Annotated in this window: 52 protein-coding genes and 3 pseudogenes (1 of these 55 cut by a window edge); 23 read left to right on the top strand and 32 right to left on the bottom strand. The window is 55.7% G+C overall.

Translation table 11 applies throughout. From position 1 onward, the window contains the following. Positions 1-3,231 carry the 3' portion of a pyruvate:ferredoxin (flavodoxin) oxidoreductase gene (nifJ, locus tag ENTHG_RS05235; RefSeq protein WP_044175361.1) on the top strand. It extends 294 nt beyond the left edge of the window, so 3,231 of the gene's 3,525 nt are visible here — the last part of the coding sequence; its start codon lies off the left edge, out of view; its stop codon occupies positions 3,229-3,231. Between the two features lie 242 nt (positions 3,232-3,473). Here nifJ and ENTHG_RS05230 read toward each other — a convergent pair whose 3' ends face one another. Continuing rightward, entirely contained in the window at positions 3,474-3,917 is a 444-nt protein-coding gene (locus tag ENTHG_RS05230; RefSeq protein WP_044175350.1) for a GNAT family N-acetyltransferase, read from the bottom strand. A 148-nt stretch (positions 3,918-4,065) separates the two neighbouring features. Here ENTHG_RS05230 and ttcA point away from each other — a divergent pair, with 148 nt between their 5' ends. Further along, positions 4,066-5,001 (top strand): tRNA 2-thiocytidine(32) synthetase TtcA, encoded by a 936-nt coding sequence (gene ttcA, locus ENTHG_RS05225; RefSeq protein ID WP_044175341.1) that lies wholly within the window; start codon positions 4,066-4,068, stop codon positions 4,999-5,001. Between the two features lie 54 nt (positions 5,002-5,055). Here the strand turns inward: ttcA and ynaL are convergent, their stop codons facing one another. From ynaL to ENTHG_RS25295, 4 genes are all read right to left on the bottom strand, one after another. Further along, the gene (ynaL, locus tag ENTHG_RS25775; RefSeq protein ID WP_154657534.1) at positions 5,056-5,205 is read right to left on the bottom strand and encodes a proline-rich small protein YnaL; all 150 of its coding nucleotides are present in this window, start codon (positions 5,203-5,205) and stop codon (positions 5,056-5,058) included. 271 nt (positions 5,206-5,476) lie between these two features. Continuing rightward, complete coding sequence (zntB, locus tag ENTHG_RS05220; protein ID WP_044175328.1) at positions 5,477-6,460, bottom strand: zinc transporter ZntB; 984 nt, start codon at positions 6,458-6,460, stop codon at positions 5,477-5,479. A gap of 126 nt (positions 6,461-6,586) precedes the next feature. Next, positions 6,587-7,768, bottom strand: coding sequence for a methyl-accepting chemotaxis protein (locus ENTHG_RS05215; RefSeq protein ID WP_044175316.1), 1,182 nt, complete (start codon positions 7,766-7,768; stop codon positions 6,587-6,589). A gap of 394 nt (positions 7,769-8,162) precedes the next feature. After that, entirely contained in the window at positions 8,163-8,351 is a 189-nt protein-coding gene (locus ENTHG_RS25295) for a YdiH family protein (protein WP_044175304.1), read from the bottom strand. An 836-nt stretch (positions 8,352-9,187) separates the two neighbouring features. On the opposite strand from ENTHG_RS25295, the gene ENTHG_RS05205 reads away from it, so the two are divergent. Next, positions 9,188-10,627 (top strand): MFS transporter, encoded by a 1,440-nt coding sequence (locus tag ENTHG_RS05205; protein ID WP_161624522.1) that lies wholly within the window; start codon positions 9,188-9,190, stop codon positions 10,625-10,627. A 57-nt stretch (positions 10,628-10,684) separates the two neighbouring features. After that, a complete protein-coding gene (locus tag ENTHG_RS05200; protein ID WP_044175280.1) occupies positions 10,685-12,364 on the top strand; it encodes a glycoside hydrolase family 43 protein in 1,680 nt (559 codons plus the stop codon). A gap of 54 nt (positions 12,365-12,418) precedes the next feature. Here the strand turns inward: ENTHG_RS05200 and ENTHG_RS05195 are convergent, their stop codons facing one another. Continuing rightward, the gene (locus ENTHG_RS05195) at positions 12,419-14,035 is read right to left on the bottom strand and encodes a peptide ABC transporter substrate-binding protein (protein WP_044175271.1); all 1,617 of its coding nucleotides are present in this window, start codon (positions 14,033-14,035) and stop codon (positions 12,419-12,421) included. A 183-nt stretch (positions 14,036-14,218) separates the two neighbouring features. On the opposite strand from ENTHG_RS05195, the gene mpaA reads away from it, so the two are divergent. Beyond that, positions 14,219-14,932, top strand: coding sequence for a murein tripeptide amidase MpaA (mpaA, locus tag ENTHG_RS05190; RefSeq protein WP_044175268.1), 714 nt, complete (start codon positions 14,219-14,221; stop codon positions 14,930-14,932). Here mpaA and ycjG read toward each other — a convergent pair. Continuing rightward, on the bottom strand, positions 14,914-15,888 hold the full coding sequence (gene ycjG / locus ENTHG_RS05185) for an L-Ala-D/L-Glu epimerase (RefSeq protein ID WP_044175265.1): 975 nt from the start codon (positions 15,886-15,888) through the stop codon (positions 14,914-14,916). The two genes, mpaA and ycjG, sit on opposite strands and share 19 nt — an antisense overlap. A 312-nt stretch (positions 15,889-16,200) precedes the next feature. Here ycjG and tpx point away from each other — a divergent pair, with 312 nt between their 5' ends. Continuing rightward, the gene (gene tpx / locus ENTHG_RS05180; RefSeq protein ID WP_044175262.1) at positions 16,201-16,707 is read left to right on the top strand and encodes a thiol peroxidase; all 507 of its coding nucleotides are present in this window, start codon (positions 16,201-16,203) and stop codon (positions 16,705-16,707) included. A gap of 37 nt (positions 16,708-16,744) precedes the next feature. Here tpx and tyrR read toward each other — a convergent pair whose 3' ends face one another. The 8 genes and pseudogenes from tyrR to pspA all read right to left on the bottom strand — a co-directional run bounded on the left by tyrR (position 16,745) and on the right by pspA (position 22,938). Further along, entirely contained in the window at positions 16,745-18,286 is a 1,542-nt protein-coding gene (gene tyrR, locus ENTHG_RS05175) for a transcriptional regulator TyrR (RefSeq protein WP_044175259.1), read from the bottom strand. A 142-nt stretch (positions 18,287-18,428) separates the two neighbouring features. Next, complete coding sequence (locus ENTHG_RS05170; RefSeq protein ID WP_044175258.1) at positions 18,429-19,493, bottom strand: YcjF family protein; 1,065 nt, start codon at positions 19,491-19,493, stop codon at positions 18,429-18,431. Beyond that, positions 19,490-20,889 (bottom strand): annotated as a pseudogene (locus tag ENTHG_RS05165) (YcjX family GTP-binding protein). The gene ENTHG_RS05170 and the pseudogene ENTHG_RS05165 overlap by 4 nt, the downstream one beginning before the upstream one ends. Positions 20,890-20,999: 110 nt before the next feature. Then, the gene (pspE, locus tag ENTHG_RS05160; RefSeq protein WP_044175255.1) at positions 21,000-21,314 is read right to left on the bottom strand and encodes a thiosulfate sulfurtransferase PspE; all 315 of its coding nucleotides are present in this window, start codon (positions 21,312-21,314) and stop codon (positions 21,000-21,002) included. An 83-nt stretch (positions 21,315-21,397) separates the two neighbouring features. After that, on the bottom strand, positions 21,398-21,616 hold the full coding sequence (gene pspD, locus ENTHG_RS05155; RefSeq protein WP_044175241.1) for a phage shock protein PspD: 219 nt from the start codon (positions 21,614-21,616) through the stop codon (positions 21,398-21,400). A gap of 17 nt (positions 21,617-21,633) precedes the next feature. After that, a complete protein-coding gene (pspC, locus tag ENTHG_RS05150; RefSeq protein ID WP_044175229.1) occupies positions 21,634-21,990 on the bottom strand; it encodes an envelope stress response membrane protein PspC in 357 nt (118 codons plus the stop codon). Next, complete coding sequence (pspB, locus tag ENTHG_RS05145) at positions 21,990-22,214, bottom strand: envelope stress response membrane protein PspB (protein WP_044175218.1); 225 nt, start codon at positions 22,212-22,214, stop codon at positions 21,990-21,992. The genes pspC and pspB overlap by 1 nt, the downstream gene beginning before the upstream one ends. Before the next feature lie 55 nt (positions 22,215-22,269). Further along, complete coding sequence (pspA, locus tag ENTHG_RS05140; RefSeq protein ID WP_044175204.1) at positions 22,270-22,938, bottom strand: phage shock protein PspA; 669 nt, start codon at positions 22,936-22,938, stop codon at positions 22,270-22,272. A gap of 153 nt (positions 22,939-23,091) precedes the next feature. On the opposite strand from pspA, the gene pspF reads away from it, so the two are divergent. The 6 genes from pspF to sapF all read left to right on the top strand — a co-directional run bounded on the left by pspF (position 23,092) and on the right by sapF (position 29,468). Continuing rightward, positions 23,092-24,090 (top strand): phage shock protein operon transcriptional activator, encoded by a 999-nt coding sequence (gene pspF, locus ENTHG_RS05135; protein WP_161624514.1) that lies wholly within the window; start codon positions 23,092-23,094, stop codon positions 24,088-24,090. Positions 24,091-24,188: 98 nt separating this feature from the next. Next, positions 24,189-25,829 (top strand): ABC transporter substrate-binding protein SapA, encoded by a 1,641-nt coding sequence (sapA, locus tag ENTHG_RS05130; RefSeq protein WP_044175178.1) that lies wholly within the window; start codon positions 24,189-24,191, stop codon positions 25,827-25,829. Beyond that, complete coding sequence (gene sapB, locus ENTHG_RS05125; protein WP_044175164.1) at positions 25,826-26,791, top strand: putrescine export ABC transporter permease SapB; 966 nt, start codon at positions 25,826-25,828, stop codon at positions 26,789-26,791. The genes sapA and sapB overlap by 4 nt, the downstream gene beginning before the upstream one ends. Beyond that, the gene (gene sapC, locus ENTHG_RS05120) at positions 26,778-27,668 is read left to right on the top strand and encodes a putrescine export ABC transporter permease SapC (protein WP_044175162.1); all 891 of its coding nucleotides are present in this window, start codon (positions 26,778-26,780) and stop codon (positions 27,666-27,668) included. Before sapB ends, sapC begins: the two co-directional genes overlap by 14 nt. Beyond that, a complete protein-coding gene (gene sapD / locus ENTHG_RS05115) occupies positions 27,668-28,660 on the top strand; it encodes a putrescine export ABC transporter ATP-binding protein SapD (RefSeq protein WP_044175159.1) in 993 nt (330 codons plus the stop codon). The genes sapC and sapD overlap by 1 nt, the downstream gene beginning before the upstream one ends. Before the next feature lies 1 nt (position 28,661). Then, positions 28,662-29,468 carry a putrescine export ABC transporter ATP-binding protein SapF gene (gene sapF / locus ENTHG_RS05110; protein ID WP_044175156.1) on the top strand — a complete coding sequence of 269 codons (807 nt, stop codon included), beginning with the start codon at positions 28,662-28,664 and terminating at the stop codon, positions 29,466-29,468. 68 nt (positions 29,469-29,536) lie between these two features. Here sapF and ENTHG_RS24730 read toward each other — a convergent pair whose 3' ends face one another. Then, entirely contained in the window at positions 29,537-30,724 is a 1,188-nt protein-coding gene (locus tag ENTHG_RS24730) for a fimbrial protein (RefSeq protein WP_081653586.1), read from the bottom strand. A gap of 467 nt (positions 30,725-31,191) precedes the next feature. Between ENTHG_RS24730 and fabI the strand changes: the two genes are divergently transcribed. From fabI to pdeR, 4 genes and pseudogenes are all read left to right on the top strand, one after another. After that, positions 31,192-31,980 carry an enoyl-ACP reductase FabI gene (gene fabI, locus ENTHG_RS05100; RefSeq protein WP_044175149.1) on the top strand — a complete coding sequence of 263 codons (789 nt, stop codon included), beginning with the start codon at positions 31,192-31,194 and terminating at the stop codon, positions 31,978-31,980. Between the two features lie 174 nt (positions 31,981-32,154). After that, positions 32,155-33,303 carry a CMD domain-containing protein gene (locus tag ENTHG_RS05095; RefSeq protein ID WP_044175145.1) on the top strand — a complete coding sequence of 383 codons (1,149 nt, stop codon included), beginning with the start codon at positions 32,155-32,157 and terminating at the stop codon, positions 33,301-33,303. Positions 33,304-33,410: 107 nt separating this feature from the next. Continuing rightward, positions 33,411-35,344 (top strand): annotated as a pseudogene (locus ENTHG_RS05090) (exoribonuclease II). Positions 35,345-35,644: 300 nt separating this feature from the next. Continuing rightward, a complete protein-coding gene (pdeR, locus tag ENTHG_RS05085; RefSeq protein ID WP_044175142.1) occupies positions 35,645-37,636 on the top strand; it encodes a cyclic di-GMP phosphodiesterase in 1,992 nt (663 codons plus the stop codon). Here the strand turns inward: pdeR and ENTHG_RS05080 are convergent. Next, on the bottom strand, positions 37,633-38,499 hold the full coding sequence (locus ENTHG_RS05080) for a crotonase/enoyl-CoA hydratase family protein (protein ID WP_044175139.1): 867 nt from the start codon (positions 38,497-38,499) through the stop codon (positions 37,633-37,635). The genes pdeR and ENTHG_RS05080 overlap by 4 nt on opposite strands. Before the next feature lie 191 nt (positions 38,500-38,690). Here ENTHG_RS05080 and yciZ point away from each other — a divergent pair, with 191 nt between their 5' ends. From yciZ to osmB, 3 genes are all read left to right on the top strand, one after another. Then, positions 38,691-38,873: a protein YciZ/DeoL gene (gene yciZ / locus ENTHG_RS05075; protein WP_044175137.1), complete on the top strand. Its 183-nt coding sequence runs from the start codon at positions 38,691-38,693 to the stop codon at positions 38,871-38,873. A gap of 59 nt (positions 38,874-38,932) precedes the next feature. Then, positions 38,933-39,691, top strand: a complete 759-nt coding sequence (yciT, locus tag ENTHG_RS05070; protein WP_044175134.1) for a DNA-binding transcriptional regulator YciT — start codon at positions 38,933-38,935, stop codon at positions 39,689-39,691. A gap of 259 nt (positions 39,692-39,950) precedes the next feature. Next, positions 39,951-40,169 (top strand): osmotically-inducible lipoprotein OsmB, encoded by a 219-nt coding sequence (osmB, locus tag ENTHG_RS05065; RefSeq protein WP_044178998.1) that lies wholly within the window; start codon positions 39,951-39,953, stop codon positions 40,167-40,169. Between the two features lie 110 nt (positions 40,170-40,279). Here osmB and yciH read toward each other — a convergent pair whose 3' ends face one another. From yciH to pgpB, 5 genes are all read right to left on the bottom strand, one after another. Next, on the bottom strand, positions 40,280-40,606 hold the full coding sequence (gene yciH, locus ENTHG_RS05060) for a stress response translation initiation inhibitor YciH (protein ID WP_044175130.1): 327 nt from the start codon (positions 40,604-40,606) through the stop codon (positions 40,280-40,282). Further along, complete coding sequence (gene pyrF, locus ENTHG_RS05055; RefSeq protein ID WP_044175127.1) at positions 40,606-41,340, bottom strand: orotidine-5'-phosphate decarboxylase; 735 nt, start codon at positions 41,338-41,340, stop codon at positions 40,606-40,608. Before pyrF ends, yciH begins: the two co-directional genes overlap by 1 nt. 188 nt (positions 41,341-41,528) lie before the next feature. Continuing rightward, on the bottom strand, positions 41,529-42,698 hold the full coding sequence (lapB, locus tag ENTHG_RS05050; RefSeq protein WP_044175124.1) for a lipopolysaccharide assembly protein LapB: 1,170 nt from the start codon (positions 42,696-42,698) through the stop codon (positions 41,529-41,531). Between the two features lie 6 nt (positions 42,699-42,704). Beyond that, positions 42,705-43,013, bottom strand: coding sequence for a LapA family protein (locus ENTHG_RS05045; RefSeq protein WP_044175118.1), 309 nt, complete (start codon positions 43,011-43,013; stop codon positions 42,705-42,707). Between the two features lie 141 nt (positions 43,014-43,154). Beyond that, positions 43,155-43,919, bottom strand: coding sequence for a phosphatidylglycerophosphatase B (gene pgpB / locus ENTHG_RS05040; RefSeq protein ID WP_044175115.1), 765 nt, complete (start codon positions 43,917-43,919; stop codon positions 43,155-43,157). Between the two features lie 185 nt (positions 43,920-44,104). On the opposite strand from pgpB, the gene ribA reads away from it, so the two are divergent. Beyond that, on the top strand, positions 44,105-44,695 hold the full coding sequence (ribA, locus tag ENTHG_RS05035) for a GTP cyclohydrolase II (RefSeq protein WP_044178996.1): 591 nt from the start codon (positions 44,105-44,107) through the stop codon (positions 44,693-44,695). Between the two features lie 42 nt (positions 44,696-44,737). On the opposite strand, the pseudogene acnA reads toward ribA, so the two are convergent. From acnA to topA, 6 genes and pseudogenes are all read right to left on the bottom strand, one after another. Next, a pseudogene (acnA, locus tag ENTHG_RS05030) lies at positions 44,738-47,414 on the bottom strand (aconitate hydratase AcnA). A 175-nt stretch (positions 47,415-47,589) separates the two neighbouring features. Next, the gene (gene ymiC / locus ENTHG_RS25975) at positions 47,590-47,685 is read right to left on the bottom strand and encodes a small membrane protein YmiC (protein ID WP_237567448.1); all 96 of its coding nucleotides are present in this window, start codon (positions 47,683-47,685) and stop codon (positions 47,590-47,592) included. Positions 47,686-47,822: 137 nt separating this feature from the next. Next, positions 47,823-47,993: a hypothetical protein gene (locus ENTHG_RS25770; protein WP_187371631.1), complete on the bottom strand. Its 171-nt coding sequence runs from the start codon at positions 47,991-47,993 to the stop codon at positions 47,823-47,825. 1 nt (position 47,994) lies between these two features. Further along, a complete protein-coding gene (locus ENTHG_RS24030) occupies positions 47,995-48,156 on the bottom strand; it encodes a YmiA family putative membrane protein (RefSeq protein ID WP_081653585.1) in 162 nt (53 codons plus the stop codon). Positions 48,157-48,471: 315 nt separating this feature from the next. Beyond that, entirely contained in the window at positions 48,472-49,446 is a 975-nt protein-coding gene (cysB, locus tag ENTHG_RS05025; protein ID WP_044175112.1) for an HTH-type transcriptional regulator CysB, read from the bottom strand. A 181-nt stretch (positions 49,447-49,627) separates the two neighbouring features. Continuing rightward, a complete protein-coding gene (gene topA / locus ENTHG_RS05020; RefSeq protein ID WP_044175108.1) occupies positions 49,628-52,225 on the bottom strand; it encodes a type I DNA topoisomerase in 2,598 nt (865 codons plus the stop codon). Positions 52,226-52,624: 399 nt separating this feature from the next. Between topA and ENTHG_RS05015 the strand changes: the two genes are divergently transcribed. Beyond that, the gene (locus ENTHG_RS05015; RefSeq protein WP_044175102.1) at positions 52,625-52,876 is read left to right on the top strand and encodes a YciN family protein; all 252 of its coding nucleotides are present in this window, start codon (positions 52,625-52,627) and stop codon (positions 52,874-52,876) included. Positions 52,877-52,910: 34 nt separating this feature from the next. Here ENTHG_RS05015 and sohB read toward each other — a convergent pair whose 3' ends face one another. Next, positions 52,911-53,957, bottom strand: coding sequence for a protease SohB (gene sohB / locus ENTHG_RS05010; RefSeq protein WP_044175091.1), 1,047 nt, complete (start codon positions 53,955-53,957; stop codon positions 52,911-52,913). A 201-nt stretch (positions 53,958-54,158) separates the two neighbouring features. Here sohB and ENTHG_RS05005 point away from each other — a divergent pair, with 201 nt between their 5' ends. Both ENTHG_RS05005 and cobO read left to right on the top strand, forming a co-directional pair. Continuing rightward, entirely contained in the window at positions 54,159-54,917 is a 759-nt protein-coding gene (locus ENTHG_RS05005; protein ID WP_044175076.1) for a YciK family oxidoreductase, read from the top strand. Next, complete coding sequence (gene cobO / locus ENTHG_RS05000; protein ID WP_044175064.1) at positions 54,914-55,504, top strand: cob(I)yrinic acid a,c-diamide adenosyltransferase; 591 nt, start codon at positions 54,914-54,916, stop codon at positions 55,502-55,504. Before ENTHG_RS05005 ends, cobO begins: the two co-directional genes overlap by 4 nt. 21 nt (positions 55,505-55,525) lie before the next feature. Here cobO and rluB read toward each other — a convergent pair whose 3' ends face one another. The 3 genes from rluB to ENTHG_RS04985 all read right to left on the bottom strand — a co-directional run. Further along, positions 55,526-56,398, bottom strand: a complete 873-nt coding sequence (gene rluB / locus ENTHG_RS04995) for a 23S rRNA pseudouridine(2605) synthase RluB (protein WP_044175053.1) — start codon at positions 56,396-56,398, stop codon at positions 55,526-55,528. Between the two features lie 83 nt (positions 56,399-56,481). After that, on the bottom strand, positions 56,482-57,102 hold the full coding sequence (locus ENTHG_RS04990) for an L-threonylcarbamoyladenylate synthase (protein ID WP_044175041.1): 621 nt from the start codon (positions 57,100-57,102) through the stop codon (positions 56,482-56,484). After that, the coding region (locus ENTHG_RS04985) for a PHP domain-containing protein (protein WP_044178994.1) at positions 57,099-57,671 on the bottom strand (573 nt) is incomplete at its 5' end. The genes ENTHG_RS04985 and ENTHG_RS04990, both read right to left, overlap by 4 nt.

Here is a 57,671-nt window from a genome sequence, read left to right as displayed (position 1 = left end):
CAGCTGACGCCTTTCGTGCTGCATGTGGCGGCGCGTACCGTGGCAACCCATGCGCTCTCTATTTTTGGCGACCATTCCGACGTGATGGCCGTGCGGCAAACCGGCTGCGCCATGCTCTGCGCGGGCGGCGTACAGGAGGCGCAGGACTTTGCGCTGATCTCCCATATCGCCACGCTGAAAAGCCGGGTGCCCTTTATCCACTTTTTTGATGGTTTCCGCACGTCCCATGAAATCAATAAGATTGCATCGATCTCCGATGAAACTATCCGCTCGCTGATGCCGCAGGCGGAGATTGACGCGCACCGTGCCCGCGCCCTTAACCCTGAGCATCCGGTGATCCGCGGCACTTCCGCAAACCCGGATACGTACTTCCAGTCCCGGGAGGCCACCAACCCCTGGTATAACGCCGTTTACGATCGCGTTGAGCAGGCGATGGATGATTTTGCCGCGGCGACGGGGCGGCAGTATAAACCGTTCGAATATTATGGCCACCCGCAGGCGGAACGGGTGGTGGTGATTATGGGGTCGGCCATTGGCACCTGTGAAGAAGTGGTGGATGACCTGCTGGCACGCGGCGAAAAAGTGGGCGTGCTGAAAGTGCGCCTCTTCCGGCCCTTCAGCGCCCGTCATCTGCTGGCGGTGCTGCCGGAAACGGCGAAAAGCGTTGCCGTTCTCGATCGCACCAAAGAGCCGGGCGCGCAGGCGGAACCGCTCTATCTGGACGTAATGACCGCGCTGGCGGAAGCCTTCAACCAGGGCGAACGTGAAACGCTGCCGAAAGTGATCGGCGGGCGCTACGGCCTCTCCTCCAAAGAGTTTGGCCCGGAGTGCGTGCTGGCCGTCTTTAATGAGCTGCGTGAAAGTAAACCGAAACCCCGCTTCACCGTCGGTATTTACGACGACGTTACTCACCTTTCGCTGCCGCTGCCGGAAAATACCCTGCCCTCGCATGCAAAACTGGAGGCGCTTTTCTACGGGCTGGGCAGCGATGGCAGCGTCTCGGCAACCAAAAACAATATCAAGATCATCGGCAATGCGACCCCGTGGTTCGCCCAGGGGTATTTTGTCTATGACTCCAAAAAAGCAGGCGGGCTTACCGTCTCGCATTTACGTGTCAGCGAGAGGCCGATTAACTCTGCGTACCTGGTCTCGCATGCTGATTTCGTCGGCTGCCACCAGCTGCAGTTTATCGATAAATATCAGATGGCGGAACGCCTTAAGCCTGGCGGGATATTCCTGCTTAACACCCCCTACAGCCCGGATGAGGTGTGGGAGCGTCTGCCGCAGGAAGTTCAGGCGGTACTGAACCAGAAGCAGGCCCGCTTTTATGTGGTCAATGCCGCCAGAATTGCCCGCGAATGCGGACTTGGCGCACGCATCAACACGGTAATGCAGATGGCGTTCTTCCACCTGACCGCTATTTTGCCGGGCGACAGCGCGCTGACGGCTTTGCAGGGCGCTATCGCCAAAAGCTACAGCAGTAAAGGTCAGGAGCTGGTGGAGCGAAACTGGCAGGCGCTGGCGATGGCCCGCGAGTCGCTCTCAGCCGTGCCGCTACAGCAGGTTAACCCGTCGAGCGCCAACCGCCCGCCGGTGGTCTCCGACGCGGCCCCCGATTTCGTCAAAACGGTCACCGCCGCAATGCTGGCAGGCCTTGGCGATGCCCTGCCCGTATCCGCCCTGCCGCCGGACGGCACCTGGCCTTTAGGCACGACGCGCTGGGAAAAACGCAATATCGCCGAAGCGATTCCTATCTGGAAAGAAGAGCTTTGTACTCAGTGTAACCACTGCGTGGCCGCCTGCCCGCACTCGGCGATTCGCGCTAAAGTGGTTCCCCCGGAGGCCATGGAGTCGGCACCCGCCAGCCTTCACTCGCTGGATGTGAAAGCGAGGGATATGCGTGGTCAGAAATATGTTCTGCAGGTGGCGCCAGAGGATTGCACCGGCTGCAATCTGTGCGTAGAAGTCTGCCCGGCGAAAGACAGACAGAACCCGGAAATCAAGGCCATCAATATGATGTCGCGCCTTGAGCATGTGGAAGAAGAGAAAGTGAATTATGACTTTTTCCTCGACCTGCCGGAGATCGACCGTAGCAAACTGGAGCGCATCGATATCCGCACCTCCCAGCTCATCAGTCCGCTGTTTGAGTATTCCGGGGCCTGCTCCGGCTGCGGCGAAACGCCCTATATCAAGCTGCTCACCCAACTCTATGGCGATCGCATGCTGATTGCCAACGCCACGGGCTGCTCCTCTATATATGGCGGCAATCTGCCCTCCACCCCCTACACGACCGATGCCAACGGTCGCGGTCCGGCATGGGCAAATTCCCTGTTCGAAGATAACGCCGAGTTTGGCCTGGGCTTCCGTCTGACGGTGGATCAGCATCGCCAGCGCGTTATGCGCCTGCTCGCACAGTTCGCCGACCACATTCCGAGCGCGTTGAACGAGGCGTTACACGCCGACGCCACGCCGGAGGTGCGCCGTGAACAGGTCGCGGAACTGCGAAAAGCGCTGGCTGACGTTGAGGCGGCAAAAGAGCTGTTAACCGACGCCGACGCGCTGGTGGAGAAATCAATCTGGTTGATCGGCGGCGACGGCTGGGCCTACGATATTGGCTTTGGCGGGCTGGATCACGTCCTGAGTCTGACGGAGAACGTCAACATTCTGGTGCTGGATACGCAGTGTTATTCCAACACCGGCGGCCAGGCATCGAAAGCGACGCCGCTTGGCGCAGTCACTAAGTTTGGCGAACACGGTAAGCGCAAGGCGCGCAAAGACCTCGGCGTCAGCATGATGATGTATGGCCATGTCTACGTTGCGCAGATCTCCCTTGGCGCGCAGCTTAACCAGACGGTGAAGGCGATCCAGGAAGCCGAGGCGTACCCGGGGCCGTCCTTAATCATCGCCTACAGTCCTTGTGAAGAGCATGGCTACGACCTGGCGCTAAGCCATGACCAGATGCGCCAGCTTACGGCAACGGGCTTCTGGCCGCTGTATCGTTTTGACCCGCGACGCGCCGATGAAGGGAAATTACCGCTGGCGCTGGATTCGCGTCCGCCTTCTGAGGCGCTTGCCGAAACGTTGCTGAATGAACAACGCTTCCGCCGCCTTAACGCGCAGCAGCCGGAAGTGGCGGAGCAGTTATGGAAAGATGCGGCGGCGGATTTGCAAAAACGCTATGACTTCCTGGCGCAAATGGCCGGTAAAGCCGAGAAGAGTTCCGCCGATTAACGCCCGGAGGGGACCCGACGTAAAGCCTGCATTTCATGCAGGCTTTTTTCTGGCTGTTATAAAAGTGTAAAACTTATCGCCGATAATGCGCTGAGTGCATCCATGCCTGATACCCCGAAAGCGAGAAGCAATGAAACAGAGAACCCGCCGTACCCTGCAAATTCACTGGAGCCTGCAACGTCAGCGCGACAGCCAGTGGAAAAAATTCAGTCTGGTGCTCACCAACCGCAGACCGTAAAGCGTCACATCTTCATGGTGTAACGCACAAAATCGTCAGTCGCCGCTTCTTTATCGTAGAGTTTACGCGCCGGGTTCGTTTCGCGCGTAAACCAGTAGACTTTCGCCCACCCCTTTTCTTGCGCCTCTTTACGCAGCGCGGTCAGCACCGCATGACCAATGCCTCTGCCACGCAAATTCGCATCGACAAAAAAATCTTCCAGATAACAGACCGGCGACATGTGATAGGTTCCCTCATGCAGAACGCACAGCGCAAAGCCCACCACTTTACCTTCATACTGCGCAATGCGACACAGTACGGGTGAAGCAGGGTTTAGCGCCCTGTCCCACGTATGCTGTGTGATAGCGTCTTCCAGGGTCGCGGCATAAAAACTGTTATAGCCCTCCCACAATATCCGCCACTGCGCGTAATCCTCGGCAACCGCGTCGCGTACAATCACTTCACTCATTTCTATTACGCCTCATTATTATTGACGCAGGAACTATACGCCTGATTTCTACGGCACAGAATGTTTTGCTACAATCACGCTTTGCGTTTCACTCTGTTGGCGGATTATTGTCCGGCTGACGCTGAACTCCTGAATTGAGCCCTTTTCCATGTCGCAAGATCAACAAGTTACGAAGAAAGAACAGTACAACCTCAACAAATTACAGAAACGCCTGCGTCGTAACGTCGGCGAAGCGATTGCCGACTTCAACATGATTGAAGAGGGCGATCGCATTATGGTTTGCCTTTCCGGCGGCAAAGACAGCTACACCATGCTGGAAATCTTGCGCAATCTGCAACAAAGCGCGCCGGTTAATTTTAGCCTCGTCGCGGTTAACCTTGACCAGAAACAGCCAGGCTTCCCGGAGCATATTCTACCTGCTTATCTGGAACAGCTTGGGGTTGAGTACAAGATTGTGGAAGAGAATACCTACGGCATCGTTAAAGAGAAGATCCCGGAAGGCAAGACCACCTGCTCTCTCTGCTCTCGCCTGCGCCGCGGCATTCTTTACCGCACGGCGACAGAGCTGGGGGCAACAAAAATCGCGCTGGGCCATCACCGCGACGATATTTTGCAAACCCTGTTCCTGAACATGTTCTACGGCGGAAAAATGAAAGGTATGCCGCCGAAGCTGATGAGCGACGACGGGAAACATATCGTCATTCGCCCGCTGGCCTACTGCCGCGAAAAAGACATCGAGCGTTTTGCCGAGGCGAAAGGGTTCCCGATCATTCCCTGCAACCTGTGCGGTTCACAGCCTAACCTGCAGCGCCAGGTTATTGCGGATATGCTGCGCGATTGGGATAAGCGTTATCCGGGACGCATTGAAACCATGTTCAGCGCGATGCAAAACGTAGTGCCTTCGCACCTCAGCGATACATCACTGTTTGATTTCAAAGGCATCAAACATGGCGCCGAGGTGGTGGACGGCGGCGATCTGGCATTCGATCGCGAAGAGATTCCGCTGCAGCCCGCTGGCTGGCAACCGGATGAGGAAGACGGCGATTTCAGCGCTACTCGCCTGGACGTGCTGGAAATAAAATAAGCGCGCCGCTTACCCGCTTAACGTTAAAAAGCCCTCATCACGGAGGGCTTTTTGTTACATATGCGGCGGTGGGTCGACAATGGGCCGCGGATCGGGGTCCAGCGGCGGGTCGGGAATCGGCTGGGGGGTCGGTATCGGGTCCGGAATCGGTACGGGATCGGTCGGCACCGGGTCGCTCATCTGTAACGGCGAATGTCTGTACATAGTTGCCTCCTTTGAATTACCCTTCTTTAAGGGTAGACCCCTGTGGGCAGGAGGCAAAAAAAAGCCGACTTTTAAAGTCGGCGTCGTACGAATCAATTGTGCTATGCAGTAATTCAAAAAAGGAAGTAAGACAATATGGAGCGCAACGCCCATCGCTTGACGTTGCATTCACCTGCGAGATCAATATTGCACCTGAAGAGACGGTAGTTTATTGATATGGCTCAAAGTAAAACGCGTTTTTATGTTCAATTTATGTTAAAAAAGCGAAATTTTACAGCCATTTACTGCGATGCAACCACCAGGTAACACCACCTATCAGGAAGACCAACATAATGCAGAACAGCGAAAAACCGAATCGCCATGCCCCGCCCGGTATGCCGCCCAGGTTAACGCCAAACAGCCCGGTTAAAAAGGTGCTGGGCAGGAAAACCATCGCCATCAGCGACATGGTATAGGTCCGCCGGGAGAGCGACTCCTGCATCACCTGGGTAATTTCGTCGGTCATCACCGCCGTTCGCGCGATACAGGCATCGATTTCATCCAGTCCGCGACCGAGCCTGTCGGCGATGTCCTGCATGCGGCGGCGCTGATCGTCGTTCATCCACGGCAGACGTTCGCTGGCAAGGCGGGCGAACACATCCCGCTGCGGGGCCATATAGCGTCGCATAACGATGAGCTGTTTGCGAAGCAGCGCCAGGAAGCCACGAGGCGGGATCTCCTGATCCAGCAGATTGTCTTCAAGGTCGATGATTTTGTCGTGCAGCTCTTCAATGAACTCGCTGGCATGGTCGGTCAGGGCGTCGCAGACATCAACCAGCCATCCGCCGCTGTCAGTCGGCCCCGTCTCTTCCTGTAAATCGCTGACGACATCATCCAGCGCCAGCACCTTACGCTGGCGCGTGGAGATAATCATCCGTTCGTCCATATACACCCGCACCGCCACCAGTTGATCGGGGCGCTCATCCGTGCTGCCGTTAATGCAGCGCAGCGTGATCAGCGTCCCCTCGCCCAGACGGCTTACCCGTGGGCGCAGGCTTTCACCTGCCAGCGCGTTACGTACCGGGTTCGGTAACAGGGGGGTCGTTGCCAGCCACTGGGCGCTTTCCGGGCTGGTATAGTTCAGGTGCAGCCAGCAGGGATGCTGCGCATCAATGATATCGTCCTCTTTGAGCGGCTTAACGCCCCCCTTCCCATCGAATCGCCATGCGAAAACCGCATCCGGGATATCGACATCACGTCCTCTGATCGCTTCCACAGCGCCTCCACTTTCAACCTGTTTGCTGTTGTCAGTCTAGCCATCTGTGCCGGTAGTGCAATCATGGTGCTGAATTTGCAGAAAATAATGAAAAAGGCGGCGCCATGAGCCAGGCGCCGCAGGGGATCAGAAGGACTGCCAGTGCGTCTCCTGAGGACGGACAAGCGGTTTTGCACTGCGACGCCGCGCCGGAGCTGACTGAGCGGGCTTTATTTCTGCGGCGGGCTGCGGGTGCGCCAGCCGGTATTTGGCGGTGCGTTGTTGCAGCTCCGTTACCTGGGTTTTTAAAACATCTGACGATCCTGCCAGCTCATCTACCATCGACACATTACTCTGGGTTACTTTTTCCAGCTCGGAGAGCGCCAGCGTGATCTGGGCAATGCCCTTTTCCTGCTGCAGCGTTGAGACGGCAATCTCATCCATCAGCTTACTGACTACGCTGGCCCCGGAGACGATTTCATGCATATTTTTCTCCGCTTCGGCAACCACCGTTGCCCCCTGCGTCACGTTGTCGGTAGTGACCGCAATCAGGCTTTTAATATTTTTAGCCGCTTCCGCGCTGCGGTGCGCCAGGCTTCTCACTTCGCCTGCAACCACAGAGAAACCTTTACCATGATCCCCTGCCCGCGCCGCCTCCACCGCCGCGTTCAGCGCCAGGATATTGGTCTGAAAAGCAATGCCATCAATCAGACTGATGATCTCTGTCATCTGGTTCGCGCAGTCGGTAATGGACTGCATGTTTTTCGCTACCCGGCCCATCAGATCGCCGCCTTTCAGGGCGTTGCTGCTCGCATCGCTGGCGCGGGTGCTGGCGAGACGGGTATTTTCCGCATTATTTTTTGTGCTGCTGGCCATCTCTTCCATGCTGGCCGCGGTCTGCACCAGCGCAGCGGACTGCTCTTCGCTTTTAACAGAGAGTTCCGCGCTGCGGGAAGCCAGTTCATCCGAGAGCTCCATCGCGCTCTGTGAAGAGGCGCGAATCTCCCCTACCAGCGTGGCGATACTCCGGGACAAGTTGTTGATTCCGGGTATCAGGCGGCCCGCACAGTTGTTACCAAAATCAGGAATAGTGACAGAGACATTGCCGTCGGTAACTTCTTCGATGCTTCTTTTAACGGTATTAATTGGGGTCACTAAATAGTGTGTCATATATAACCACAGCAACCCCAGCGTCACCAGCCACACCAGACTTATTGCGGCGAGCAGAGCGCTATTTTTCGCGATGATAATAACTACCACATCCATCAGCAAAAAAGAAACCAGCATAAATAAAATAATAAACGTTCTGACGCTAATGTTTTTAAGCATAGGGCACCAACAATGACATCTGGAGGGGTAAGCTTCTTATAGCATTCGAAATACACTTTTTCATCAGGAAAATGGCTGGTGGACATGTTCAGTTTGAACGCGATGCAGTTTTACTTAAGTCATGGTTATAACGCTGATTTTTACGAAATAAAAACAGGATTCAGTGAAAAACACTGTTTGAGGCTTAATTTTAAGCTTAATATATCATATAGAAATAGCGAAGTGATTAAATTAATTAGCTTATGAGAAAGCCTACACTCTATTTAAGCACTGCTGAAATAAAACAGCGAGGTAAAGAAATATTTACCGTTGCCGATAATCACTATTCCGCCTGAAAAAATAAATGATTTAAATAAAAAAAGCGCCCTTACGGGCGCGTTTCAGTGGATAACCATTAATGGATACCCAGACGCCAGGCAAAATCAATCTCTTCTTTTAACTCACTGTGCGAGAGGGTCAGCAGGTCGGCAAATTCCAGCCGGAGCTGCTTGAGCTTTTTCAGATACTCTGCTGGGGTTAATGCGCTTTTGTCGCGGCGCAGAAATTCGATGGCCAGTTGCGTGGGGTCAAGTTCGCTATGCATAACATCCTCATGGGTGATTAAAACATAACCACTATACCACACTTTACTGGCCGTTTTTTGACCAAAGTCGTGTTGCCGTCGGGTTTGTTCGTATACAGCCCGCATGTTCAGCGGCCTTGCGCTCATTGAAAAAAAAGCTTGCAAGGTTAAATGATAAGAATTATCTTTCTCAATACTGAATAGTTGAGCAAAACACTCAGGTATTCGGTACGACATTGCTCACATTGCTTCCAGTTTTTGTGCCCGTTTCCCGTGAAGCGGGCTTTTTTTACCCGCATCATCCAGCAGCGTAGACGCCTTTTGCGCTGGTCATTGTTGGCCGGGTTTCGCACCCGGCCCGGCTATCACTATTTCAGGCAGGCTATTTATTCAGTTAATAATTACCTTGCGTTTAATAAGGTTGAATCAACCATTCGAACGTTTACAGGGAAATCAGCGGCAACGGTATAGCCTGTATTATTCTGGCAAAGCACTCAATTACGTTATTTCACTCCGTAATTAAGAAAACACGCAAATGTGAACCACCTCGCAAATAACGGCACCCTATAATTACTCAAAACAACTATTCCTGTACTTTTCAACAGTACTTTAAATTAACCATGAAAGAAAGTAATCACCATTTTTGAATTATTAGAAAACTACCGTGATATTGCTGACACACAAAAACTTACTCTATTGAAAAGATGGCTCTCCTGAGGCTTTGCATCGACGATCACAGAAGTAAAAAAACATAATTAGTTAATTTGAAAACGTAATAGATTCAGCAAGAACATTTGTGTCAGAAAGTATTTCACCTACACAAAACCTGGAGTCTGCTTAGAATGAGTAACAACAATATGCAAAGTCGCCATGATGAATATCATATATTAACGCGCGGAGAGCGCATTGGTTATGGGATGGGCGACTTTGCGCAAAACCTTGTTTTCGGCACGATAGGCGGCTTTCTTGCACTACATATGTTGACGGTTAATACCATCAGTACGGCGACAGCAGGGTTTATATTTCTCTTTGTCCGCATCATCAACGTTTTTTGGGACCCCATGGTGGGAACGTATGTTGATAAAAGGACGTACGCGGCGGGGAAATATCGTCCCTGGTTGTTAAGAGCTGGCGTACCACTGGTGATCCTTTCCGCTTTACTTTTCGCCCCTATTCCTGGCGTCAGAGGTTCCGTACCCTTTGCCTTCATCGTTTATCTGGCGCTGGATTTAGTCTATTCAGTAGTCAATATTCCTTATGGTTCTCTCAATGCCTCCCTAACCAGAGACCCGGAATCCATCGATAAATTAACCAGTACGCGCATGATGCTGGCCAACAGCGCCAATCTTCTTGTCTATACCCTGTTCCCTATGTTTGTACAAATGGCCTCGCCGAAAGATCGCAGCCTGAAGGATACGGGTTTTTTTGGCATTGAACTCAATCTGGGGAACTATACCGACCCTTCCGCGAACTATGCCTGGTTCGGCGTTTACTCGATTTATATGATAATCGGCGCTGCGGCACTTTTCATTTGCTACAAATTCACCAAAGAGCGTGTTGTCGCAACGGCTGAACAGACTGCCAGCGTAAAAACGACCGACCTCTTCCTGGAACTGAAACGTAATCGTCCGCTCGTTATCCTCGGCCTGTTTTTCATGCTGGGCTTTACGTTTATGTTTTTTATGAACACGGTAAATGGCTTTTTCAATCAGTACGTTGTCGGACATTCGGAGTGGATGGGCGCCGTTGGCCTTGTTGCGTCCATTCCGGGGATCGCCTTCCCGATTTTTTGGCCGCGGCTGAAGAAAATTTTCGGCAAAAAAGGGTTCTTCCATCTGTTCCTGGCCATGTTTATTGTCGGTGAACTGTTGACCTGGGTGTGGTCACGCGAGGGGATGCACGATGCGCTCTGGCTGGCTTACATCGCCACTTTTATCAAACAGTGGGGGTTAACATCAGCCACCGGATTCATGTGGGCGCTGGTTCCAGAAGTCATTGCGTATGGCGAACTGAAATCCGGCAAGCGTAATGCGGCCATTATCAATGCCATTATGGGGCTCTTTTTCAAGGTAGGGTTTACTATCGGCGGCGCTATTCCTCTTTGGTTGCTGGCGGTGTACGGCTTTAATGAAACCGGCGCGCTGCAAAGTGCCAGCGCTATCAATGGAATTATCATGACTGCGGTCTGGATCCCGATTGCCTTAGCGGTTATCGCCATGATCGTTATTCAGGTCTATCCCATCACCGATAAAAATGTCACCGACATTAACCGCCAGCTGGATGAGATACGCGTGTAGTTCAAAACAATAAATTCAATGCGTATGTAACTTTTAATTTTAACGAGGTGTAATGATATGTCGCTTATTCAAAACCCTATTTTACGTGGATTCAATGCCGACCCGAGCATTATTCGCGTCAAGGACACTTACTATATCGCAAACTCTACCTTTGAGTGGTTTCCTGGCGTTCGTCTTCATGAGTCAAAAGACCTGGCGCACTGGAATCTTCTCCCTGCCCCACTGTCGACAAAGACGCTGCTGGATATGAAAGGCAATCCCTCCTCTGGAGGAATTTGGGCACCGGCGCTCTCCTACGCGGATGATAAATTCTGGTTAGTTTATACCGATGTCAAAGTAACCGAAGGCGCTTTTAAAGACATGACTAACTATCTGACCACCGCAACCGATATTCACGGCCCGTGGTCAGAACCCATTAAGCTTAACGGCGTGGGTTTTGATGCCTCGCTGTTCCACGATGATGATGGCCGGAAATATATAGTGCAGCAAACCTGGGATCATCGGGAGTACCATCATCCGTTCGATGGCATTACGTTGACGGAACTTGATACAAAGACCCTCAAATTAATTCCGGAAACCGCCCGCACGCTTTATCGGGGTACTGCCGTGGCGCTCGTGGAAGGGCCGCACCTTTATAAACTGAACGGCTATTATTATCTTTTCGCTGCGCAAGGTGGGACTGTATTCACGCACCAGGAGGTGGTTGCGCGTTCAAAAACGTTAGATGCCAACAGCTTTGAAACTGAGCCGGGCGAGGTGTTCTTAACGAACGTTGATACCCCCGATAGCTATATCCAGAAGCAAGGCCATGGCGCGCTGGTCTCCACCCCCGAAGGTGAATGGTACTATGCCTCGCTCTGTGCTCGCCCGTGGAACCGCCCCGGTGAGTCAGTCTACGATCCCCGCGGCTGGTCAACCCTTGGCAGAGAGACGTCTATCCAGAAAGTTTACTGGGATGAAGACGGCTGGCCACGGATTGAAGGCGGGCACGGCGGGAAGACCTATGTTGAGGGCCCGAAAGACGCCATTTTCACCGAGAGCGCAAAAGATAATAGCCAGCACGATGCATTTACCTCCGCTACGCTCGATCGCAACTGGAATACCCTCCGGGTACCGTTCTGCGAAAAAATGGGCACCACGGGCGACGGCAAATTAACGTTAGTGGGCCAGGGCTCGCTAGCCAATACCCACAACCTGTCGCTGATTGCCCGCCGCTGGCAGGCCTTCTATTTTGATGCCTCGGTCAAAGTGAAATTTAACCCTTTTAGCTATCAGCAAATGGCAGGGTTAACCAACTACTACAACGATCGCCACTGGAGCTTTGTTTTTATCACCTGGAATGAAATCAACGGCAAAGTGATCGAAATTGGCGAAAACAACCGCGGGAAATATACCTCATATTTAAAAGACGAGGCCATTAAGGTGCCGGATGATGTTGAATACGTCTGGTTCCGCACCAAAGTCAGGAAGGAAACATACAGTTATGAGTACAGCTTTGACGGGATTGCGTTCACTGAAATCCCCGTCAGGTTAGATGCCGCTGTCCTGTCTGATGATTATGTCCTGCAAAGCTACGGCGGGTTCTTTACCGGCGCGTTCGTCGGCCTTGCCGCCGTCGACTACGCCGGTTATGAGGCCCGCGCGGAGTTTTATCAATTCGATTATCAGGAGCTTGGCGATGCGTTAACCGCCAGCGGCGACTATAGCTGGAAGGCCAGCGAATCACGCGTTTATTGATACGCCCGGCCTGAACGCGGCGGTTGCCTGCTACTCACAGGCAACCGCTACTCATCAGTGTTTCAGCAGATACATGGTGCGGGTATAGGCCACATCTTCCGGGTTATTGATGGGGTAGCCCTTAAGCCATGGCTTGATCAGGCGACCGTTGGTGTACTGATAGATAGGAATGATGGGCGCTTTTTCGGCAATGATCTTCTCAGCGTTGTTGTAATCCGCGTTACGCGCCTCGGCATTGGTTTCCATCGCGGCCTGAGCGATGACTTTGTCATACGCCGGATCCTTAAAGCGGGCGATATTGCCGCTGTGGGTGGAAGTGAGCAGCGACAGGAAGGTTGAGGGCTCGTTGTAGTCCCCTACCCATGAGGCGCGAATGACATCGAAATTACCGGTATTGCGGCTGTCGATATAGGTTTTCCACTCCTGATTCTGCAATTTCACATCAATGCCGAGGTTCTTTTTCCACATCGACGCCACGGCGATAGCAATCTTCTGATGGGTCTCAGAAGTGTTATAGAGCAGCGTCAGCTTAAGCGGCCGCCCCGGACCATAACCCGCCGCCTGTAACAGCGTTTTCGCCTGCGCATTCAGCTCAGCCTGACTCGCCCCTTCCATAGCGGAAGGCTGTGGCTTAAAGCCTGCGGTCACGTCAGGGGTAAAACGCCATGCCGGTTTTTCCCCGGTTCCCAGCACCTTATCTGCAATGATGCGGCGATCGACACTCATGCTAAGCGCCAGGCGAACGCGGGCATCGGCAGTAGGCCCTTTTTGGGTATTGAGGGCGTAATAGTAGGTGCCAAGCTGCGGTGGGGTATAAACCTGGCCGGGGATCTCTTTCATCAACTTCTGGTACTGGTTTTTGGGAAACGACTCGGTAATGTCGATGCCACCCGCCAGATAGCGATTAGTGGCAGCCGTCTCCTGGTTGATAGGTACGAAGGTCACTTTCTTAATAACCGTTTTGGCGTTGTCCCAGTAGTGCGGGTTTGGCGTAAGCTCCAGCTTTTCATTCACGACACGGTTTGCCAGCACATAAGCGCCGTTGCCTACCAGCTTGCCCGGCTGCGTCCAGTCCGCTGCGCTTTCAACATTGGCTTTCTGCACCGGATAAAAAGCAAAGTTGGCGGCCAGGTTAACAAACCACGGCAGCGGCTTATCCAGCTGAACTTTGAGCGTGCGCGCATCAACTGCGCTCACGGCCAGTTTGTCCGGCGTTGCCTTGCCGTCAATGATCTCCTGCGCATGACCAATGCCCGCCAGGGCTGCAAACCAGGCAAATGGCGAGGTGGTTTTCGGGTCAACCAGACGCTGCCAGCTGTAGACAAAATCCGCCGCCGTGACCGGCGTGCCGTCCGACCATTTCGCATCATCCCTCAGGGTGAAGGTCCAGGTGCGGTTGTCGCTGCTTTGCCACCGAGTTGCGACGCCCGGAACGATCTCCCCTTTCTCATCCTGGTTCACCAGCCCTTCATAAAGATCGCGGATAACCTGAATTTCAGGCAGGCCGACGGCTTTTGCCGGGTCGAGGCTTGCCGGTTCATCTTTAATATGGCGTACCAGCTCCTGCTTTTGCGCCAGTACCGCGCCTTGCGGCACATCTGCGGCCAGGGCCTGGGTGGCGTAACCACAAAGTAATAGTGCACTACCGATCAATGAGACAGGATGCTTCATGAGATCCCCTTATAATTTGAAGCCGGGCGAAAGATGAGGTAATTATTTGTTTTAGAAAGAAGGAATGCAAACCTTCCGCCACGGAAAATTGACGGCGGTGCGTTTTACGGCAAGCGGCAACCATTTGCCCCGGCGCGGAAGATGCCCGACACTTACCTAAAGCCAATAAGACTAAGGACGATTATGCCAGCCCTACGCCCCCGCCCGGAACGCGGCGCGTTTCCCACCGGAAGCGAACAATATGGCCGCTCGCTGCTGGGCGCGCCGCTGCTCTGGTTTCCGGCTGCGCTCGCCTCCCATGCCAGCGGACTGATTATTGCCGGCACTCACGGCGACGAAACGTCGTCGATTATTACGCTTTCCTGCGCGCTACGTGCGCTAAAACCTGAGCTGCGCCGCCACCATGTGGTGCTGACGGTGAACCCGGACGGGTGCCAGCTTGGCCTGCGCGCTAATGCCAACGGCGTTGATCTGAACCGCAACTTCCCGGCGGCTAACTGGAAAACGGGTGATACGGTCTATCGCTGGAATAGCGCCGCCGACGAGCGCGACGTGGTGCTGTCAACCGGGGATGCCCCCGGCTCCGAGCCGGAAACGCGGGCGCTGTGCGAGCTTATTCATCGCCTGCATCCGGCGTGGGTGGTGTCGTTTCACGACCCGCTGGCCTGCGTCGAAGATCCCCGGCGCAGCCCGCTGGGTGAATGGCTGGCTGATGAGTTTGCGCTGCCGCTGGTTACAAGCGTCGGGTATGAAACGCCAGGCTCCTTTGGCAGCTGGTGCGCGGATATTAACCTGCACTGCATTACGCTGGAGTTCCCGCCGGTTTCGGCGGATGAAGCCAGCGAGAAGTACCTTAATGCAATGACCGCCCTGCTGCGCTATAACGCCGCAAGATGAAGCTGTCCCGACGTGAAACGGAGCGCCGGCTCCACATCTACCGCCAGCCAGGTTGGCCCGTCCAGGTCGGCGAAGCGCACGCCGCCCGCCAGCGGTAACGCTGCGCTAATGGCGCGGGAGGTGCAGATCATGCACCCGAGCATCAGGCCAAAACCCTGTTCGCGGGCAGCCTGAGCCAGCGCCAGCGCTTCGGTTAAGCCCCCGGTTTTATCCAGCTTGATATTGATCATCTCGTAACGTCCGGTCAGCGCCGCCAGCTGGTCGCGGGTGTGGCAGCTCTCATCGGCGCAGATAGGTAATGGATGGATAAAATTCGCCAGGGCGGCGTCATCGCTGGCCGGGAGGGGTTGCTCCAGCATGGCGACGCCAAGATCCGCCAGCAGCTGGCAGCGTGCCGCCAGCCCTTCAACCGACCAGGCTTCGTTCGCGTCGACGATCAGCGTCGCCTCGGGTGCTGCGGCGCGAATCGCCACCAGACGCTCGCTGATCAGATGGTCATCAAGTTTGATTTTAAGCAGGCTGGCCCCTTTTTCACATAGTGCCGCCGCGCTGGCCGCCATCTGTTCCGGCGTGCCTATCACCACGGTTTGCGCCGTCGTTACCGTATCCGGCAAGCTTGCGCCTGCGTGCTGCGCGAGCGTTAGCTGCCGCTGGCGCGCTTCCAGGTCCCAGAGCGCGCAGTCCACGGCGTTACGCGCCGCGCCGGCGGGCAACAGCGTCTGTAAGGCGTCCCGACTGAGGCCCGCTTCCAGGTCTTCCACAATGGTCATGATTTGCGCGATCACCGACGCCTCGCTCTCCCCGTAACGCGGGTAAGGAGTACACTCTCCGGACGCCCTTACGCCGTCTTCTTCAAGCTCGACCACAACCACCCTCGCCTCGCTGCGGCTGCCGCGAGCAATCATAAAGGGGCTATGTAACGGCCAGGTTTCCTCATAGACCTTGACGCTTCTCATCCATCTCTCCTGTGGCGGTAATCTTTCGATTATATACCCTAAATAATTCGAGTTGCAGGAAGGCGGCGACGCAGTAACAAATTCGTCTGGAACGAATTTGAACAGCCAAAGGCTGCCTTCGGTGAGGGACATGGATGTCCCTCATCCATCCTCAGGAGCTTACTCCAGTAAGTGACTGGGGTGAGCGAGGAAAGCCAACGCACATGCAACTTGAAGTATGACGGGTATAGGTGTGAAATTAGGTTTGCCGTGCTCCGTACTTTAGGAATACACTAGCGATGACGTTAACTATATGTAAACAGGAAGATATATATGTCACAGCTCGTCCATTTCCAGGGCAATCCCGTTTCCGTAGCCGGTAAGATCCCGCAGGCTGGCGAAAAAGCCGCGCCTTTTACTCTTGTGGCGAAAGATCTGTCCGATGTTGCATTAAGCCAGTTTGCCGGCAAACGCAAAGTTCTTAACATTTTCCCGAGCATTGATACCGGCGTCTGCGCGGCGTCCGTGCGCAAATTCAACGAGCTTGCCACCAGCGTCAACGACACGGTTGTACTCTGCATTTCTGCTGACCTGCCTTTCGCCCAGTCTCGCTTCTGCGGCGCGGAAGGCCTGAGCAACGTCATCACCCTCTCCACCCTGCGTAATCCTGAGTTTCTGGAAAACTATGGCGTGGGCATTGCCGAAGGCGCACTGAAAGGCCTGGCGGCGCGCGCTGTGGTGGTGATTGATGAAAACGACAACGTTGTTTTCAGCCAGCTGGTGAATGAAATCACCAACGAGCCGGACTACGCTTCCGCGCTGGAACTGCTGAAAAACTGATTTTCTGCCCGGCGCCTGAGAGTTGCCGGGCATTTTTTTACTCTTCGCCCCGCTTCTGGCTCAGGCCGTACTCCCGCAGCTTATTGGCAATCGCCGTATGAGAGACGCCCAGCCGTTTCGCCAGCTTACGGGTGCTCGGATAACTGCGATAAAGCTGCGTCAGTACTGAACGCTCAAAGCGGCCGGTAATCTCATCCAGAGAGCCTTCCATCGCCTCTTCGCCCACCGGCATCGTTGACGCCTCATAGTCCGGCAGCAGAATATCCTGCGAGCGCAGCTCGTAGCCCTCCAGCTGGGTCAGCGCCCGGTAGACCGCATTCTTAAGCTGACGAACATTGCCAGGCCAGCCATAGCGGGTGAGCACATTCGCCAGGTCGGCGGCAAGCTTGGGCCGCGGTACGCCCTGCTCATCGGCAAAGCGAGCGACAAACAGTTCGGTCAGCGGCATGATATCCTGCGGGCGCTCCCGTAACGGCGGCAGATTGAGCGTCAGTACATTAAGACGGTAATAAAGGTCCTCACGAAACAGCCCTTTTTGCACCAGTTCCACCAGGTTACGCTGGGTGGCGCAAATGACGCGCACGTCGACATGCACCTCATGATCTTCCCCGACGCGACGGAAGGTGCCGTCATTAAGAAAGCGCAGCAGCTTGACCTGCATACGCGGCGACATTTCGCCAATCTCATCCAGCAGCACTGAGCCACCGTTCGCCTGCTCAAAGAAGCCTTTTTTGCCTTCCGGCGCGTGACCAAAAAGTTCACTTTCCACGGCATCTTCGGGAATAGAGGCGCAGTTAAGCGCAAGGTAGGGTTTTGCCGCGCGCGGGCTGGCGAGATGGCAGGCATGGGCCAGCAGATCTTTGCCGGTGCCGGTATCGCCGGTAATCAGCAGCGGCGCGGAAAGCGTTGCCAGCTTGCGCGCCTGCTCAACAACCTGACGCATCTTGGGGCTCACCGCCACAATCTGACTAAAGGCGCTAAGGTCCTGCTGTGACAGGTTCTGTAGCTGCCGCCCCATCCGCACGGTGGAACGCAGCATCACCACCGCCCCGGTCAGAACCGGCTCGCCCGTTTCGCCTTCCAGATGAACGGGGGTGATTTCCATCAGGAAATTTTGCCCGTTGATGGCGACATGTTCACTGTGCGAATTCTGCGGGTCACTTTCCAGCCAGCGGCTGAAATTAAAACCGGCGATTAACTGCACGGCGTTATGGTTGCGCAGTTTCGGCTGGTCAAGGGCAAAAAGCTGGCAGCTTGCGGGGTTCGCCAGTTCGATTTTCCCTTTCATATCCAGCGACAGCACCGGCTCCGGCAGCGCTTCAAGCACCGCGTTTAACGCCCGATGTTCCCTTTCAGAGGGCATCCACAGCACGCGGCGTACATCGGTAACGCCAGGGATGCGGCGAATTTCAGCCATAAGGCTGCTGAATGTATCAAAAGCCAGGGCGGCAAAATTGAGGTAGATGCGCCCGATGGGGTCGATCTCAATCCCGCGCAAATCGATACCGCGTAACACAAGTAAATCAAGCAGTTCACGGGTCAGACCAAGGCGGTCCTCACAAAAGACTTCAAGACGCATGGATAGATCACCTAAATTGTTTACCAATGTCAGAATGATATGTCAGTTAGCTGCCGTGAGGAAGATGTCTGTCAAGAATAATTGACAGTTTGCGGAAATGCGGGCCGCTGCGGCGTAAACTTTTACGCGCAGCGGCACCGCCTTATGGCTCCCTGGCCGTTGGGGTGCGGTTTTTTTGCAGCGTTTCTTTGACCTGGGCAATAAGCTGACGGCGGAAATCCCCCAGCCGGGGCTTGTCGTCACCGGTCCAGGGAAGCGGTCGACACAGCTCCATTGCTTTAATGCCCAGACGCGCAGTAAGTAGCCCGGCGCCTATTCCCTGGGCCGCGCGGGCAGAGAGGCGCGCCGCCAGATCCTGCGACATCCAGTCCATACCCACTTCACGGACCAGCTCGCTGGCCCCCGCGAACGCGATGTTCAGCAGTACCAGCCGGAACAGCCGCAGGCGGCTGTAGTAGCCAAGCTCAATGCCATAGAGCGCAGCGATGCGGTTAATCAGGCGAAGATTACGCCAGGCGATAAATGCCATATCCACCATCGCCAGCGGGCTCACCGCAATCATCAGCGTAGATTCAGCGGCCGAGCGGCTGATTTCACGCCGCGCCTGATTATCAAGCACCGGCTGAACAATCTGCGCATACAGAGTGACGATTTCGCGGTCGTTTTGCGTTTCATGAATAGCGGCATACCAGCGTTGTAAGGCCGGATGGGCATGATCAAGCCCCGCCTGAGCCGCCAACTTTTCACAAAACGCCCGCCCTTTGCCGGTGGCATGGCTGTGCAGCAACTCCCGCGCTTCATCGCGTTCGTGGGCGCGCTGGCGCAATTTCCACAGGCGCCGCCATTCGCTGGCAACCGACCCCACGCCAGCCCCAACGATCAGCGCCCCGGCCGCGCAGCCGCCAAGCGCAACCCAGTCCTGCGTCTGCCAGGCATTGGCCGCCCACTGTACGCCCTGGCCAATCACGCTGACGCCAAAAATCGCCAGACCGGCCATGACCATTTTGCGCCACAGGCTGCGCTTTGGCCGCAGCGCAATCTCTACCGCTGCTTCAGCCGGGCCTTCGTCGACAATCTCCTCCGGCGCTACGGGCGCAAAGTTTTCCGCCTCTGCGCCATTAAACGCCTGTGCCGCTTTGAACTGCGGCGTGGTGATGGCTTCCAGGGGTCCCTCAAAATCAATACGCGGCTTTAGCGGTTCACTCATCGCAGTTTGTCCCCCAGTAAAAATTCCAGCGCCGCATCCAGACGGATGTGCGGCAGAGGCTTATCAACATCCAGCTGCGGCGGGCGAAACGATTCAAACTGAAAGCCCTGCTTTTCCCAGAACGCCTGGCCCGGCAGACGCGCCGGCACTTCCCCCGGGTAGACGGTCAGCGGCGCGCCATCGCTGAGCCGGTGACCACGCAACGCCGGGATTTTTTCGCCGTTGACGTCAATCAGCCCGCTCTGGGTAGCCTGCACCGATGCGAGGCCGACGCACTCCATACTGATGCCTTCAAATGCGGCATTCTGCCACGCGTCCTGAATCAGCTGCTGCAACAGCGCCACCATATTGCCGTGCTGATCGACCGTGATATGGTCCGCCTTGGTGGCGGCGAATAACAGCTTATCGATAACCGGCGAGAAGAGCCGACGAAAGAGGGTACGCTGGCCGTAGTGAAAGCTCTGCATCAGCTGCGTCAGGGCAAGGCGCATATCATTAAATGCCTGCGGCCCGCTGTTCAGCGGCTGCAGGCAATCTACCAGCACGATCTGCCGGTCGAAGCGCAAAAAAATGGTTCTTGTAAAAGTCTTTCACCACTTTTTTCGCAGTAGTAGTTGAAGCGCTCGCGCAGCATACCTGCGTTGGTCTGTTTGCCCGCCTGCGCCAGCTTCGCCTCGCCCGCCTCATCCACATCAGGCCAGGGGAAGAACTGCAGCGCCGGCGCGCCAGCCATATCCCCAGGCAGCACAAAGCGCCCCGGCTGTATAAAATGCAGCCCCTGCCGTTTGCACTGATGCAGATAATCCGTCCATGCGGCGGCGAGCTCCGCCAGACGGTTTTCATCCGCCGGGGCCAGCGGGTCGAGCCCGGCACTCATTTTGCGCCACGTCGCCGACCACTCAGCGCGCTGCCCCTGTAACAGACCGGTCATCTGCCGCGACCAGCTCAAATAGTCCTGCGCAAGCATGGGTAAGTCCAGCAGCCACTCACCCGGATAGTCGACGATTTCCAGATAGAGCGTAGAGGTCTCTTTAAAATGGCGTAATAACGAATCCCTGGAGCGAAAACGCAGGGCCAGGCGGATTTCGCTGACGCCGCGTGTCGGCGTCGGCCATGCTGGCGGCGCGCCATACAGCTGGGCCAGCCCTTCGTCATAGGTAAAACGGGGAATACCAAAATCGCGCTGCGGCACCCGCTTTACCCCCAGCAACCGCTCTTCGCGCACTGCGCTGAGCAGCGGCAGCCGCGCGCCCGCATGAATATTGAGTAGCTGATTGACCATCGCCGTAATAAAAGCGGTTTTCCCGCTGCGGCTGAGGCCGGTCACCGCCAGACGCAGATGGCGGTCCATTCCACGATTCACCAGCGCGTTAAGTTCATTTTTCCATCGTTCAATCGCCATTCCGTGCCGCCGTCAGGTAGAAGAATATAGTCACAGAGTAGATGAAGTGTGGTCATTGAGAAGGTTATCAAGGCGGCGAAAAACGCGGCCGCCTGAAAAGCGTGCTAGTTTGCCCGCACGCGCGGTTTATCAACCTGGTTGATGCCGCCAAGATTAATGACGTGCTGGTAGCCCATGCGGGAGAGGGTTTCGGTCGCGAGCGTGGATTGTCGCCCGGAGTTGCAGTAGAGATAGAGGGTGTCGTCTTTGGGCAGCGGAGTAAACGTGCCCGCCTGAATATCCCGCAGCGGAATATTCACCGCGCCCTCTACGTGCTCCTGTTGATACTGCTCGGGTACGCGAACGTCGATCCAGTGTTCTGCGGCAAAACCGCCAGCGCTAAAGGCCAGCGTAACGGCAATAAGTGTCTGTTTCAGCATGTATCCTTCCTTTTGTTTAATCCTTTTTCGACTATACACTGTGATGCCGTCGGGTTTTGCCGCGGTTATCGCAAATCGACCCGCTATTTCATATAGCGTTTCGAAAATTTAGTGGCCGCACGGTTAAGCAGAGGCTCAAGGGCCACGGCCAGCACCATGCGAAGCGGCTTACGGGCAACGGATTTTACCGCCCACCCCGCAACGCCTGCGGGGCCAAATCGCAGCGCCGCCAGCAGCGCCAGTTTGCCTGCGAACTTAATGCCCGGTTTCACTTTTTGCCTTGCCTGTTGCCATTTCGCCATGGTCTGTTGCCCTCTGATTAAAGCTGTCGGAATCGGCTGCGCAGGGAGAACGTGTCGGAAGTGACATAGCGCTCCATCTGCCGCAGGCGTTTTTCACCGGCGTCCAGTTCCGCGTCCACCGCGTCCAGTAGTTCACTGCTGGTGGGCATATGCTCGCCTTCTGACGCGTTATCCGGCATCGGGTCAAGTACAAACGTCATGATGATATAGGCCACCACAACCGGGAAGAACAGTCCGAACAGCATGGCCAGCACGGTGATCAAACGGATCAATTTCACCGGGACGTCGAGGTAAGACGCCACACCGGCGCAGACCCCTTTGACCATACCCTGCTGCGGAATGCGCCAGAGTTTTTTATAAGTAAAGTTGCTCATCAGCGATCCCTCCAGTTCGGATGTTCAGCGTCGAGAATCGCTTCCAGCGCCTGAATGCGTTCGCGCATCCTGCGTGATTCATCGGTTAACTGCGCCAGCCGCTGCTGCTCGCTCTGCGACAGCTCGCCGCGGGACGAACGGTTGTTGTAGTGCAGCCACAGCCAGACCGGCAAGACAAACAGCACAAACAGTGTCAGGGGAATTGCCAGAAAAAGCGCGCTCATGTGTACTCCTTACAGGTGATGAAGGCGGCGGCATCTCCCGAAGCCGCCAGCAATATTATTGATTATCTTGCTTCATTTTGGCTTTCAACTGCGCCAGCTGTTCGCTGATTTCGTCATCCGCTTTCAGCTCGGAGAACTGCTGGTCCAGCGTTTTTTGTTTACCAAAACCGTGGCTTTCCGCTTCGGCTTCCATATGGTCGATGCGACGCTCAAAAGATTCGAAACGCGCCATCGCCTCATCGATTTTGCCGCTGTCGAGCTGGCGACGCACTTCACGTGAAGAGCTGGCCGCCTGATGACGCAGAGTCAGCGCCTGCTGGCGAGCGCGGGTCTCGCTCAGTTTTTTCTCCAGCTCGCCAATCTCGCCTTTCATGCGCGTCAGCGTTTCGTCAACCTGGGCCACTTCCTGTTCAAGGGTTTCGATAAGCGTGGTCACTTTCTGCTTCTCAATAAGCGCGGCGCGGGCCAAATCGTCTTTGTCTTTACGCAGCGCCAGCTCCGCTTTTTCCTGCCATTCCGCCTGCTGAGCGGTGGCTTGCTCGATGCGGCGAACCAGCTGTTTTTTCTCTGCCAGCGCCCGCGCAGAGGTGGAACGAACTTCAACCAGCGTGTCTTCCATTTCCTGAATCATCAGGCGCACCAGCTTTTGCGGATCTTCCGCACGCTCCAGCAGCGAGTTGATGTTGGCGTTCACGATGTCGGCAAAACGAGAAAAAATACCCATAATGATGTCCTCTTGATTTCTGTTATGAGACACGAAGTCTGCTGTCTGGTTATTACAATCTTCGTGCCAACTTTTTAATTTATTGATTTTAATAGCAATCAATCATTTTACCGCTGCGCCACTTTGGTCTACAGTAGTGAATAACGCTAACAAATGGCGAATTTCATCATGGCTGAACACAAAGATAACCTTCTGGGCGAAGCAAACAGCTTTATCGAAGTGCTGGAGCAGGTCTCACGCCTGGCCCCGCTGGATAAACCGGTGCTTATCATCGGCGAACGCGGCACCGGCAAAGAGCTGATTGCCAATCGTCTGCACTATCTCTCCTCCCGCTGGCAGGGGCCGTTTATCTCCCTGAACTGCGCCGCGCTGAATGAAAACCTGCTCGATTCAGAGCTGTTTGGTCATGAAGCCGGGGCCTTTACCGGCGCGCAAAAGCGGCACCCCGGCCGCTTCGAGCGCGCCGACGGCGGCACCCTGTTTCTGGATGAGCTGGCCACCGCGCCGATGCTGGTGCAGGAGAAACTATTGCGGGTGATTGAATATGGCGAACTGGAGCGCGTGGGCGGCAGCCAGCCTTTGCAGGTCAACGTGCGTCTGGTTTGCGCGACGAACGCGGACTTGCCGGAGATGGTGAATCAGGGCACCTTCCGCGCCGACCTGCTTGACAGGCTGGCGTTTGATGTTGTGCTCCTGCCCCCGCTGCGCCAGCGGCAGAGCGATATCATTATGCTGGCCGACCATTTCGCCATTCAGATGTGCCGCGAACTTGCGCTGCCGCTCTTTCCCGGCTTTACCCCGCGGGCGCAGGAAACGCTGCTCAGCTATAGCTGGCCGGGCAATATCCGCGAGCTAAAAAATGTCGTCGAGCGTTCCGTCTACCGCCACGGCAACAGCGATACGCCGCTGGATGAGATTATCATCGACCCATTCCGGCGCGACCAGGCGTTGGCGACGCCCCCGACGCCTTCCGCCGCCAGCGACCTGCCCGCTCTGCCGTTAGATTTACGCCAGTTTCAGCATCAGCAGGAACGCGACCTGCTTGAAACAGGGCTGCAGCAGGCCAAATTTAACCAGAAAAAAGCGGCGGAGCTGCTGGGTTTAACCTATCACCAGCTGCGTGCCCTGCTCAAAAAGCACCAGATCGGCTGAAATCGCTGACAATAACAGCGGTTGTTAACAGACACTTGTACGAAGCCCTGGCAAGTGCGATACACTTTGCACATGAACCTAAAACCGTTGAAAACACCATGCGTCTGGTTTCCTCTTTCCTGCTGATGTCCGCAAGCCTGTGGGCCGGGTTTTCGCAGGCTGAATCGCCGCTCTCCGCCACCGCGGATATTCGTGATAGCGGCTTTGTCTATTGTGTAAACGGGCAGGTCAGCACCTTTAACCCACAAAAAGCGGGCAGCGGCCTGATTGTGGATACGCTGGCGGCGCAGCTTTACGATCGCCTGCTGGATGTCGATCCCTACACTTACCGGCTAATGCCGGACCTGGCGGAAAGCTGGGAGGTGCTCGACAATGGCGCGACCTATCGCTTTCACCTGCGTAATGGCGTCTCTTTCCAGCACACCCCGTGGTTTACCCCGACACGCCACCTTAATGCTGACGACGTCGTTTTCACCTTCCAGCGTATTTTCGACCGTAACCATCCCTGGCATAACGTCAACGGCGGCAGCTTCCCCTATTTTGACAGCTTGCAGTTTGCCGATTCCGTTATCAGCGTGCGCAAGCTGGATAACCGCACGGTCGAGTTCCGCCTGCGCCAGCCGGACGCCTCGTTTCTGTGGCACCTGGCCACCCACTACGCGTCGGTCATGTCGGCAGAGTATGCCGATAAGCTGGCTAAGAACGATCGTCAGGAGCTGCTTGACCGCCAGCCGGTGGGCACCGGCGCTTTTCAGCTAGCGGAATATCGTGCCGGGCAGTATATAAGGTTACAACGTAACGCCAATTTCTGGCGCGGCACGCCATTGATGCCGCAGGTGGTCGTGGACTTAGGTTCCGGCGGTACCGGGCGGCTATCGAAATTGCTCACCGGCGAGTGCGACGTGCTGGCCTGGCCTGCCGCCAGCCAGCTGACGATTCTGCGCAACGATCCTCGCCTGAGCCTGACCCTGCGCCCCGGCATGAATATCGCCTACCTGGCGTTTAACACCGACAAACCGCCGCTGAACAACCCCGAGGTTCGCCATGCGCTGGCGCTGTCGATCAATAACCAGCGCCTGATGCAGTCAATCTATTACGGGACGGCAGAAACCGCGGCGTCGATTTTGCCCCGCGCCTCCTGGGCCTACGATAGCGAAGCGAAAGTTACCGAATATGACCCCGATCAAGCGCGGGCGCGGCTTAAGGCGCTGGGTCTGGAAAACCTGACGCTGCAGCTGTGGGTGCCAACGACCTCCCAGGCGTGGAACCCCAGCCCGCTCAAGACGGCGGAGCTGATTCAGGCGGATATGGCGCAGGTTGGCGTAAAAGTGAATATTGTTCCGGTTGAAGGACGTTTTCAGGAGGCGCGGCTGATGGATATGAATCATGATCTCACGCTCTCCGGCTGGGCCACGGACAGCAACGATCCGGACAGTTTCTTTCGTCCGCTGTTAAGCTGCGCGGCGATAGATTCACAAACCAACTTTGCCCACTGGTGCAATCGCGAGTTCGACAGCGTGCTGCAAAAGGCGCTGGCTTCGCAGCAGCTCGCCGCCCGTATCGACGATTACAACGAAGCGCAGAAAATTCTGGCCACGGAGTTACCGGTCCTGCCGCTGGCCTCGTCGCTGCGGCTACAGGCTCATCGTTATGACATTAAAGGCCTGGTGGTGAGCCCGTTTGGCAGCGCCTCCTTTGCCGGGGTCACGCGGGAAAAAGAGAAAGGAAAGCAGCCATGATCATTTACACCCTGCGTCGGCTGCTACTTCTGCTGGTCACGCTGTTTCTGCTGACCTTTATTGGCTTTAGCCTGAGCTATTTCACCCCCCATGCGCCCTTACAGGGCGCGTCGTTATGGAACGCCTGGGTGTTCTGGTTCGAAGGGGTGCTCCACTGGGATTTTGGCGTCTCAAGCATTAACGGTCAGCTGATTTCCGAACAGCTCAAAGAGGTGTTCCCGGCGACAATGGAGCTGTGCATTCTGGCTTTCGGCTTCGCTCTGCTGGTGGGGATACCGGTGGGGATGATAGCGGGTATCTCCCGCAACAAGTGGCAGGACAAGTTTATCAGCGCGCTGGCGCTGCTGGGGTTCTCCGTACCGGTGTTCTGGCTGGCGCTGCTGCTCACCCTGTTCTTTTCGCTGACGCTTGGCTGGCTGCCGGTTTCCGGGCGTTTCGATCTTCTTTATGAGGTGAAATCGGTGACCGGGTTCGCCATTATCGACGCCTGGCTCTCCGACTCGCCGTGGCGTGAAGAGATGATCATTAGCGCCGTGCGCCACATCGTGCTGCCGGTACTGACGCTGGCCGTCGCTCCTACGACGGAGGTGATCCGGCTGATGCGCCTCAGCACCATAGAGGTGTTTGATAAGAACTACATTAAGGCGGCGGCGACACGCGGCCTTTCCCGGTTCACCATTCTTCGCCGTCACGTACTGCATAACGCCCTGCCGCCGGTGATTCCGCGCCTCGGGCTGCAATTTTCCACCATGTTAACGCTGGCAATGATCACTGAGATGGTCTTTAGCTGGCCGGGCCTTGGCCGCTGGCTGATTAACGCCATCCGCCAGCAGGATTACGCGGCCATTTCCGCTGGCGTCATGGTCATCGGCTCGCTGGTCATTATTGTTAACGTCCTGTCCGATATTATCGGCGCGCTGGCAAACCCTTTGAAGCATAAGGACTGGTATGCCTTACGATAGCGTATACAGCGAAAAGCGCCCGCCTGGCGCGCTGCGCACCGTGTGGCGCAAATTCTATGGCGACACGCCCGCCATGATCGGCTTTTACGGCTGCGCGGGGCTCATCTTACTCTGCGTATTTGGCGGCTGGTTCGCCCCTTACGGCATCGATCAGCAATTTCTCGGCTATCAGCTGCTGCCGCCGTCGTGGTCGCGCTATGGCGAGGTCTCTTTTTTCCTCGGCACCGACGACCTGGGGCGCGATGTTCTGAGCCGCTTGTTGAGCGGCGCGGCGCCCACGGTGGGCGGCGCGTTTCTGGTGACGCTGGCGGCGACCTTTGTCGGGCTGGTGTTAGGGGTTATTGCCGGCGCTACGCACGGCCTGCGGTCCGCGGTGCTTAACCATATTCTGGACACGCTGCTTTCTATTCCATCGCTGCTGCTGGCGATTATCGTTGTTGCTTTCGCCGGGCCGCACCTCTCCCACGCCATGTTCGCCGTCTGGCTGGCGTTGCTGCCGCGTATGGTGCGCTCCGTTTACAGCATGGTGCACGATGAACTGGAAAAAGAGTACGTCATCGCCGCGCGTCTGGACGGTGCCTCAACAATGAATATCCTGTGGTTCGCGGTGTTGCCGAACATGACATCCGGCCTGGTGACGGAAATTACCCGTGCGCTGTCAATGGCGATTCTCGATATCGCCGCGCTGGGGTTCCTTGACCTGGGGGCGCAACTGCCCTCGCCGGAATGGGGCGCGATGCTCGGCGACGCGCTGGAGCTGATTTATGTTGCCCCCTGGACCGTGATGCTCCCCGGCGTAGCGATTATGCTGAGCGTACTGTTGATTAATTTACTGGGCGATGGCATCCGTCGCGCCATTAACGCGGGGGTGGAATAATGCCGCTGCTGGATATCCGTAATCTGACCATCGAAGTAAAAACCGGCGAGAACTGGGTTAAAGCCGTGGACAGAGTGAGCCTGACCATGGCCGAAGGCGAGATTCGCGGGCTGGTGGGCGAATCAGGCTCCGGCAAGAGCCTTATCGCCAAGGCTATCTGCGGCGTGACCAAAGAAAACTGGCGCGTCACCGCCGACCGCATGCGCTTTGATGATATCGACCTTATGCGTTTGTCGGCGCGCGAGCGGCGTAAGCTGCTGGGCCATAACGTGTCGATGATTTTCCAGGAGCCGCAATCCTGTCTCGACCCGTCGGAGCGGGTGGGGAAACAACTGATGCAGAACATCCCCCGCTGGACTTTTAAAGGTAAAATCTGGCAGCGCTTTGGCTGGCGCAAACGCCGCGCCATTGAGCTTCTGCACCGGGTGGGCATCAAAGATCATAAAGATGCGATGCGCAGTTTTCCCTATGAGCTGACCGACGGCGAGTGCCAGAAGGTGATGATCGCCATTGCGCTGGCTAATCAGCCGCGTCTGCTGATTGCCGATGAACCGACCAACGCCATGGAGCCAACGACGCAGGCGCAGATTTTCCGCCTGCTCTCCCGGCTTAACCAGAATAACAACACGACCATTCTGCTTATCAGCCACGACCTGCAGATGCTGAGCAAGTGGGCGGACCGCATTAATGTGATGTACTGCGGCCAGACGGTGGAGACCGCACCAAGCGAGGAGCTGATTAGCGTGCCGCATCACCCGTATACCCAGGCGCTGATTCGCGCTATTCCCGACTTTGGCAGCGCCATGCCGCACAAAAGCCGCCTGAACACGCTCCCCGGTTCGATACCGCTGCTGGAACAGTTGCCGATAGGCTGCCGCCTTGGCCCCCGTTGTCCGTACGCGCAACGAAAATGCGTGGAGACGCCACGCCTGGCTGGGGCGAAAAATCATCTTTTCGCCTGCCATTTTCCGCTGAACATGGAGAGAGAGTGAAATGGTCGAAACCCTGCTTGAAGTGCGTAATCTGAGCAAGACCTTTCGCTATCGCACGGGATGGTTCCGCCCGCAAACTGTCGAAGCGGTCAAGCCGCTGAGCTTTACCCTGCGCGAGAAACAGACGCTGGCAATCATTGGCGAAAACGGCTCTGGCAAGTCGACGCTGGCGAAAATGCTGGCGGGCATGATAGAGCCGACAACCGGCGAGCTGCTGATTGACGATCATCCCCTTCACTATGGCGATTACTCTTTTCGCAGCCAGCGCATCAGGATGATTTTTCAGGACCCCTCGACATCGCTCAACCCGCGCCAGCGTATCTCGCAGATCCTGGATTTTCCGCTGCGTCTGAACACTGACCTGGAGCCGGAGGCGCGGAAAAAGCGCATCTATGAGACGCTGCGAATGGTGGGCCTGCTGCCGGATCACGCCAGCTACTACCCCTATATGTTCGCGCCGGGGCAAAAACAGCGTCTGGGGCTGGCGCGGGCGCTCATTCTGCGCCCGAAAGTGATCATTGCTGACGAAGCGCTGGCCTCGCTGGATATGTCCATGCGCTCCCAGCTTATCAATCTGATGCTGGAGTTGCAGGAAAAACAGGGCATTTCGTACATTTACGTGACCCAGCATATCGGCATGATGAAGCACATCAGCGACCAGCTACTGGTGATGCATCAGGGGGAAGTGGTCGAACGCGGCAGTACCGCCAGCGTGCTCGCCTCCCCTCTGCATGATTTGACCAAGCGTCTGATTGCGGGGCACTTTGGCGAGGCGCTGACGGCAGACGCCTGGCGGCAGGATCGCTAAGGCGTTTGCTTTTCCCGGATGCGCTACGCTTATCCGGGCTACCAGATCGCAGCATCCGCGTCCCCCCGTTACTGGTAGTTCGCCAGGATTTCAACTTTTGCGTTAGCCGGGCCGGGTTGTAGCGTCCCCGTGGTACGGATATAGCGCGCGGCCATATTAATAGTGCCATCGCCAGAAGCCGGATTACTGCCGATGGCATAAGGGGCGGCGCTAAAGTTACTGCTAATGGTGTTGGCGTAGGTCGGCGTGTTCAGTTTTACCGGTTTTGCGGGCACCGCACCCTGACCGGTATAATCCCCCCACGCAAGCTGAATGCCGACCCCCTGCGCCCCGCTACCGTCGAGTTTGATAATGCCGTTACTGGCATCCACAAAACCATCGTAAGGCTGGACAGTGACCATCACCCCGTTATTGGGCGTGATAGTCGAGATATTGGCTACATCGCTGCTGTACCCCCAGGCGTCCGGGCAACGGAGCTGGAAGCTGGCATCGACCCAGGGCGTACCGTACCCTTGCGCCGCGTTGGGCGGGATATTGCGCGCCCCCATCTGCACGGTCTTCGAGGCATTGACGAATTCGCAGGTGCTGGCGTAGATGGTTGACATGTAGACAGGAACGCGTCTGTCCGTGAAGCAAACCGTCGACGTCCCGGCAACGGCTTTATCTGTGGAACAGGTATTTAAGGTATCGCCAGCAACCGGCCCTACAACCTGCACAATCATGGGGCCTTTCACATCGAGCAGACCTGCTGGCAACGTATTAGGTGCAGAAGAGTATTTCCACAAACGAATATCAACCCAGGCATCAATTCTGACTGAAGAACCTGAATAGGTCGATTTGGGGATTAGTTGTGGCCACAAAGGAATGATCTTGCCTCTGGATTGCGAACCAGGATCGGCATCATTATATGAAATGCCAATACCATCTACTGTGGTTTTGTAGATTTTATAATTTGCATACTGTCCGGCGCAGACTTCTTCCCCAGAGGTCACATCTTTTTGCATTGAAAGATAATACACAGCGGACCGACCATGCGTGTCAACAACATTAGACCCAACATTTTGTCTGATATAACCGCCAATCATAGTACAGTTGGGAATACTATTACCGAGGGTGATTTTTTGTGATGTTAACAACGTCATGACCGTGGGTCTGGCAGGATTTACAGTCGTGATATCCAGCTCCCCGGCAAAAAGGTCTGCAGAAAAAAGATATAACGCACTATACACAATCAAGAGAGAAGTGATTTTTCGCATTGCCCGCTCCTTATTACGCCTGCGAACGCAGCATATGCTAGCCCGGCATGAGAAAATATTATTTTTCCATAAAATATCATCCAGGTGAGCTTTATTTATTCATATTAATAATTAATAAATCGTTAATATGTCATCAAACAAATTCATTTAAACCATGTCACATTCCGCTATCTACGTTAAATCTTATACTGAGTACTTCGCAGTATAGACCGCCCCCTCAGCGCCTCCTTCCCTCCGCTGGTTGGATGACTCGCAATCTTAGTCTGATGATATACTTTCGCTGTATCGAACTGTCATCAACGCCGTCTGAACGAAGCCCGCCGGCACGCCTGCCGCCACGGAAAAAGCGTGACACCGCCCGCTGTGGCTGGGATAATTCGCCTTCGTTTTGATTTAAGTTGAAATGGCAATCGCAACCATCTGATTGCTAAAGTAAATAAAAGCAATGACTATAAGGATTAAAAGCTATGGGTTTTCTTACCGGTAAGCGCATTCTGGTGACTGGCGTTGCCAGCAAACTTTCCATCGCCTATGGTATCGCGCAAGCTATGCACCGCGAAGGCGCTGAACTGGCGTTCACCTATCAGAACGATAAACTGAAAGGCCGCGTGGAAGAGTTTGCCGCACAGCTGGGTTCCAGCATTGTACTGCCCTGCGATGTTGCAGAAGACGACAGCATCAACGCGCTGTTCGGCGAGCTGGCAAAAGTGTGGCCGAAGTTTGACGGTTTCGTTCACTCCATCGGTTTTGCCCCTGGCGACCAGCTGGACGGCGACTATGTGAATGCAGTCACCCGTGAAGGCTTCAAAATCGCTCACGACATCAGCGCTTACAGCTTCGTCGCGCTGGCAAAAGCCTGCCGTGAAATGCTCAACCCTGGCTCCGCTCTGCTGACCCTCTCCTATCTGGGTGCTGAGCGCGCAATCCCTAACTACAACGTTATGGGTCTGGCGAAGGCCTCTCTGGAAGCCAACGTGCGCTACATGGCGAACGCGATGGGTCCTGAGGGCGTACGCGTCAATGCCATCTCTGCTGGCCCGATCCGCACCCTGGCCGCATCCGGTATTAAAGATTTCCGTAAGATGCTGGCGCACTGTGAAGCGGTTACGCCGATTCGTCGTACCGTTACCATCGAAGACGTGGGTAACTCCGCAGCGTTCCTCTGCTCTGACCTCTCTGCCGGTATCTCCGGTGAAGTGGTTCACGTTGACGGCGGTTTCAGCATTGCCGCAATGAACGAACTGGAACTGAAATAATCCCTTTTCGCCCCCCGTTCCGGGGGCGATTTCTCCCGGCCTTTATAGCGTTCCGCTATTTATTATCACGCAACATTCTTTGGTCCTCCTGACGGCTTACGCCAGGATAAAGCAGCGAAAAAGATCCCTTCTTAACGATGTCAGGGATCGCCTTTTTCAGACCAAGGAACGACCATGGAACAACGCCGCTTTTCCGGCAAAAGTCACTGGTATCACGAAACCCAGTCGAGTACCCGTCAGGCGCAGGCGCTGCCACTGGTTCCCGAAGCGGCCGCCGTTGACGATCCCTTTCTGCTTAATCTGACGCTGCCGCCAGCGTTCACCACCACGCTTGAAGGCTGGCTGCAACCTGCCAGAAAGGTCTATAACCTGCTCTTTGCACAGCGGGTAATGGTTAACCGCCTGCATACCTTCAGCGCCTACGATCGCCTGAGCACTGCCCTCACCGTGGCGCAGGTTTATGGCGTCCAGCGTCTTTGCAACCATTATGCCGCCCGCCTCGCGCCGCTTCCCGGCCCTGATTCGTCCAGAGAGAGCAATCAGCGTCTGGCGCAGATGACCCAGTTCGCCCGCCAGCTGGCATTTTCACCCGACGTGATTGACGCCCGCGCCCGCCAACAGCTCGAAGACGTCGGCCTGACCCGGCATGACATCGTGCTGATGAGCCAGATTATCGGCTTTATCAGTTTTCAGGCGCGGGCCGTTGCCGTCTTCCAGGCGCTGCTTGGGCAGCCGGTTCGCTGGCTACCCGGTATGGAGATGCAGCAGCCCTCCGCATCCGGGCGCTTTGCCGACCTTTCGGGGTCGTGGCAGCCGGGTATCGAGGGCGTGGAAATTCGCACGGCCAGCGCCCGTCAACTGGAGTCGCTGGCTAACTGGCAGCCGCTGCCTGCGTTCCGCCTGCTGGCGCCGGTGCTGGCCCACCACGCTTCCACACTGGATGCGCTGGGGGAGATATACCAGGCGGTGGTCGGCGAGGCGTCTGACGAGCCGTGGCAGCAGCTTGCCGCCCTCTATACTGCGCGCGTCAACGGCAGCGTAAGCTGTTTTGGCGAATACCGTCAGGAAGGGGCGATACTGGCTGAGGCTGTATTGTCTGACGACCCGCTGAGTCACAGCGGCGAGGATAAAAAAGCGCATGCGGTTTTGCAGAGCGTGCAACACCTTACCTGCGCGCCTGACAGGTTTAGTCCGGCCCATTTAGCGCTCCTGAAAGAGAGCGGATTCAGCGAAGCTTCTGCCATTTCGCTGCTTATCTGGAGCGCGCTTTGCGGCTGGTTCAACCGCCTTAAAATTGCCGCGGGCGATGTCACTTTTCCCTGAACAACCCGCACGCCAGACCAGTGGCTAATAACGAAAGAGCGCTTGCTGCAACGGTCAGATTCGCGTAAAACTGTCAGCCGCTCTTTCAGCCACGAAAATAGATAACTATGTTTCAGGACAACCCGCTGCTCGCGCAGCTAAAACAGCAACTTCATTCCCAGACTCCACGTGCGGAAGGTGTGGTTAAGGCCACGGAAAAAGGCTTTGGTTTTCTCGAAGTCGATGGGCAAAAAAGCTATTTCATCCCGCCGCCGCAGATGAAAAAAGTCATGCACGGCGACCGTATCGTCGCGGTGATTCATACTGAAAAGGAACGCGAATCCGCAGAGCCTGAAGAGCTGGTTGAGCCGTTCCTGAGCCGCTTTGTCGGCAAAGTTCATAAAAAGGATGATCGCCTTTCTATTGTGCCCGATCACCCTTTACTTAAAGACGCTATTCCCTGCCGCGCCGCGCGCGATGTCACCCACGACTTTAAAGAGGGAGACTGGGCCGTTGCCGAAATGCGCCGTCACCCGCTTAAGGGCGATCGCGGTTTTTATGCGGAGCTGACCCAGTTCATCACGTTCGGTGACGATCATTTCGTCCCGTGGTGGGTCACCCTGGCCCGTCACAACCTTGAAAAAGAAGCGCCCAACGGCGTGGCGACTGAGATGCTGGACGAAGGTCTGGAGCGTGTGGACTTAACCGCGCTGGATTTTGTCACCATCGACAGCGCCAGCACCGAAGACATGGACGATGCGCTCTATGTTGAAGAGAACGCCGAAGGCAAACTGCAGCTGACCGTGGCGATTGCCGACCCTACCGCCTGGATTGCCGAAGGCAGCAAGCTCGACGGCATGGCGAAAGTCCGCGCGTTCACTAACTATCTGCCTGGCTTTAATATTCCGATGCTGCCGCGCGAGCTGTCAGATGACCTCTGCTCCCTGCGCGCTAACGAAGTGCGCCCGGTGCTCGCCTGCCGCATGACGCTGGATGCCGATGGCGCCATCGAAGATAACATCACCTTTTTCGCCGCCACCATTACCTCTAAAGCGAAGCTGGTTTATGACGAGGTTTCGGACTGGCTTGAAAACAACGGCAGCTGGCAGCCGCAGAGCGAGGCGATAGCTCACCAGATTCGTCTGCTCAACCGCGTTTGTCAGGCGCGCTCGCAGTGGCGTCAGACCCATGCGCTGGTGTTTAAAGATCGCCCGGATTATCGTTTTATCCTTGGCGAAAAAGGCGAAGTGCTGGACATTGTCGCCGAGCCACGCCGGATTGCTAACCGCATTGTTGAAGAATCCATGATCGCCGCCAACATCTGCGCCGCCCGCGTGCTGCGCGATAAGCTGGGCTTCGGCGTTTATAACGTGCATATGGGCTTCGACCCGGCCAACGGCGAACAGCTCGCTGCCCTGCTGAAAAGCCACGGAATGCATGTGGATGCGGAAGATGTGCTGACGCTGAACGGCTTTTGCAAGCTTCGCCGTGAGCTGGATGCCCAGCCGTCGGGCTTCCTCGACAGCCGCATCCGCCGCTTCCAGTCGTTTGCAGAAATCAGCATCAATCCGGGCCCCCATTTTGGCCTTGGCTTGAAGCGTATGCTACCTGGACATCGCCGATCCGTAAGTACGGCGATATGATCAACCATCGCCTGCTGAAAGCGGTGATCAAAGGCGAAACCGCAGCGCGGCCGGCAGATGATATTACCGTACAGATGGCGGAGCGCCGTCGTCTGAACCGTATGGCCGAGCGCGACGTGGGTGACTGGCTGTACGCCCGTTTCCTGCAAAATAAAGCCGGGACGGATACCCGTTTCGCCGCCGAAATCATTGATATCAGCCGCGGCGGGATGCGCGTGCGCCTGGTGGATAACGGCGCGGTCGCCTTCATTCCGGCACCGTTCCTGCACGCCGTTCGTGACGAACTGGTTTGCAGCCAGGAGACCGGTACTGTGCAGATTAAAGGCGAAACGGTCTACAAAGTTACCGATGTGATCGATGTGACTATCGCTGAAGTTCGTATGGAAACACGTAGCATTATCGCGCGCCCGGTCGCGTGATGATTTTGCCCCCCTTTACGGGGGGCGATTACGCAATCCGCCAGGCATATGTGACCCTCCCCCCATTTTTCATTCTCCACGACCCATTCAGCCAATTTCCAGCCACACTCAAAGCTGCGCCTTCCTGTGATGTTTTATGCAAATTTCACCCGGCCGCTATTCTTTTAACTTAAACTCGTCTTATTATGAGAATGTAAATAAAAACAAGACTTTCACCCCTGGTTACACCTTGTGAAGCGGCGGTTAATCCGCCCATGAAAATGAGTATTCGTTGCGCTTATTGGTGGGTTGGGAGATAGCATGAAAGACAACCAGGAACAGAACATACTGTTTCGTTATTCCGGTTCCGGCAGTCCATTCTGGCGGTTAACCGCGGACAGCAATGCCCTGCACTTCGCCCCGGACGAGTCCGCCGAAGCAAGTCAGGTGGTCACGCTCACGGATGAACAGGCGGCGCAGCTTCGGCAGATGACGGTGATCACCTCCAGCCTTACCCTGCGGATTAACCTTTTTGGCGAGGACGTGCCCGTTCATCTGGTGGGGCGTAAAATCACCAAAAACGAATGGGGCGGCACCGCGTCGGCCTGGCACGATACCACCTCCGTTGCCCGCGATCTGGTGCAGGGACTCTCGTTTGCGGAACAGGTCGTTTCGGAAGCCAACTCCGTGATTGTTATTCTCGATCGCCGGGGCGCTATTCAGCGTTTTAACCGGCTCTGCGAAGAGTATACCGGCCTCAAAGAGCACGAAGTGATTGGCCAGGACGTGTTCAAACTTTTTATGAGCAAAGAAGAGGCGCTGGCCTCAAAGCGGAATATCTGCGACTTCTTTCACAACGGCACCCCTTACGAAGTAGAGCGCTGGATTAAAACCCGTAAAGGACAGCGTCTGTTTCTGTTTCGCAATAAGTTCGTTCACAGCGGCAGCGGGAAAAACGAGATCTTCCTTATCTGCTCCGGGACGGATATTACCGAAGAGCGCCGGGCCCAGGAGCGTCTGCGCGTGCTGGCCAATACGGATACCATTACCGGCCTGCCCAACCGCAATGCCATTCAGGAGTTGATAAGTCAGGCGATAGAGCACCGCGGAGAGACGCAAATCGGCATCGTCTACCTCGACCTGGACAACTTTAAAAAGGTCAACGATGCCTATGGTCATATGTTTGGCGATCAGCTGTTGCAGTCGGTCGCAATTGCCATTTTAAGCTGCCTTGAAGAGGGGCAGACGCTGGCGCGCCTCGGCGGCGATGAGTTTATCGTGCTGGCGACAAACTCGTCGCAAATCGCGCTGGAAGCAACGGCATCACGAATTATTACCCGCCTGCGCCAGCCGTTTCGTATTGGGCTGATAGAGGTCTATACCGGCTGCTCAATCGGTATTTCGCTGGCGCCTCAGCATGGCAACGACCGCGAAAGCATTGTCCGCAACGCCGATACGGCGATGTATACGGCAAAAGAGCACGGGCGCGGGAAATTTTGCGTCTTCTCACCCGAAATGAACCAGCGGGTGTTTGAGTACTTATGGCTGGATACCAACCTGCGCAAAGCGCTGGATAAAGAGCAGCTGGTGATTCACTACCAGCCCAAAATGACCTGGCGCGGGGAAGTGCGTAGCCTGGAGGCGCTGGTGCGCTGGCAATCGCCGGAGCGCGGCCTGATCCCCCCGCTCGATTTCATCTCTTATGCCGAAGAGTCCGGGCTGATAGTGCCGCTGGGACGATGGGTCATGCTGGACGTGGTGCGTCAGGTAGCAAAATGGCGCGAGAAAGGCATTAATCTGCGTGTCGCGGTGAACGTCTCCGCCCGCCAGCTGGCGGACCAGTCTATTTTTAGCGATCTCAAACAGGCTCTGAGCGATCTGAACTTCGAATACTGCCCTATTGATGTCGAACTGACTGAGAGCTGCCTGATTGAAAACGAAGAGCTTGCCCTGTCGGTGATTCAGCAGTTTAGCGAGCTGGGCTCGCAGATCCATCTGGATGATTTTGGCACCGGCTATTCGTCGCTTTCTCAGCTGGCAAGGTTTCCCATTGATGCCATTAAACTTGACCAGTCGTTTGTGAAGGATATCCATAAGCAGCCTGTTTCACAGTCGCTGGTGCGGGCCATTGTCGCCGTGGCGCAGGCGCTCAATTTACAGGTGATTGCCGAAGGGGTAGAAAGCGCCAAAGAAGACGCCTTTCTTACCAAGAACGGCGTCAACGAACGGCAGGGATTTTTATTTGCTAAACCCATGCCCGCTGCCGTATTCGAGCGATGGTATAAGCGCTATCTGGCGCGAAAAAAACTTTAGCTGGCTTTGCTTAGCCCCGCGGCGTGCCGGTTCTGTAACTGAACCAGGCGCTCCATATAGGCAACGTCTTTCGGTTGCAGACAAAACGCGGCATCCACCCAGTCTTCGGTGATATCCATTAACTCGCTGCGCGGCAGCTGCATGACCCGCTGCCGCGCCCGGAGCATAGCGCGAATGCCGTTCAGCCGCGGTTGCAGAGTGTCAATAAAAGTACGCACCGCAAGATACCCCTGCGCGGGTTCGAACAGCTGATCCACCAGCCCGTGTTGTTCATACCACTCCGCGGTGTGGGATTCGCCTTTGTAGATGAGCTCCTCCGCCAGCTTCATCCCCGCACGCCGGGCCACCAGCGAATAGCCGCCCATGCCCGGAAAGAGATTAAAAGCGATTTCCGGGAAACCGAGGCGCGCATCGCGCTGGGCCAGGACAAAATGGTGCGCCAGCGCCGCTTCGAAGCCGCCGCCCAGCGCGCTCCCCTCTACCATCGCCAGTGAAATTGCCCCGGTATCGAACCCGCGCGAGGCGGCATGAACGCAGTCAACACAGGCGCGGGCATAGGCGCGCAGCGCCTCGCGTCGGCCATTCTGGATGCATTCCACAAAAAAGCGCAGGTCGCCGCCCGCATTATACAGGCCGGGAACCAGCGAGCCCGTCACCCAGAAATCAACGGCGAAACCGGACTGACGAACCAGCCAGGAGATATTCATGATCTCTTCGATGAGGACATGGTTGAAACAGGGTCGTGGGTGCGCCCGCAACATCATCCATACCGTGCGGCGCTCTTCTTCGTAATAGCCGCAAAGTTGCGTAAATCGTTCATTATCCGTGAAAAGCTTGCACGTCGCCTGGTTGATAACTGTCATAGACTTACTCCTCCGGTTAAAAGCGCAATGTGCGCAGAGCAAGCCTAATCCACCCTAAAGCCAGGTGTATGTCTCATAGTGAATATATATCTGATGCTTATAATATTTTGAGATTTCGTTTTTTCCCTTCTCTTTTTAAACTGTTTTCTGCATCATTCAACTTCTTCATTTGCAACCAGAAAGGTGAAAACATGGCCGATATTAATGTGAAACAGCTGGCAGGACGGATCGATACCGTGCTGGATATTCTGGTTGCAGGGGATGCCCAGTCCGCCATACGTAACCTGGAAATCTTAAAGGCGGAGCTGCTGCATATTGAAAATGCAGAGCAGAACGCCGCGAGCGACGCGCCTAAAACGCCGTGGGAAATTTAACACACCATCACGGCAACGGATGGCTCACCTCAATGCTATAAGGCCTGAAAGTAGCGGTTATGAATTCCCGACAACAAATCATATTACAGACAGTCATTGATAAAGGGCGTGTGAGCGTCTCCGACCTGGCAAAAATGACCGGCGTTTCTGAGGTCACGATTCGTCAGGATCTCAACACGCTTGAAAAGCAGAGCTATCTGCGCCGCACTCACGGTTTCGCCGTTCCGCTGGACAGTGAAGATGTGGAAACGCGCATGATGAATAACTACAGCGTCAAGCGCGACCTGGCGGATTACGCCGCCTCGCTGGTCAGCGAGGGAGAGACCATTTTTATTGAAAATGGTAGCTGTAATGCCCTGCTCGCCCGTCGTCTGGGTGAACAGCGCGGCGTGACCATTATCACGGTGAGCAGCTATATTGCGCACCTGCTCAAAGACGCCCTTTGCGATGTCATTTTACTTGGCGGCATTTATCAGAAGAAAAGCGAGAGCGTGGTGGGGCCGCTTACGCGGCAGTATGTGCAGCAGGTGCATTTCAGCAAAGCGTTTATCGGCATCGACGGCTGGCTGCCGGCGACGGGTTTTACCGGCCGCGATATGATGCGCTCCGACGTGGTTAACGCGGTGCTGGAAAAAGGCTGCGAGGCCATTGTGCTTACCGATAGCTCAAAATTCGGCGCGGTACACCCCTATACGCTGGGCACGGGCATGCAATTTAACCGTGTTATAACAGATTCCCGCCTGCCAGCAGAGACGCGTCACCAGCTACAGCAAAGCGGTCTGGCCGTGGATATCGTCTCCTCAACCGACCCACTCTGATTTTCCTGCCCGCGCCCGCGGGCTATCCCTTTCATATCTGAGACTATTCTGACCGTCCAATTAAGACTATTTACCGTGTCGGTAATCGTGATCATACGTAATATTATGTTCAGCGATATAACAGGAAGTAACTATCACACGCGTGAATAGAGTAACACCTGCGCAACAAAGGTTTAGCGGAAAGACTTTAAGTCAGAGCATTCGCACTATACTTAGAGAGAACACTTTTCCGTGAATCCACTATTCAGGAGAAAGTATGATGATGTTAACGGGTAAAAAAATGGCTGCGGCGGTTCTGGCTGTCACTCTTGCAATGTCTCTGAGCGCATGTGGCCACTGGTCCAAGCGCGATCGTAACACCGCTATCGGCGCTGGTGCTGGTGCATTAGGCGGCGCAGTTCTCACTGACGGCAGCACGCTGGGTACCCTAGGCGGCGCGGCAGTGGGTGGTATTGTTGGTCATCAGGTTGGTAAATAATTTTACTAAGACGGCTTCTACAACTGAATTACGTCTCTTTCTTACAGGTCTGAATATACTGAGCAAAAAAGCCGCGATAGCTATCGCGGCTTTTTTATGCCCGGCTCGCGTTAACCGCCTGCCAGTTTGACCTTCATGCCTTTGGCTTCCAGCAGCGACTTGATCAACTCTCGCTTATCGCCCTGAATTTCGATAACGCCCTCTTTCACTGAACCGCCACAGCCGCATTTCTTTTTCAGCTCCGCGGCCAGCGCGACAAGCGCGGCATCATCACCCTCTACGCCGGTGATAAGGCAAACGCCTTTGCCTTTGCGTCCGCTGGTTTGCCGCTGAATGCGCACCACGCCGTCGCCTTTGGGTCGAATCACCGTCGGCTTTTCTTCCGGGATGCGTCCGCTTTCTGTTGAGTAAACCAGCCTGCTATTACTGTCGCTCATTATGCCCCCTTCAGAGATGCGTTGATATCGCGTAGCGTCTGCGCCGGGTCGGCAGATTGGGTGACCGGCCGTCCGATAACCATATAATCTACGCCTGCCGCCTGGGCCTGTTGTGGCGTCATAATCCGCCGCTGATCCCCGGCATCGCTGCCATGAGGACGAATGCCAGGGGTTACCAGGCGAAAGGGTTCACCGAAGGCCGCTTTGAAACGTACCGCTTCCTGCGCCGAACAGACCACACCATCGAGGCCGCACTGCTGTGTTAACGCCGCCAGCCTTTCCGCGTGTTCTGCGGGGGTTGCCTGGATACCAAGGTCGGCCAGATCGGCCGCTTCCATACTGGTTAAAACCGTAACCGCAATCAGCAGCGGCGCATCTTTACCGAAGCTCTGTAGCGCCTCTTTCGCGGCTGTCATCATGCGCGCGCCGCCGGAAGCATGCACATTCACCATCCAGACGCCAAGGTCCGCAGCCGCTTTCACCGCGTGCGCCGTGGTGTTAGGGATATCATGAAATTTAAGGTCGAGAAAGACGTCGAAACCGCGCTGCTGGAGGTCGCGCACCAGCTGCGGGCCGAACAGCGTGAACATCTCTTTGCCAACTTTGAGGCGACAATCACGGGGGTCGATACGGTCGACAAACGCCAGGGCTTTGTCTCGATTGTCATAGTCAAGGGCCACCACGATGGGGGAAGCCGTTAACGCGCGGGAAAGTGTTGATGAAGTGGACGTCATGATGAGACCTTCTGCAATGAGGGCACCCGCTCAGGCGCGAATAATAAACGGCGAGCATTCTACCTGTGCTGATAAGGAAAAGACAGGCTGCATTAATGACCTGCCGGGCGATGTTGGCACGACGCTGCTCACTGCTTTTTATAAAACATGATTAGTATGTTGTAACTAAAATGAGTTTTTTTTAAAAATTACTGACCGTCAAGACCACGAATCGGCTTCACGGTTGACCACGCGCGGCAAGACGGGCAGTGCCAGTACATGGTGTAGGCGGTAAAGCCGCACTTGTGGCAGCGATAGCGCGGTTTGCTGCGCACCTGCTCTCCCACCATATCACGCAGCACCATCAGGCTCTCTTTCGCCCGTCCCTCTTCTGCTTCATTAAGGTGATAATCCATCAGCTTATGGAAAACACGCATAGTCGGGTGGCGCTGCAGCTGACGCGTGACGTATACCTGAGCGGCGTCCTGGCCTTCTTTCGCCTCCATAATCTCAGCCAGCATAAGCTCAGCTTTCGCCCCGCTGTTCTCTTCTACACAGCGCCGCAGGAAGTCGGCCCACTCTTCCGGTTTCCCCAGATGCTGATAGCAGACCTGCAGCATTTCCAGCGTTTCGCTGACCAGCTCCCGATCCTGATCGATAACCCGCAGCAGGCTCTCCACCGCTTTGGTGTACTCGCCTTTCGCCATAAACACGCGCCCCATCATAATGGAGACGCGCGGGCTGTCGCGATCGGCGGCGGCACCCTTTTTGAGCAGCGCCATCGCCCGATCCATATCATCGTTACCCATCTGCTGTAGCGCCAGCTCGCAGTAGAAGTGGGCAATTTCGCCACGCTGTTTATCTTTGCCCAGCTTGACCAGCCGCTCGGCGACATCAATGGCCTTTTGCCAGTCGCTGGTGGCCTGATAAATCTGTAACAGCTGCTGCAGCGCGCCAATACGAAACTCCGTCTCGTCCACCAGCTGGTTAAACATATCTTCCGCCCGATCGTACATCCCGGCGGCCATATAGTCGCGCCCAAGCTGCTGCACGGCAAGCAGCCGCTGATCGTAGGTCAGCGAGGCGCTCTCCATCAGCGTCTGGTGAATACGGATAGCGCGGTCGACTTCCCCGCGCGAACGAAAGAGATTACCGAGCGTGAGATGCGCTTCGACGGTACCGGTATCCTCTTTAAGCATATCAAGGAACAGGTCAACCGCTTTGTCCTGCTGGTTGCTCAGCAGCAGGTTCATACCGGCCACGTAATCACGCGATAGCCGGTTTGCCTCGTCCTGCTTCGTTTGTTGAGCATTTCTGCGCCCCATGTACCACCCATACGCGGCCGCAACGGGTAACAGCAGAAACAACAGCTCCAGCATAAGCGATTATTCCTTCACTACCGGCGTTGCGGGCGCAACCGGCGCCGTAGAGGCCGGGGTCAGCTGCTGTTCAAGGCGTTTGAGCTTCCGTTCCGCACGCGCCAGTGAAACCCGAACGCGCAGCCAGAACAGGCCGCAAATCAGCCAGCCGATGACAAAACCCGCCGCAAAAAGAATCGCCAGCAGCGTCGAGATACGGTACTCGCCCTGGGCCAGCAAATAGTTGAAGGTGACCTGCTGATCGTTTTGCGCGCCAAGGGTGACCGAAACGACGAAAATCGCCAGAACCAGCAAGAAAATGAGTAGATATTTCACATTACTTCCCGTTATGTGTGATGGGCGAATAAATTATATTCATACGTATGCAGCACAGCCTATAAACTACCATTTTAGCGCCTGGCGCGAAATGGAAATGCGCAGCGCTTCAAAGGGATTTATGGGCCTGCCAGACAAATTTCAACTTTCTTCTTCCCTTTCGGCAATTTCCTGCTTTTCCTGTAGCGGCGGCGTCAGCGGACCGCAAAGACGCTGGGCAAGCCAGGTGGCGATCGTCACCAGCATCCAGGAGATAAGCGTAGCGACCACCAAATCCCTCGGCCAGTGCATGCCAAGCAACATCCTGCTCCCCATCACGCTTGTCGCCCAGACCAGTAATAGCGCGATAGTCCAGGTCCGACGGCGAGGCCACAGCAGCCCAACGCCCAGCAGCGCCCAACTGGCGGCAAACATGGTATGGCCGGAAGGAAAGGCAAAGCCTGTCTCTTTCTGCCAGTGTTTGCGCAAAAAGGCCGGGATGGATGTCTGGTCATGCAACTGCTCTTTCACCAGATCGCCACGCGCCTTACGCTTTAAACTATAGAACTCATCCGGCTGAATGTTATGTGATTTTTCCAGCCACAGTACAAACGGCCTTGGCTCCTGGACGCGATCTTTAACCCAGGATTTTACTCCCTGTCCCGCGAGGATGGCGCAACCAAGAATGGCAAATAACATTAAGGCAGGTTTTAAGCGAAAACGCAGGCACCAGAGGAACCAGCCGCAGAGCAGCACGTGGGTGATAATCCCCCAGGGCTGGGTAACGGTTTCGGTGACCCAAAAGAGCAGCTTCAACCATAAACCACTTTCGCCCGGCTCCCAGCGCCAGCCGGAAAGCCACACCGCAAGCGGCATAATCAACAATAAACCTGCACCCGCCGTGGTGCGTCTGGCTATGGAAAACATCTCAACTCCTTTATTTACGGGCTCAACAATCATAACTGAAAAATGACAGTTTCGGGAAAAGCGCCGCATTTGTGCGATTAAATCGTCGCGAAACGGGAGGTGATTAGTGATGTAAAGCGCATTGTGGCAAAATAGCTGATACATAAGGCTAGGGTATGATGGCCAGCATAATTTCGGAGAATCACATGCAGCTTAAACGCGTGGCAGAAGCCAGACTGCCAACCCCGTGGGGGGATTTCCTGATGGTGGGTTTTGAAGAACTGGCAACCGGGCAAGATCACGTTGCGCTTGTCTATGGCGATATTTCCGGCCAGCTGCCGGTGCTGGCGCGCGTTCATTCAGAATGCCTGACGGGCGACGCCCTGTTTAGCCTGCGCTGCGACTGCGGTTTCCAGCTTGAAGCGGCGCTTACCCATATTGCCGAGGAAGGCCGGGGCGTGCTGCTGTACCACCGTCAGGAGGGGCGTAATATCGGCCTGCTGAACAAAATTCGCGCCTATGCCCTGCAGGATCAGGGGTATGACACGGTAGAGGCCAACCATCAGTTGGGCTTTGCCGCCGACGAGCGCGACTTTACGCTCTGTGCGGATATGTTCAAATTACTGGGCGTGGATGAGGTGCGCCTGCTGACCAATAACCCGCGCAAAGTGGAAATTCTTACCGAGGCCGGGATCAATATTGTTGAGCGCGTGCCGCTGATCGTCGGGCGTAACCCGAACAATGAGCACTATCTGGATACCAAAGCGGCGAAGATGGGCCACCTGCTCAAGGAATAAAAAAGAGGCCGGGAGGCAGCGCGCCTTCCGGCCTTACAGCACCTAGTTCAGCATATTACGAATGACATAGTGCAGAATGCCATCGTTCTGGTAATAGGTCAGTTCGGTTGCGGTATCAATACGGCAACGACAAGCCAGCTCCTCGGTTGTCCCGTCGGCACGCGTGAGCGTTACCGGCACCGTTGTACCCGGCTTGAGCGCTTGCAGGTTACTGATATCAATCCGTTCTTCACCGGTCAGACCAAGGGTTTTACGCGTCACGCCCTGCGGGAACTCCAGCGGTAAAATCCCCATGCCGATAAGGTTAGAGCGGTGAATTCGCTCAAACGACTCTGCAATGACCACCCGCACGCCCAGCAGGCGAGGCCCTTTAGCCGCCCAGTCGCGGCTGGAGCCGGAGCCATACTCTTTACCGGCAATGACCGCCAGCGGCGTGCCCTCTTTCTGATAACGCATTGCCGCGTCATAGATAGAGATCACCTCATCGCCCGGCAGATGACGGGTCATGCCCCCTTCCACCCCCCGGCACCATCTCATTACGGATACGGATATTGGCAAACGTGCCGCGCATCATCACTTCATGGTTGCCGCGTCGGGAACCGTAGGAGTTGAAATCGCCGCGCTCAACGCCGTGGCTTTGCAGATATCTGCCTGCCGGGCTGTCCGCCTTAATGCTGCCTGCCGGTGAGATGTGATCAGTGGTCACCGAATCTCCCAGCATCGCCAGCACGCGCGCGCCGCGAATATCCTGCACCGGATCGGGTTCGGAGAGCATTTCATCGAAGAAAGGAGACAGGCGAATATAGGTGGAATCATTCTGCCAGCCGTAAGTATCCGAGCTTTCTACCTGAATGCCCTTCCACTCTTCGGTGCCCTCAAAGACTTCCGCATACTCTTTGCGGAACATATCGGTGGAAACCTGCTCCACCGCGCGGGCGATGTCGCGCGCAGAAGGCCAGATATCTTTTAAATAGACCGGATCGCCTTTACGGTCATGGCCGAGCGGGTCGGTAGCCAGGTTGATATTCATATTCCCCGCCAGCGCATAAGCCACCACCAGCGGCGGTGAAGCCAGCCAGTTCGTTTTTACCAGCGGATGAATACGCCCTTCAAAGTTACGGTTGCCTGACAGCACCGCCCCTACCGTTAAATCACCCTGTTTGATAGCCTGTTCAATCGGTTCAGGCAGCGGCCCCGAGTTACCGATACAGGTGGTGCAGCCGTAACCCACCAGGTTAAAGCCCAGCTCATCAAGATAGGGGGTCAGCCGGGCCTGGGCCAGGTAATCAGATACGACCTTCGAGCCGGGCGCCAGCGAAGCCTTAACCCACGGCTGGCGTTTGAGACCGACGGTGACCGCGTTTTTTGCCAGCAGACCTGCCGCCATCAGTACGCTCGGGTTAGAGGTGTTGGTACAGGAGGTAATGGCGGCGATAACCACCGCGCCGTCAGGCAATGAGTGTTTTTCGCCTTTCAGCACATATTCGACGGGCTTGTGATCTTTCTGCGCCGTGTTGAGCTCCAGCTCCGTGGAGGCGGCGAAGGCTTTCGGCACATCACCCAGCGCCACCCGGTCCTGAGGACGTTTCGGTCCGGCGAGGCTTGCCTCAACATCGTTCATGTTCAGTTCCAGGGTGCTGGTGAAGACCGGCTCATCCCCCGGGTTGCGCCACATGCCCTGCGCTTTCGCATAGGCCTCAACCAGCGCCACCTGCTCCTCGCTGCGCCCGCTCAGACGCATATACTCAAGCGTTACGCCATCAATGGGGAAGAAGCCGCAGGTCGCGCCGTACTCCGGCGCCATGTTGGCGATAGTCGCCCGATCGGCAAGCGGAAGCGAATCGAGCCCGTCACCGTAGAATTCAACAAATTTACCCACCACCCCATGTTTACGCAGCATCTGGGTAACGGTTAACACAAGGTCAGTCGCGGTAATGCCTTCCGCCAGTTTGCCGCTCAGCTTAAAGCCGACGACGTCCGGAATCAGCATCGAGACCGGCTGCCCGAGCATAGCGGCTTCGGCTTCGATACCGCCCACGCCCCAGCCCAGTACGCCCAGCCCGTTAATCATGGTGGTGTGAGAATCGGTGCCCACCAGCGTATCCGGGTAGGCGACCCACTCTTTGTCCTGCAATTCACTCCAGACAGCCTTGCCCAGGTACTCCAGGTTGACCTGGTGGCAGATCCCGGTTCCCGGCGGCACCACGCTAAAGCGGCTAAACGCCTGCTGGCCCCACTTCAGAAACATATAGCGTTCGTGGTTACGCTCCATCTCAAGACGGACGTTCTCTTCGAAAGCGTCATCATCGCCAAAATGGTCAACGGTTACGGAGTGGTCAATCACCAGATCCACCGGTGAAAGAGGATTAACTTTAGCGGTATCGCCGCCGAGGCGTTTCACCGCTTCGCGCATCGCGGCCAGATCGACCACGGCGGGAACGCCGGTAAAATCCTGCATCAGTACCCTGGCGGGACGATAGGCGATTTCACGATCGGCGTGGGCATTCTCAAGCCACCCTGCCAGCGCACGGATATCTTCTTCGGTAACAGACTGCTCATCCTGCCAGCGCAGCAGGTTTTCAAGTAAGACTTTTAACGACTTGGGTAGACGCGCAATATCCCCAAGTTCCTTTGCGGCCAGCGGCAAGCTGTAGTAGTGATACGTTTTATTCTCTGCCTGCAACGTGTCCTTACTGGCTTCGCGTAGGGTAGACGACATAAGCTCCTCCTTAATAACAGGGATTGCGAAACCCCGACTGTTTTCGGGGTCTGTATTAAAGATAACACAAACATGTCGTAACGTTTTGATAACAACCCAAATGGATAAATGGGCAGGCAGTGCGCGACCGCGCGCAGAAACAAAAAACCTCGCCGGAGCGAGGTTTTTCAGAGGATTAGGCGATCCACATCCAGACGAGCTGGCACCAGAAGAGAAGCGATACAGAGAAGACGCTCATCCACGACCAGTATTTAACAGAAGTATGGGTCATCGTATTCACACCAAAAATATATTTATTCGTTCAGCGCGGAGCGCGTTTCGTTATTGCTGTGGTGTATTTATTTAACAGTACATAAGTACGCATGAGCAGTATAAGGAAATAGCCTTTACTGAGACTCTAACGTGAAATTATTGTTTTGCCGCTTCGTCTTCTGCGAAAGCATCAATAAAAGCCTGCTGCTGCGGTGTCAATTTCCATGATGCCGGAACAGACGTCGCCGCCTGCGGTTTCGCTTTTTGCGGCGCGTCATGTCGCTGACATAAACGCTTACCGGCGTCAGTTCGGGCAGATACCGCCATTTTAACCCCAGAAATTCCAGATGATTAAGGCAACCACGACCCAGAACAGCGCTGAACCCAGAAATACCGCCAGCCACGCTTTGCGCTTGAGCGACGGATCCCTTTGCGGTTCTTCACTTCCTGACGGCATTGCTAACCTCGTACAATCGATATCGCTTATCATTTCGGCACCAACAATCGGTACAATTAATCATGAGATGAGACAAATCCTAAAAGAACTTTAGCTGAAAAGCCAGTGAATTTACGCATGGTTTCCAAAGAAATATTCAATCTTTTGACCAGAAATAAATTATTGAAGTGAAAAATTTGCGCAGCGGCAATTTCGTTTCTATTTTTGTCGCTAATTCGCGACAGTGCGGACAGAACGTGGGGGATATTATGGGACGAAGGGAGCGACAAAATAAGAAGATGTTAATAGCAATTGCACTTAAGTCAGCGTGATGGGGCATTCCATTGACAAAGAATGCCCCGCCATAGCTTATTTTTCCGGGAGGCGGATGTCTTTGAACATGGCTTCAATGTCTTCATTCGAGCGCAACGCCACCGCCGCATCCACAACGTCGCGCGTCAGATGGGGCGCAAAACGCTGGATGAAATCATACATGTAGCTGCGCAGGAAGGTGCTGCGACGAAAGCCAATTTTGGTGGTACTGTGGCTGAATATCTCCTGGGCATCCAGTTTAACCAGGTCGGGATCGGAGATCGGATCAACCGCCATACTGGCGATGACGCCTACGCCCAGCCCCAGGCGAACGTAGGTTTTGATGACGTCGGCGTCGGTGGCGGTGAAGACAATCCGCGGCGACAGGCCTGCGCGGTTGAATGCGGTGTCCAGCTCTGAACGTCCGGTGAAGCCAAAGGTATAGGTGACCAGCGGATACTGGGCCAGCTCCTCAATAGAAACCGATGCTTTGCCCGCCAGCGGGTGGTCAGGGGTGACCACAATCGAACGGTTCCAGTGGTAGCAGGGCAACATCACCAGATCGTCATAAAGGTGCAGCGCCTCGGTAGCAATGGCGAAGTCCGCATTGCCTTTCGACACCGCCTCCGCAATTTGGGTAGGCGACCCCTGATGCATATGCAGCGATACGCGGGGATAGCGCTCAATAAAGCCTTTGATCACCCCTGGCAGCGCGTATCGCGCCTGGGTATGGGTGGTCGCAACATACAGCGATCCCTTATCCGGCCACGTATGCTCCCCGGCTACCGATTTGATGGCGTCCACTTTGGAAAGCACTTCCCGGGCGATACGGATAATCTCCTGCCCTGCTGGCGTCACCTGAGTGAGATGTTTGCCGCTACGGGCGAAAATCTGGATCCCCAGCTCATCTTCCAGCATGCGTACCTGCTTACTGATGCCGGGCTGCGAAGTGTAAAGACCTTCTGCGGTGGAGGAGACATTGAGGTTATGGTTAACGACTTCAACAATGTAGCGAAGCTGTTGTAATTTCATGGAAGACCATCCATTTTCGCCCGAACAGATGCCGGCTTAAGACGATTTGATAATAAGAAAAGGCTCAACTATAACCACTATATCATTTATATCTTCTATGTATAGATTCCAACAAAAAATAATAAGCCGGGTTATAAAAAAAGGGCCGCTTTTGCGGCCCCTGTAACACCTTCATTTATGGCTATTTTTTAGCCATGGTCCATTTGCCGTCGATAAAGAAAGCGGTCCAGTTAGTGGCTTTGCCCTCTTTTTCCGAAGCGACATACTGCTGCTTCGTTTTACGGCTAAAGCGCACCACGGTTTTATTGCCATCCGGGTCCTGCTGCGGCGCATCGGCAAGATAGCGCAGCTTTTCCGGTAGCCGGTCACGGAAGCGGTAGAGCTCTTCCACCAGCGGCGCACGGGTTTCGCGTGATTTGGGGAAGGTGTTCGCCGCAAGGAAAACACCCGCCGCGCCGTCGCGCAGAACGAAGTACGCGTCGGATTTTTCACACGGCAGCTCAGGCAACGGCACCGGATCTTCCTTCGGCGGCGCAACTTCGCCATTGCGCAGGATCTTACGGGTATTCTTACAGTCGTCGTTGGTACAGGCCATGTACTTGCCAAAACGCCCCATTTTCAGGTGCATTTCAGAGCCGCATTTTTCGCACTCAACCACCGGGCCGTCATAACCTTTAATGCGGAACTCACCCTCTTCAATCTCATAGCCGTCGCAGGTCGGGTTGTTGCCGCACACGTGCAGCTTACGCTTCGGATCGATAAGGTAGCTGTCCATCGCCGTGCCGCATTTGCCGCAGCGACGTTTTGCACGCAGGGCGTTGGTTTCCGCGTCATCGCCTTCCAGCACGTTGAGCACTTCGTTTTCCGGCACCAGGTTGATGGTGGTTTTACAGCGCTCTTTCGGCGACAGGGCGTAACCGGAACAGCCGAGGAAAACCCCGGTGCTGGCGGTACGGATACCCATTTTGCGGCCGCAGGTCGGGCAGTCAATGCTGGTCAGCACCATCTGGTTAGGGCGCATGCCGCCTTCTTCCGGGTCCTGCTCCGCCTTTTCAAGCTGGCGGGAAAAATCGCCGAAGAAGCTGTCCAGCACTTTTCGCCACTCCGCCTCATGCTTGGCCACCTGATCGAGGCGGTCTTCCATCTGGGCGGTGAAGTCGTAGTTCATCAGCTCGCGGAAGTTCTCTTCCAGCCGATCGGTCACGATCTCCCCCATCTTCTCTGCATAGAAGCGGCGGTTCTCAACGCGAACGTAGCCACGATCCTGAATGGTCGAGATAATAGACGCGTAGGTAGAGGGACGGCCAATGCCGCGCTTTTCCAGTTCTTTGACCAGAGACGCTTCGCTGAAACGCGCTGGCGGCTTGGTAAAATGCTGGGCTGGCGTCAGCTCGATAAGAGAGAGCACATCGCCGGTATTGACCGCCGGCAGCGTACGGTCCTCGTCGCCTTTACGCAGCGCAGGCATCACCTTTGTCCAGCCGTCGAAGCGCAGAATACGGCCACGCGCTTTCAGGCGGAAGTCGCCCGCGCCCACGGTAATCGTGGTGGAGTCATACTGCGCCGGCGTCATTTGGCAGGCGACGAACTGACGCCAGATCAGCTGGTACAGCTTCTGGGCGTCGGTTTCCATATCTTTCAGGGATTCCGCCTGCACATTGACGTCAGAAGGACGAATCGCTTCGTGCGCTTCCTGAGAGTTCTCTTTGCTGGCGTACTGGTTGGCGTTCTCCGGCAGATACTTCTTGCCATAGCTGTCGCCAATGAAGGCGCGAACCATGCTTACGGCATCCTGACTCAGGTTGGTTGAGTCGGTACGCATGTAGGTGATGTAACCCGCTTCATATAAGCGCTGAGCCATCATCATGGTTTTCTTCACGCCGAAACCAAGACGGGTACTTGCCGCCTGTTGCAGCGTGGAGGTGATAAACGGCGCGCCCGGTTTGCTGCTGGTGGGCTTGTCTTCACGCTCCAGCACCGTATAACGGGCTTTCTCCAGCAGGCTTACCGCCGCCATCGTTTGTTCGCGGCTGGTCGGGCGGAAAGGCTTGTCGCCTTCGTGCGTAACCTGCAGCGGCAGCGAATCGCCGCCGGGGGTCGCCGCGCTGGCGTCAATTTCCCAAAACTCTTCCGGCACAAAGGCTTTGATTTCGCGCTCGCGCTCCACCACCAGACGTACCGCTACCGACTGTACGCGCCCTGCTGAGAGGCCGCGAGCAATTTTTTTCCACAGCAGTGGCGAGACCATATAGCCCACCACGCGGTCCATAAAGCGCCGCGCCTGCTGGGCATTGACCCGGTCAATGTTAAGCTCGCCCGGCGTTTCAAACGCCTGACGAATCGCGTTTTTGGTGATTTCGTTAAACACCACGCGGCTGTAACGCTTGTCGTCGCCGCCGATCACTTCCCGCAGGTGCCAGGCGATGGCCTCCCCTTCGCGGTCAAGGTCGGTTGCGAGATAGATATGGTCGGCTTTTTCAGCAAGCTGCTTTAATTCAGCAACCACTTTTTCTTTGCCGGGCAGCACTTCGTAGTGCGCATCCCAGTCATGCCACGGGTCGATACCCATACGGTTGACAAGCGCGCCACGTTCATCCTTTTTAGGCTTTTTAGCCGTTTTGGCGGAGGCAGAATCAGCGCTCTTTTTAGCTGCTGAGCCACTGGTCGGCAAATCGCGGATATGCCCTACGCTCGATTTGACTACGTAGTCATTACCCAGGTACTTATTGATCGTTTTGGCTTTTGCCGGGGACTCAACGATGACAAGAGCTTTACCCATATTCACCTTTACCTAATAAAATTCATCCAGGAATTCGCCGCACATTTGCTTCACCTTCCAGTGGCGACGAGCTACTCATATTGCGACGACGTCACTGGATATCAACCTTTTTTTGCGCCAGCGATAAGATAATCCACTGCCAGGTGACTGAGTTAACAGGCTTTTGCGCTAGCAAGCGACGGAGCACGGCGGTATTACGGTCGAATGTCAAGCAAATCTGTTGCCAGATTGACGAAAGCGTCACACTGTACCTGATAAAATTTGTTAAGCAACTTTATTAGCATGCAAATTCGAATCACGCCAGCACTAGCATAGACGCAAAACCCTTGCCCGAGCAGGGAAAATTTGCCCCGGCGCGGGCTCGGGCGTAAAATTGAAAAAATTTTACGGAGGGGTGAAATGGAGCCTGTAAAGCAACCAATCGACCGCCAGTCTTTACTCGATCTGGCCAACAAATTAATCCGCGATCATGAAGACACGCTGTCCGGCATCGAAGCCACAGGTGTCACTCAGCGCAATGGCGTTCTGGTTTTCAGCGGCGAATACTTTCTTGACGCGCAGGGTTTGCCTACTGCAAAAAGTACCGCTGTCTTTAACATGTTTAAGTATCTGGCCCATGAACTATCAGAAAAGTATCATCTGGTAGACTGAACGAAAAACGCGAGGCACCGGCCTCGCGTTTTGTTTACTGCATCGGTTTTTGTCCGCGCTGCCACCAGCGCATCAGCAGGCGGTCTGCGCTCTCTGCTGCACTGCCGGTCAGGCGATCCAACAGCTTTTTGCGCTGCAGATAACGCAGGCCGATCACCTCATGGCTCTGCATTAACCCCAGCAGAAGCTCATCGCTGGTGCCCACCTCGTCGACCAGACCTTTCTCCAGCGCCTGGGTTCCGTACCAGTGCTCGCCAGTCGCCACTTCATCAATATTCAACTGCGGGCGCATTTGCTGCACGAATCCTTTAAACAGATCATGGGTTTCGTTCAGGCTCTCACGGAATTTCTGCCGCCCCTCTTCGGTATTTTCACCCAGCAAAGTCAGCGTACGTTTGTACTGCCCGGCGGTATGCAGCTCAATATCAATATCTTTGCTTTTCAGGAAGCGATTAAAGTTAGGGATCTGCGCCACCACCCCGATCGAGCCGATGATAGAGAACGGCGCGGCGACGATTTTATCCGCCACGCAGGCCATCATATAACCGCCGCTCGCCGCGACTTTATCTACCGCCACGGTTAGCGGGATGTGCTTATCCCGCAGGCGCTGCATCTGCGATGCCGCCAGCCCGTAACCATGCACCACGCCGCCGGGGCTTTCCAGCCGCATAATCACCTGATCCGCCGGCTGCGCCAGGGTCAGTACCGCCGTTATCTCTTCACGCAGCGCGCCGACCTCATGGGCATCCATACTGCCTTTAAAATCCAGCACCCAGGCGCGCGGCTTCGTCGCGGCAGCGGCTTCGCCCGCTTTCGCTTTTGCTTTGGCCGCTTTCGCCTCCTGTCGCGATTTTTTCTTCTGCGCCTTATGCCAGAGTTTTTGCTGCGCCGGCTCCAGCAGGGCGACCGACAGCTCCTCCTGCATCTCTTTATATTGCTCGCCAAGGCGGGTAACGCGTAATTCGCCTCGCTGCCGCTTACGCAGCGACTGGTTAACTATCAGCATCACCACCACCGCAATCGCCGCCACTACAGTGACGATTTTGGCTAAAAACAGACCGTATTCAGACAGTAATTCCACGCATTCCACCTTGCTTGAGTCACTTAACGAACGCTGCCAGTGTACATGAGCCTGCCTGGCGCGTCTTCACTTCGCTGCGCGGCTAAAAAGCGTTCTTATCTCGCGAAATGAGAGAACCCTCCCCCAGACTGATTGAAATCATGCTGTGTTTCAGGCATAAACCCGGAATGAAACAAAACGGGTTGAGACCAAGGAGTTAGCGTGCATTATCAGCCACAACGCGACCTGTTACACAACCGTATCATTCTGGTGACCGGCGCCAGCGATGGCATCGGTAAAGAGGCGGCGCTCAGTTACGCCCGTCACGGCGCCCGTCTTATCCTGCTCGGGCGCAATGAGGAAAAGCTCCGCGATGTCGCCAGCGCCATCAGCCGCAACGGCGGCCTGGCGGCAAGCTGCTATACGCTGGATCTTGCCAGCTGTACGCCCGCTGACTGCCAGCATCTGGCCGCACAGCTGTCTGAACATTATCCGCGCCTCGACGGCGTGCTGCATAACGCCGGTCTGCTGGGTGATATCTGCCCGATGAGCGAGCAGCGCCCGGAGGTGTGGAATGAAGTCATGCAGGTCAACGTCAACGCCACGTTTTACCTGACGCAGGCGCTGCTTCCTTTATTACTGAAATCTGAAAGCGGCTCGCTGGTATTTACCTCCTCCAGCGTCGGTCGGCAAGGTCGCGCCAGTTGGGGGGCCTATGCCGTGTCGAAATTTGCCACCGAAGGCATGATGCAGGTGCTGGCCGAAGAGTATCAGAACCGCCTGCGCGTCAACTGCATCAACCCGGGGGGCACGCGTACCAACATGCGCGCCAGCGCCTTCCCCACCGAAGATCCGCAAAAACTTAAAACGCCTGCCGATATCATGCCGCTCTATCTGTGGCTGATGGGCGACGACAGCCGCCGCAAAACCGGCATGAGCTTTGATGCGCAGCCGGGGCGCAAACCGGGGATATCACAATGAGCGAAGAACGTTACCAGCAGCGCCAGCAACGGGTAAAAGACAAGGTTGATGCCCGCGTCGCCGCGGCGCAGGAAGAAAGAGGCATAGTCATTGTTTTTACCGGCAACGGGAAAGGCAAAACCACCGCCGCGTTCGGCACCGCCACGCGCGCGGTTGGCCATGGCAAAAAAGTCGGCGTGATTCAGTTTATTAAGGGCACCTGGCCTAACGGCGAGCGCAACCTGCTTGAACCGCACGGCGTAGAGTTTCAGGTGATGGCGACAGGCTTTACCTGGGAGACGCAAAACCGCGAAAGCGACACCGCTGCCTGTCTAGAGGTGTGGCAACACGCGCAGCGGATGCTGGCAGATGCCTCGCTGGATATGGTTGTGCTCGATGAGCTGACCTATATGGTCGCCTATGATTATCTGCCGCTGGCGTCGGTCATTGATGCGCTCAACAGCCGCCCGGCGCACCAGACGGTGATCATCACCGGGCGCGGATGCCACCGGGATATTCTGGAGCTTGCCGATACCGTCAGCGAGCTACGCCCGGTGAAGCATGCCTTCGAAGCGGGCGTTAAAGCGCAGATCGGTATCGATTACTAAGGCAATTCGCGGCGCGACGCCTCAGCCATTGCTGTTGCGACCGCCGCGACGGTTGCCTGAAACCTGGCTGTGGCGTTTCACCGCACGACGAATCTGGTTCGCCTTCATGCGACGACGGTCTTTCTCCACCGCGACTTTAGAGGTGGTCTCCGGCGGCAGCCCTACCAGTTCGCGCAGGTAGTTAGTTTGCGCCAGATCCAGCTCCGTCCAGCCGCCGCGCGGCAGCCCTTTCGGCAGCGGAATATCGCCATAGCGTACACGGATAAGGCGGCTAACCTGCACGCCCACCGCTTCCCACAGACGGCGGACTTCGCGGTTGCGGCCTTCGGTCAGGGTGACGTTGTACCACTGGTTGATACCTTCGCCGCCGCTGAATTTAATGGTTTTAAACGCCGCCGGGCCATCTTCAAGCTGCACGCCGCGCGCCAGCTCGCGCACTTTGGCATCGTCAATCTGGCCGAACACGCGCACCGCGTATTCACGTTCCACTTCCCGGCTCGGGTGCATCAGCCGGTTCGCCAGCTCACCGTCGGTGGTGAATAACAGCAGGCCGCAGGTGTTGACATCAAGACGGCCAACGGCAATCCAGCGCGCGCCGCGCAGTTTGGGCAGGCGGTCGAACACGGTCGGGCGCCCTTCCGGGTCGTTGCGGGTGCAGAGCTCGCCTTCCGGCTTGTAATAGGCCAGCACGCGACAGATTTGCTCGACGGACTCTTTGACGGAAATAAGGTGGCCATCGATACGAATTTTCAGTGCGGGTGTCACTTCGACGCGGTCGCCAAGGGTGGCAATTTTACCGTCGACGCTGACGCGCCCCGCTTCGATAATGGATTCAATTTCACGGCGGGAGCCGTGGCCGGCTCGCGCCAGGACTTTTTGTAACTTCTCGCTCATAGAGCTTCCTCAGGTGTCGCCTTCACAGGCGTCGGATAAGGCCATCAGGATGAAATGGTGGCGTAGTATAGCGAGTTGCGCCTTTACTGGAAAGGTTTAACGTCGCCCACGCCTTCACGGATCACCACCGGCGCATCATCCGTCAGATCGACAACGGTCGTCGGCTGCTGGCCGAGATAACCGCCATGAATGATCAAATCGACCTGTTTTTCCAGGCGGTCTTTGATCTCATCCGGGTCGGACTCGGTAAACTCGCTGCCCGGCAGCATTAAAGAGGTCGAGAGCATCGGCTCGCCGAGCGCCTGTAATAGCTCAAGGGCGATAGGATTCGCCGGGACGCGCAGGCCAATCGTTTTACGCTTCTCCTGCAACAGTCGACGCGGCACCTCTTTCGTTCCTTTCAGAATAAAGGTGTAGTTGCCGGGCGTGTTGTTTTTAATCAGACGAAACGCGATGTTATCGACGTGGGCATAGGTTGACAGCTCGGATAAATCGCGGCACATCAACGTGAAGTTGTGCCCGTCCGGCAGCTGGCGGATGCGGCAGATGCGCTCCATCGCGCCTTTATCTTCGATTTTACATCCCAGCGCGTAGCCGGAATCGGTTGGGTAAACAATAACGCCGCCTTTGCGGACAATTTCCACCGCCTGGTTAATCAGGCGCTGCTGCGGGTTTTCCGGATGGATATAGAAAAACTGACTCATACTTCCCTCTCTGTACTGTGTTGCGGCTGCTCCCACTTCTGCCAGACGCCTTCAACCCCTGCCGGTAGCCAGAGTTTTCGCCCCAGCTCAATCCACGAACAGGGCTGATGAAAATCTGAACCCTGAGAGGCCAGAAGACCATAGTCGCGGGCATAAGCGGCCAGCTGCTGGCGTTCATTGGGAGCCTGCTGGCACTGGGCGACTTCCATCGCCTCACCGCCGCTTTGCGCGAAATGCGCCAGCAGTCTTTTCAACCATTTAGCGGACAGATCGTAGCGCCCCGGATGGGCGAGAACCGCCGTTCCGCCAGAATGATGAATCACTTCAATAGCTTGTTCTATTGTACACCACTGCGGCGGAACATATCCGGTTTTCCCTCGCGCAAGATAGCGCTTAAAAACGTCAGCCACCGTAGTGGCTTTTCCCGCCTCGACAAGAAAACGGGCGAAATGGCCGCGGGTCACGGCCCCACCCTGCGCCAGCCTTTGCGCGCCTTCCAGCGCGCCGGGAATATGCGCCTTTTCCAGCCGCTCCCCTATCAGGGCGGCGCGCCGTTGCCGCCGCTGGTG

Origin of the sequence: Phytobacter massiliensis JC163 (assembly GCF_000321045.1) — a bacterium.
GTDB classification, from domain to species: Bacteria; Pseudomonadota; Gammaproteobacteria; order Enterobacterales; family Enterobacteriaceae; genus Phytobacter_A; species Phytobacter_A massiliensis.
This window is presented reverse-complemented; position numbering and strand designations above follow the sequence as displayed.

Bases quoted from the DNA above. Each gene is read 5' to 3' on its own strand.
- sapA (WP_044175178.1), top strand. From the start codon at position 24,189: ATGCGTCTGGTTTCCTCTTTCCTGCTGATGTCCGCAAGCCTGTGGGCC.
- ymiC (WP_237567448.1), bottom strand. From the start codon at position 47,685: ATGACCCATACTTCTGTTAAATACTGGTCGTGGATGAGCGTCTTCTCT.
- ribA (WP_044178996.1), top strand. From the start codon at position 44,105: ATGCAGCTTAAACGCGTGGCAGAAGCCAGACTGCCAACCCCGTGGGGG.
- pdeR (WP_044175142.1), top strand. From the start codon at position 35,645: ATGAAAGACAACCAGGAACAGAACATACTGTTTCGTTATTCCGGTTCC.
- ttcA (WP_044175341.1), top strand. From the start codon at position 4,066: ATGTCGCAAGATCAACAAGTTACGAAGAAAGAACAGTACAACCTCAAC.
- ENTHG_RS25770 (WP_187371631.1), bottom strand. From the start codon at position 47,993: ATGGCGGTATCTGCCCGAACTGACGCCGGTAAGCGTTTATGTCAGCGA.
- ycjG (WP_044175265.1), bottom strand. From the start codon at position 15,888: ATGAGAAGCGTCAAGGTCTATGAGGAAACCTGGCCGTTACATAGCCCC.
- fabI (WP_044175149.1), top strand. From the start codon at position 31,192: ATGGGTTTTCTTACCGGTAAGCGCATTCTGGTGACTGGCGTTGCCAGC.
- tpx (WP_044175262.1), top strand. From the start codon at position 16,201: ATGTCACAGCTCGTCCATTTCCAGGGCAATCCCGTTTCCGTAGCCGGT.
- ENTHG_RS05015 (WP_044175102.1), top strand. From the start codon at position 52,625: ATGGAGCCTGTAAAGCAACCAATCGACCGCCAGTCTTTACTCGATCTG.
- pspD (WP_044175241.1), bottom strand. From the start codon at position 21,616: ATGGCGAAATGGCAACAGGCAAGGCAAAAAGTGAAACCGGGCATTAAG.
- topA (WP_044175108.1), bottom strand. From the start codon at position 52,225: ATGGGTAAAGCTCTTGTCATCGTTGAGTCCCCGGCAAAAGCCAAAACG.
- yciZ (WP_044175137.1), top strand. From the start codon at position 38,691: ATGGCCGATATTAATGTGAAACAGCTGGCAGGACGGATCGATACCGTG.
- ENTHG_RS05095 (WP_044175145.1), top strand. From the start codon at position 32,155: ATGGAACAACGCCGCTTTTCCGGCAAAAGTCACTGGTATCACGAAACC.
- sapF (WP_044175156.1), top strand. From the start codon at position 28,662: ATGGTCGAAACCCTGCTTGAAGTGCGTAATCTGAGCAAGACCTTTCGC.
- rluB (WP_044175053.1), bottom strand. From the start codon at position 56,398: ATGAGCGAGAAGTTACAAAAAGTCCTGGCGCGAGCCGGCCACGGCTCC.
- yciT (WP_044175134.1), top strand. From the start codon at position 38,933: ATGAATTCCCGACAACAAATCATATTACAGACAGTCATTGATAAAGGG.
- cobO (WP_044175064.1), top strand. From the start codon at position 54,914: ATGAGCGAAGAACGTTACCAGCAGCGCCAGCAACGGGTAAAAGACAAG.
- sapD (WP_044175159.1), top strand. From the start codon at position 27,668: ATGCCGCTGCTGGATATCCGTAATCTGACCATCGAAGTAAAAACCGGC.
- ENTHG_RS05230 (WP_044175350.1), bottom strand. From the start codon at position 3,917: ATGAGTGAAGTGATTGTACGCGACGCGGTTGCCGAGGATTACGCGCAG.
- osmB (WP_044178998.1), top strand. From the start codon at position 39,951: ATGATGTTAACGGGTAAAAAAATGGCTGCGGCGGTTCTGGCTGTCACT.
- lapB (WP_044175124.1), bottom strand. From the start codon at position 42,698: ATGCTGGAGCTGTTGTTTCTGCTGTTACCCGTTGCGGCCGCGTATGGG.
- ENTHG_RS05170 (WP_044175258.1), bottom strand. From the start codon at position 19,493: ATGAGTGAACCGCTAAAGCCGCGTATTGATTTTGAGGGACCCCTGGAA.
- ENTHG_RS25295 (WP_044175304.1), bottom strand. From the start codon at position 8,351: ATGCATAGCGAACTTGACCCCACGCAACTGGCCATCGAATTTCTGCGC.
- ynaL (WP_154657534.1), bottom strand. From the start codon at position 5,205: ATGTACAGACATTCGCCGTTACAGATGAGCGACCCGGTGCCGACCGAT.
- cysB (WP_044175112.1), bottom strand. From the start codon at position 49,446: ATGAAATTACAACAGCTTCGCTACATTGTTGAAGTCGTTAACCATAAC.
- ENTHG_RS05215 (WP_044175316.1), bottom strand. From the start codon at position 7,768: ATGCTTAAAAACATTAGCGTCAGAACGTTTATTATTTTATTTATGCTG.
- sapC (WP_044175162.1), top strand. From the start codon at position 26,778: ATGCCTTACGATAGCGTATACAGCGAAAAGCGCCCGCCTGGCGCGCTG.
- pyrF (WP_044175127.1), bottom strand. From the start codon at position 41,340: ATGACGTCCACTTCATCAACACTTTCCCGCGCGTTAACGGCTTCCCCC.
- sapB (WP_044175164.1), top strand. From the start codon at position 25,826: ATGATCATTTACACCCTGCGTCGGCTGCTACTTCTGCTGGTCACGCTG.
- ENTHG_RS05195 (WP_044175271.1), bottom strand. From the start codon at position 14,035: ATGAAGCATCCTGTCTCATTGATCGGTAGTGCACTATTACTTTGTGGT.
- pspA (WP_044175204.1), bottom strand. From the start codon at position 22,938: ATGGGTATTTTTTCTCGTTTTGCCGACATCGTGAACGCCAACATCAAC.
- pspF (WP_161624514.1), top strand. From the start codon at position 23,092: ATGGCGAATTTCATCATGGCTGAACACAAAGATAACCTTCTGGGCGAA.
- yciH (WP_044175130.1), bottom strand. From the start codon at position 40,606: ATGAGCGACAGTAATAGCAGGCTGGTTTACTCAACAGAAAGCGGACGC.
- pspE (WP_044175255.1), bottom strand. From the start codon at position 21,314: ATGCTGAAACAGACACTTATTGCCGTTACGCTGGCCTTTAGCGCTGGC.
- ENTHG_RS04990 (WP_044175041.1), bottom strand. From the start codon at position 57,102: ATGAGTCAGTTTTTCTATATCCATCCGGAAAACCCGCAGCAGCGCCTG.
- ENTHG_RS24030 (WP_081653585.1), bottom strand. From the start codon at position 48,156: ATGATAAGCGATATCGATTGTACGAGGTTAGCAATGCCGTCAGGAAGT.
- pspB (WP_044175218.1), bottom strand. From the start codon at position 22,214: ATGAGCGCGCTTTTTCTGGCAATTCCCCTGACACTGTTTGTGCTGTTT.
- tyrR (WP_044175259.1), bottom strand. From the start codon at position 18,286: ATGCGTCTTGAAGTCTTTTGTGAGGACCGCCTTGGTCTGACCCGTGAA.
- ENTHG_RS05200 (WP_044175280.1), top strand. From the start codon at position 10,685: ATGTCGCTTATTCAAAACCCTATTTTACGTGGATTCAATGCCGACCCG.
- ENTHG_RS05080 (WP_044175139.1), bottom strand. From the start codon at position 38,499: ATGACAGTTATCAACCAGGCGACGTGCAAGCTTTTCACGGATAATGAA.
- pspC (WP_044175229.1), bottom strand. From the start codon at position 21,990: ATGAGCAACTTTACTTATAAAAAACTCTGGCGCATTCCGCAGCAGGGT.
- ENTHG_RS24730 (WP_081653586.1), bottom strand. From the start codon at position 30,724: ATGCGAAAAATCACTTCTCTCTTGATTGTGTATAGTGCGTTATATCTT.
- pgpB (WP_044175115.1), bottom strand. From the start codon at position 43,919: ATGTTTTCCATAGCCAGACGCACCACGGCGGGTGCAGGTTTATTGTTG.
- ENTHG_RS05205 (WP_161624522.1), top strand. From the start codon at position 9,188: ATGCAAAGTCGCCATGATGAATATCATATATTAACGCGCGGAGAGCGC.
- mpaA (WP_044175268.1), top strand. From the start codon at position 14,219: ATGCCAGCCCTACGCCCCCGCCCGGAACGCGGCGCGTTTCCCACCGGA.